Origin of the sequence: Gryllotalpicola daejeonensis, assembly GCF_039538145.1 — a bacterium.
Classification (GTDB): Bacteria; Actinomycetota; Actinomycetes; order Actinomycetales; family Microbacteriaceae; genus Gryllotalpicola; species Gryllotalpicola daejeonensis.
This window is the reverse complement of sequence record NZ_BAABBV010000001.1, coordinates 564746-621271: the sequence shown is the minus strand read 5'-3', so window position 1 is coordinate 621271 and position 56526 is coordinate 564746. Positions and strand designations below refer to the sequence as shown.

Here is a 56526-nt window from a genome sequence, read left to right as displayed (position 1 = left end):
GCATGGTCGACCCGACCGCCGGCACGATCCTGATCGACGGCGACGATATCGCGACGCGTGAGCCCGTCGCTCTGCGGCGCTCGATCGGCTACGTCATGCAGAACTCGGGCCTGCTGCCGCACCGCACGGTGGTCGACAACATCGCGACGGTGCCGTTCCTGCGTGGTGAGAAGAAGAAGGATGCCAGGGCCCGGGCTCGCGAGCTGATGACGGTCGTCGGCCTCGACGCGTCGCTCGCCGATCGCTACCCCGCACAGCTCTCGGGCGGCCAGCAGCAGCGCGTGGGGGTCGCCCGGGGTCTCGCGGTCGACCCGAACATCCTGCTGATGGACGAGCCGTTCGGTGCCGTCGACCCGCTCGTGCGCGTCGAGCTGCAGACCGAGCTGAAGCGACTGCAGCGCGAGCTCGACAAGACCGTCGTGTTCGTCACGCACGACATCGACGAGGCGTTCCTGCTCGGCGACCAGGTGGTGCTGTTCAAGCCGGGCGGCACCGTGGCGCAGCGGGGAACGCCGTCGGAACTGCTCGAGCACCCCGCCGACGATTTCGTGGCGGAGTTCATCGAGGCCGGCCGCCCGCGGAGCATCCTGCGGTGAACTGGGTCGTCACCAACTGGAGCCAGGTCTCGGAATACGGCCTGGCACACATCTGGCTGTCTATTCCGCCGATCGTGATCGGCTTCGCGATCTCGGTGCCGCTGGGGTGGGTGGCCAACCGCTTCGCGTTCTCACCCGGCGTGCTGCGCGCGATCCGGCCCGTGCTGCTGACGGTGGCGGGCATCCTCTACGCGGTGCCGTCGCTGCCGCTGTTCGCGCTGCTTCCGTCGCTCATCGGAACGCGCATCCTCGACCCGCTCAACGTCGAGATCGCGCTCACGCTCTACGCCGTGGCCCTCATGGTGCGCACGACGGCCGACGGGTTGGCGGCGGTGTCGTCCGACGTCAAGCTGTCGGCGTCGGCCATGGGCTACGGCACCGCGCGTCGCTTCTTCGGCGTCGAGCTGCCGCTCGCGGGGCCGGTGCTGCTCGCGGGCCTGCGGGTCGTGTCGGTCAGCACGGTGTCTCTCGTGACCATCGGCTCGGTCATCGGCGTCAACAGCCTCGGGTTCTTCTTCATCGACGGCTATCAGCGCGCCTACCTCACCGAGGTGTGGGTCGGCATCATCGGCACCGTCATCATCGCGCTCGTCTTCGACGTGCTGCTCGTGCTGCTGGGCCGCTGGCTCATGCCGTGGACGCGGCGGCAGCGGATCTCGCGTGATGCCCGACTCGCTGCCGCGGAGGCGGTGAGCGCATGAACTCCTACTCGCAGGCCTTCGCCTGGCTTGCCGACCCCGCGCACTGGTCGGGAGCGACGGGCGTGCCGCAGCGCCTGCTCGAGCATCTCGGCTACACGGGCCTGACCCTGATCGTCGCGATCGCGATCGGGCTGCCCGTCGGTCTGCTCATCGGCCACACCGGCCGCGGCCGCGAGGTGGTCGTGCCGTTCACGGGCGCCTTGCGCGCGCTGCCGACCCTGGGCCTCGTGATCCTGCTGGCGCTGGGGCTCGGCATCGGCATCCTGCCGCCGCTCATCGCCCTCGTGATCCTCGCCCTGCCACCCATCATCGCGGGCGCGTACTCCGGCGTGGAGTCGGTCGACCGCGAGGTCGTCGACGCCGCCCGCTCAGTGGGCTTCACAGGTTCCGGCGTACTTTGGCAGGTAGAGGTACCGCTGGCGCTGCCGCTGATCGTCGGTGGCATCCGCTCGGCGTGCCTCCAGGTGATCGCCACCTGGACGGTCGCCGCATTCCTTCCGCTAGGGGGTCTCGGCCGCTTTCTTTACGACGCATTACCGAATGAGGATTACGCGCAGCTCCTGGCTGGTTCGATTCTTGTGATCGTGCTGGCGCTGCTGGTCGACGGGCTCTTCGCCCTCGTGCAGCGACTGGTCACCCCCCGAGGGGTGCTCGCAGGGCGCACCGCCGACATCCGCACCAAGACGCAATCACCCACCCGAAAGGACCCGTCATGGCTCGCACCAGAAAAGGCGTGATCGCCGCAGCAGGCGCCCTCAGCCTGGCAGCGCTCGTGCTCACGGGCTGCGCCGGCAACAACGGCAACCCGCTGTCGAACGACTCCGGCTCCAAGGGCTCGTCCGGCACCATCACGGTCGGCTCCGCCGCGTTCCCCGAGAACGCGATCCTCGCGTACATCTACGCCGACGCGCTCTCCGACGCCGGTGTGAAGACCGACGTGAAGGCGAACATCGGCCAGCGCGACCGCTACATCGCCGCCCTCAAGAACGACGAGATCCAGCTAGTCCCCGAATACACGGGCAACCTGCTGCAGTTCCTCGACTCGACCTCCAAGGTGAGCTCGAGCGACGAGGTTTACTCGGCGCTTCAGACGGCGGTGAAGAACGGTGGCGGCGGCAAGCTCGACGCCGGCAAGGCCGAGGTGCTCGACCAGGCCCCCGGGCAGGACGCCGACTCGTACAACGTCACGAAGAAGTTCAGCGACGACAACCACGTCACGAGCCTCGCCGACCTGAAGAACGTCAAGGGCGAGCTGAAGGTCGCGGCGAACCCCGAGTTCGCGACGCGTCCCTATGGCATCCCCGGTCTCAAGTCGACCTACGGGGTGAGCGCGACACTCACGCCGATCAACGACAGCGGCGGCGCCAACACGCTGAAGGCGCTGCTCGACGGCTCCGTCCAGCTCGCCGACATCTACTCGAGCGACCCGTCGATCGCGAAGAACAACCTCGTCACCCTTGCGGACCCGCAGCACCTCATCGCGGCGCAGAACGTCGTCCCGCTCATCTCGAGCAAGGTCGCGAGCGCGAAGGTGAAGGACACGCTCAACAAGGTGTCCGCGAAGCTGACCACCGACCAGCTGAGCGACATGCTCAAGAAGAGCTACAACGACAAGGAGGCCTCCGACCAGATCGCCAAGGAGTGGGTCAAGGCGAACGGCTTCTAGCCAGCGCGCCTCACCAGGCATCCCTCGAACGCCCCCTGCCGCTTCACGCAGGGGGCGTTCGTCATGCTCCGGTAACCTTGATAGTCGGCGCCCGGCGCCGGAAATCCCAGCACTGAAGACAGGACACACGTGGCAGACGAGCAGACGGCGACGCGGGAGAACGACGAGGCACGCGAGGCGCGCTATGACTTCGCCGCCATCCAGGACAAGTGGGCTCCCGTGTGGGAGGCTCTCCAGCCGTTCGCGACCGACGACCCGGCCGACAACCGGCCGCGCAAGTACGTGCTGGACATGTTCCCGTACCCCTCCGGCGACCTGCACATGGGTCACGCCGAGGCGTTCGGCTTCGGCGACATCGTGGCGCGCTACTGGCGGCAGCAGGGCTTCAACGTGCTGCACCCGATCGGGTGGGACAGCTTCGGGCTGCCCGCCGAGAACGCGGCGATCAAGCGCGGCATCGACCCGCGCGGCTGGACCTACGACAACATCGCCCAGCAGAAGGCGTCCTTCAAGATCTACGCGCCCAGCTTCGACTGGTCGCGCGAGCTGCACACGAGCGACCCCGAGTACTACAAGTGGAACCAGTGGCTGTTCCTCAAGCTGTACGAGAAGGGCCTCGCGTACCGCAAGGACGGCAGCGTCAACTGGTGCCCGAACGATCAGACCGTGCTCGCGAACGAGCAGGTCATCGACGGGCACTGTGAGCGCTGCGGCTTCCTGGTCACGAAGAAGAAGCTGACGCAGTGGTACTTCCGTGTCACCGACTACGCAGACCGCCTGCTCGACGACCTGAACCAGCTCGAGGGCACTTGGCCCACGCGCGTGCTGACGATGCAGCGCAACTGGATCGGCCGGTCGGTCGGCGCCGACGTGAGCTTCACGATCGAGGGGCGCGATGAGCCGGTGTCGGTGTACACCACGCGGCCCGACACGCTCTACGGGGTGACCTTCATGGTCGTCGCGCCGGATTCCGATCTCGCGCAGGAGCTCGCGGCCGGGGCATCCCCTGAAGTCCAGGCCGAGTTCAACGCATACCTCGAGAAGGTGCGTGGCGCGACCGAGATCGAGCGCCTGTCGACGGAGCGCGAGAAGACCGGCGTCTTCCTCGGCCGCTACGCGAAGAATCCGCTGACGGGTGAGCGGCTGCCGATCTGGGCTGCAGACTACGTGCTCGCCGAGTACGGCCACGGCGCGATCATGGCCGTGCCCGCGCACGACCAGCGTGACCTCGACTTCGCCCGTGCCTTCGACCTGCCCGTGAAGGTGGTCGTCGACGTGAACGCACCGGTCACCGGGGCGATCCCGGTGATCACCGGCGACGACGAGCCGGAGGACCTGCCGCCGGTGCTGCCCGACCCCAAGCAGACGGGTGAGGCGCTCACGGGCGCGGGCCGCCTGGTCAACTCCGGGCCGTTCAACGGTCTGAGCAAGAACACGGCCATCACGAAGGTGACCGAGGCGCTCGCGCAGGCCGGCATCGGCGGCGCCGCGCGCAACTACCGCCTGCGCGACTGGCTGATCTCGCGTCAGCGCTACTGGGGCACGCCGATCCCGATCATCCACTGCCCGAGCTGTGGCGAGGTTCCGGTTCCCGAGGACCAGCTGCCGGTGAAGCTGCCGGATGCCGCAGGGCTCGACCTGCGGCCGAAGGGGTCGAGCCCCCTCGGCGCCGCCGAGGACTGGGTGAACGTGGACTGCCCGTCGTGCGGCGGCCCCGCGAAGCGCGACAGCGACACGATGGACACCTTCGTCGACTCGTCGTGGTACTTCCTGCGCTTCCTGTCGGCGAACGACGACACCCGCGCCTTCGACCCGGCCGAGGCCGGCAAGTGGGCGCCGGTCGACCAGTACGTCGGCGGTGTCGAGCACGCGATCCTGCACCTGCTGTACTCGCGGTTCATCACGAAGGTGCTGTTCGACCTGGGCTACGTCGACTTCACCGAGCCGTTCATGTCGCTGCTGAACCAGGGCCAGGTGCTCATGGACGGCTCGGCGATGAGCAAGAGCAAGGGCAACCTGGTCGAGTTCGCGTCGCAGCTGAAGGAATACGGCGCCGACGCGCTGCGCGTCACGATGGCGTTCGCCGGGCCGCCCGAGGATGACATCGACTGGGCGGATGTCTCGGCCACCGGCTCCTCGAAGTTCCTGGCGCGCGCCTGGCGCATCGCTCGCGACGTGACCTCGTCGCCCGACGTGATCTGGAAGGACGGCGACCTCGCGCTGCGGAAGCAGACCCACCGCTTCCTCGCCGACGCGCCGGGTCTCGTCGAGGCGTTCAAGTTCAACGTCGTCGTCGCCCGGCTGATCGAGCTCGTCAACGCGACGCGCAAGGTGATCGACTCCGGGGCGGGCCCCGCCGACCCGGCGGTGCGCGAGGCGGCCGAGGTCGTCGCCATGTCGCTGAACCTGTTCGCCCCGTACACCGCAGAGGACATGTGGCAGCTGCTCGGCTACGAGCCGACGGTGGCCAATGTGCAGTGGCGGAAGGCCGACCGCACCCTGCTCGTCGAGGACACGGTGACCGCCATCGTCCAGGTCAACGGGAAGGTGCGCGACAAGTTCGAGGTGCCGGCGAAGATCGGTGCGGACGAGCTCGAGCAGCTCGCGCGCTCGTCGGCTGCGGTGCAGCGCTCGGTGGGCGACCAGCAGATCGTGAACGTGATCGTGCGCGCCCCGAAGCTCGTCAACATCGCGACGAAGCCGCAGTAGCCCCGTCGCCTGAGGGCTCTCGCCCTGCACAGGTCGCCCGGCGCGCCCGGCATCCCCAGAACGGATGCCGGGCGCGTCGGCGTGTGAGCCGCGCCGCCTAGCCTCGCGGCGTGAGCGATTCCGTCGACGAGCCAGAGGAAGCGCTGGCGGCGTCCGCGCGCGCCGGCACGCGGTGGCGCATCGGCGTGGGCGCGGCGATCGTGCTGCTCGTGCTCGGCGTGGCGGTCGCCGTCGTGGCGGGTCTCGTGAGCGGCGGTGGGGGAGCGCAGCCGATTGCCGAGCTCACTCCTTCGCCCGGGGGCGTGGTGACCCCGGCGACGGCGGTGCCGACGGCGGCATCCGTTGTGATCCACGTGCTCGGGCAGGTCAAGCGGCCCGGCGTGTACGAGCTGCCCGACGGAGCGCGCGTGATCGACGCGGTCGGAGCTGCCGGGGGATTCACGGCGGGCGCCGACCAGTCGGGGCTCAATCTCGCTCAGGTGCTCGCCGACGGCCAGCAGGTGCTCGTTCCGACGCCGGGCCAGGCGCTGCCGCCGGCTGCGGCAGCCGGCGGCAGCGGAGCGACGGCAGGCGGCACTCCGGCGCCCGGGGCGAAGATCGACCTCAATGCCGCGACGCTCGAGCAGCTCGAGACACTGCCGCGCGTGGGCCCCGCGATGGCGCAGCGCATCATCGACTGGCGCACCCAGAACGGCCGCTTCGCCTCGGTCGACGACCTGAAGAACGTGACGGGCATCGGCGACAAGACGTTCGCCGACCTGAAGGATCTGGTGGCGGTGCGGTGAGAGCCCGCGGTCTGGATCTGCGCCTGGTTCCGCCGGCTGCCGCCGCCTGGCTCGCGGCAGGGCTGCTGCTCGCCGACCCTGAGGCGGGCTGGGTGTGCGCTGCGGTGAGCGGGTTGGCTGCGGTCGCGGTGGGGGTGATCGGATTCCTGCGCCGCAGCGGCATCGCCGGAATGATCGTCGTCGCTCTGGCCGCCATCGGGGTCGGCGCGGCGGCGACCGCGATCGCCGGGCCGGTGCGGCACCCTCCGGCGCTCGACGGCGCCGTTTCGGGTCACACCGTCAGCGCCGTCGGAACCGTCGATTCCGGCGCGCGGGCCGCGGCCGGCGGCGCCTTCGGCGGGGGCGAGCGGGTGAGCTTCCACGTGACGGTGAGCGAAGTCGACGTCGGACGCACGAGTATCACCGGGCGCGTGCCGGCGCTGGTGTACGCGAGCCGCGCTCGAGCGCAGCCGCGCATCGGCGAGACGGTGGCTCTGACGGGCACGGTGAAGACGATGCCGCCCGAGGACGACGTCGCTCTGACCGTCTATGCGGACTCCTGGCGTGAGACCGCAGCACCGCCTGCGTGGCTTGCCTGGTCCGACGGCCTGCGAACGCGGTTCGGCACCGCGACAGCGAAGCTGCCGGGTGGCGGCGGCGAGCTGCTGCCCGGCATCGTCATCGGCGACGAGTCGCGGGTCAGCGCAGACCTCGACGCAGACATGAAGGCATCATCGCTCAGCCATCTCACTGCGGTCTCCGGGTCGAACTGCGCGGTCATCATCGCCGGGCTGCTCGCGGTCGGGGCAGCCGCCGGTCTGGGCCGCGGAGCGCGCATCGCAGGGGCGCTCGTCGGTCTCGCGGCTTTCGTGGTGCTCGTGACCCCCGGGGCGAGTGTGCTGCGCGCCGCGGTGATGGCAGCGATCGTCGTGCTCGGCACGGCGCTCGGCAGGCCGGGCCGCGCACTTCCGGCGCTCGCCCTGGCCGTGCTCACCCTGCTCGTCGTCGACCCCTGGCTGGCCAGGGACTACGGGTTCGCCCTCTCGGTCGTCGCGACCGCCGCGCTGCTGGTGCTCGCGCCACCGCTGGCGACGCGGCTCGAGCGCTGGCTGCCGCGCTGGCTGGCGGTCGGCCTCTCGGTGCCGCTCGCGGCACAACTCGCCTGTCAGCCGGTGCTCGTGCTGCTGAACCCGACGGTCCCGCTGTACGGCGTCATCGCTAACGTGCTCGCCGAACCTGCAGCGCCGATCGCGACCGTGATCGGGCTGATCGGATGCCTGGTCGTGCCGCTCTCCACGCACCTCGCCGCTCCACTCCTGTGGGCCGCCTGGGCGCCCGCGAGCTGGATCGCCGGGATCGCCCGGACGTCGACCACCCTGCCGGCCAGTGCGCTGCCCTGGCCGGCGGGCGTGATCGGGTTCGGCGTCGCGGTGGTGCTGACGCTCGGGGTGGTGGCCCTGGTCGCCCGTCCGCGCACGGTGGGCGGGCGGCGCGTGCGAGGAGCCGCGGCCGCAGCATCCGCCCTGCTCATCGTCGGCGTGCTCGCTCTGCAAGCCGGGCCGGCGATCGCCGCGCGCGCCGCGATGCCGCGCGACTGGGTCATCGGGCTGTGCGACATCGGCCAGGGCGACGCGATCGTGCTCCACAGCGACACGAGCTATGCGCTCATCGACACCGGGCCCGACCCGAAGCCGCTCGCGGACTGCATGCGCGAGTTGGGCATCCATCACCTCGCGCTGCTCGTGCTGACGCATTACGACTCCGATCACGTCGGCGGCCTGGACGCAGTCGTCGGCATGACCGGCGCCGCCGTGATCGGGACGCCACCGACCGGGGACGCAGCGGCCGAGCACCGGGTCGAAGAGCTGCGCACGCATCACGTTCCGATTCGGTTCGGGACACGCGGCGACCAGGGCGCGCTCGGCGAGCTGCGGTGGCAGGTGCTCTGGCCCGATGGCGCTCACCCTGACATGTCGACCAGCAACGAGGGCGGTGTCGCGCTCGAGATCGAGGGAGCAGGGGTGCGGATGCTGACGCTCGCCGACCTCGACGAGAAAGCTCAAGACGCGATGCTCTCCGACGGCGGACTTCCGAGCGTGGACATCGTCAAAGTCGCCCATCACGGCAGCGCCGACCAGAGCGAGAAGCTCTACGGGCTCGTGCACGCGCGGCTCGGCCTGATCTCGTGCGGTGCCGGCAACACCTACGGCCATCCGACCGCGAAGGCGCTGCAGCTCCTGCGCGCCGCGGGGACGCAGGTCGCCCGCACCGACCTCGAGGGCACGCTGCTCGTCACCTCTCATCGCGGAGCGCTCGCGCTGTGGTCGCAGAAGCGCACGACGGCCACCGCGCTGTGGACTCCGGCGAGGCGGTGATGGTGGCGGCAACTAGGCTGGGAGCACGAGGAGGACGAGTGGCCGCGAAGACCGCCATCCCGCAGCTGAGCTGGGGGCAGGTGCGCCCAGCACCCGTTGTGCTCGTGTCGGGCACCGAGACGGTGCTGGCAGACCGGGCGATCCGCCTGCTGCGCGACCAGCTCAAGGAAGCCGACCCGAGCCTCGAGGTCAGCGACATCGACGCCGGCGACTACGCGCCGGGCGAGCTCGTCACGCTCGCGAGCCCATCGCTGTTCGGCGAGCCGCGGCTGATCCGTGCGAGCGGGGTCGAGAAGGCATCCGACGCCTTCATCCTCGAGACCATCGACTATCTCTCCGCCCCAGATGACGGTGCCGTGCTCGTGCTGCGCCACGCAGGGGGAGTGCGCGGGAAGAAGCTGCTCGACGAGATCCGCTCTGGCCGCGGCGGCGGCATCGAGATCGTCTGCGCCGAGCTCAAGCGCGACTCCGACAAGTTCGACTTCGCCCGAGACGAGTTCCGCCGCGCCGGAAAGCGCATCACTCCGGCCGCGCTGCGGGCGGTGGTCTCCGCCTTCGCCGACGACCTGGCCGAGCTCGCCTCCGCCTGCCAGCAGCTCATCAGCGACAGCGCTGCCGAGATCGACGAGAAGGTCGTCGACAGCTACTACGGCGGCCGCGTCGAGGTGAACTCGTTCTCGGTGGCCGATGCGGCGATCGCGGGCCGCTATGGTGAGGCGCTCGTGACGATGCGGCACGCCCTCGCGAGCGGCGCCGACCCGGTGCCGATGGTCGCGGCGTTCGCGAGCAAGGTGCGCACCATGGCGAAACTCAAAGGCTCGCGTGGCGCCGACGGGCAGCTGGCGAGCAAGTTCGGACTCTCGCCCTGGCAGGTCAAGCGCGCCCGCGAAGAGCTGCAGGGCTGGGACGAGCAGGGGCTGGTCGCGGCCATCCAGGCGCTGGCGGCCGCCGATGCCGAGGTGAAGGGCGGCGGCCGCGACCCGGTGTTCGCGCTCGAGCGGCTCGTGCGCATCGTGAGCTCCAAGGGCCGGGCGTAGCTCGGGTATAGGAAAAGGGCCCCGCCGAAGCGGGGCCCTTCCGAATGCGTGCCTTACAGGCTGCTGACCAGCTTGGCCAGGCCGGACTTGCGGTTCGCGGCCTGGTTCTTGTGGATGACACCCTTGCTGACGGCCTTGTCGAGCTTCTTCGACGCGGTCTTCAGAGCGGCGGCGGCCTTCTCTGCGTCGCCGGCGGCGACGGCGGCGCGGGTGGTGCGCACGAGGGTCTTGAGCTCGCTCTTGACGGCCTTGTTGCGCTCTTCGGCCTTGCGGTTGGTCTTGATGCGCTTGAGCTGCGACTTGATGTTTGCCACTTGCGTGTTCCTTCTATCGAACGGACTGATGAATGGCCACCAGGAGGTAGAGGGGCTCCGGCGGCGATTCGCACGCGTGTGGGACACGTGCGGAAGTCGACCACTCATGCTATCAGAGCGCCCCGATAGCCTCGGGTGCATGCCAGAGCTCGCGCGCCACATCGAGTCCGTTCCCGCGTCAGGCATCCGCCGCGTCTTCGATGCTGCCCACGGCCTGCCGGACGTGATCATGCTCGCGATCGGCGAGCCCGACGCAGATCCGGCGCCGCACATCGCAGCGGCGGCCGCGCGCGCCTGGGCAGACGGATTCACCGACTACACGCCGAACGGCGGCATTCCCGAGTTCCGCGAGGCTGTGGTGGCCAAGCTGCACTCCGTCAACGGCATCACGGTCGACCCGGACCAGGTCTGGAGCACCGTGGGCGCCACCCAGGCCCTCCACCAGGCGCAGGGTCTGGTGCTCGACCCCGGCGACGAGATCCTCATTCCCGACCCGGGCTACACGACGTTCGCGATGGCGGCGCGCATGCACAGCGCCGTTCCCGTGCGCTACGCGCTGCGTGCCGAGCACGGATTCCTGCCCCAGGCATCCGACCTCGAGAAGCTCGTGACGCCCCGCACTCGCGCGCTCCTCGTCAACTCGCCCTCCAACCCCCTGGGGGTCGTCTTCCCCGAAGAGACGCTGCGCGAGCTGCTGGAGTTCGCGAAGCGGCACGACCTCTGGGTGATCAGCGACGAGGTCTACGAGTACTTCGCGCACGGCCGGCCGCACATCAGCATCGCGAGTCTCGACGCTGACGACCGCGTGCTGAGTGTGTTCTCGCTGTCGAAGAGCTACGCAATGACCGGCATTCGCGCGGGCTACCTGGTCACGCCGCCCGGGCTCGGCGACGAGCTGCGCCGCGTGCAGGAGGGCTCGATCAGCTGCATCAACGCGCCCGCGCAGTATGCGAGCATCGCCGCCCTCACGGGGCCGCAGGACGCCGTCGCCGCCGCCGCCGAGCACTACCGCGAGAACGTCGCGCAGGCGACCGCGCTACTGCGCGAGCGGGGGATCCGGCACTACGAGCCCGAGGGCGCCTTCTACCTCTGGATCGACGTCTCGCAGGCCGTCGGCGAGGGCGACGTGCAGGAGTGGGCCGAGCGCTTCGTCATCGAGAAGCGCGTCGCGGTCGCCCCGGGCAGCGCATTCGGCCCATCAGGCGAGGGGTGGATCAGGGTCTGCGCCGCGAGCCCGACCGAGGCGCTGCTGGAGGGGCTCCGGCGTCTTCCTGCCCGAGTCTGAGTTTCAGGGCCGATCTGAGAGAATCGTCGGGACATGTCACCACGAGCCCAGGCGGCCCTCGAGCCCGCAGCAACGGACCCGGCCCGCATCCGCAACTTCTGCATCATCGCGCACATCGACCACGGCAAGTCGACGCTCGCCGATCGGATGCTGCAGCTGACCGGCATCGTGCAGGAGCGCGACATGCGCGCCCAGTACCTCGACCGCATGGACATCGAGCGCGAGCGCGGCATCACGATCAAGAGCCAGGCCGTGCGGATGCCGTGGGAGCACAGCGGCGACACGTACGCGCTCAACATGATCGACACGCCCGGCCACGTCGACTTCACCTACGAGGTCTCGCGCTCGCTCGCCGCCTGCGAGGGCGCGATCCTGCTCGTCGACGCGGCGCAGGGCATCGAGGCGCAGACGCTTGCGAACCTCTACCTCGCACTCGAGAACGACCTCGAGATCATCCCTGTCCTGAACAAGATCGACCTGCCCGCCGCAGACCCTGAGAAGTACGCCGCCGAGCTCGCGAACCTGATCGGCGGCAGCCCGGACGACGTGCTGCGCGTCTCCGGGAAGACCGGCATGGGCGTCGACGCGCTGCTCGACAGGGTCGTCGAGCGCATCCCGGCGCCGAAGGGTGACGCATCCGCGCCCGCCCGCGCCATGATCTTCGACTCGGTCTACGACGCGTACCGAGGCGTCGTCACCTACGTGCGCATGGTCGACGGCAAGCTGTCGCCCCGCCAGCGCATCCAGATGATGTCGACGCGCGCGACGCACGAGCTGCTCGAGATCGGCGTGAGCTCGCCGGAGCCGACGCCCACGAAGGGCCTCGGCGTCGGCGAGGTCGGCTACCTGATCACCGGCGTGAAGGACGTTCGCCAGTCCAAGGTGGGCGACACCGTCACCGATGCAGTGAAGCCGGCCACGGAAGCACTCGCGGGCTACACCGACCCGAAGCCGATGGTGTTCTCGGGCCTGTACCCGATCGACGCGAGCGACTACCCCGAGCTGCGTGAGGCGCTGGACAAGCTGAAGCTGTCGGATGCCGCGCTGAACTACGAGCCGGAGACGTCGGTCGCCCTCGGCTTCGGCTTCCGCTGCGGCTTCCTCGGTCTGCTGCACCTCGAGATCGTCACGGAGCGGCTCGAGCGCGAGTTCGGCCTCGACATCATCACGACGGCCCCGAGCGTGGTCTACGAGGTGACCACAGAGGACAAGAAGACGGTCACCGTCACGAACCCGTCGGAGTTCCCGAGCGGCAAGATCGATTCGGTGCGCGAGCCCATGGTGCGCGCCGCGATCCTCGCGCCGAAGGACTACGTCGGCACGATCATGGAGCTCTGCCAGTCCCGCCGAGGCACGCTGATCGGCATGGACTACCTGAGTGAGGACCGCGTCGAGATCAAGTACGTCGTGCCCCTCGGCGAGATCGTCTTCGACTTCTTCGACCAGCTGAAGAGCCGCACCCAGGGCTACGCGAGCCTGGACTACGAGCCGGCGGGCGACCAGGAGGCCGACCTCGTCAAGGTCGACATCCTGCTGCAGGGCGAGCAGGTCGACGCGTTCAGCGCGATCGTGCACCGCGACAAGGCGTACGCCTACGGCGTGCTCATGACGGGCCGCCTGCGCGAGCTCATCCCTCGGCAGCAGTTCGAGGTTCCCGTGCAGGCTGCCATCGGTGCCCGTATCATCGCCCGCGAATCGATCCGCGCGATGCGCAAGGACGTCCTCGCCAAGTGCTACGGCGGTGACATCACCCGCAAGCGCAAGCTGCTCGAGAAGCAGAAGGAGGGCAAGAAGCGCATGAAGATGGTCGGCCGCGTCGAAGTCCCGCAGGAAGCCTTCATCGCCGCACTCTCCGGCGACACCGAGCGCAAGGACAAGGACAAGTGAGCGCGCAGCGCCGCGGTCGCGAAGGCGCGGCCGAGACGCCGGTCACCTATGGAGCGATCGGCGGTACTCAGGCCATCGACCTGCTGCAGTACCCGCCGCACGGCTATAAGCCGATGGAGCGCAGCATCCGCCTCGGCAGCGGCGACGAGCGCTGGGAGACGTCGAAGGCCGCCCTCATGTCGTGGGGCGTGCAGCGCGGCGCCGGACTCAAGGTGACGAACGTCGACCTCGGCACCGGCGAGCAGTACGCCGGCGTGCGCTTCGCGGAAGACGGGACCCCGGTCGGCATGCGCGACGTCGGCGGCGCGGAGTCCGTGTACAACGACGAGGGCGAGCCGCTCATCTCGAACGGCATGTCGGCGGTGCTCAAGACGAAGATCGGCCCGATCACCGTCGAAGCGCCGGTGCGCGTCGTCTACGTCATCGACGACCCGAAGCGGGTCGGCTTCGCGTACGGAACGCTGCACGGCCACCCCGAGAGCGGGGAAGAGGCCTTCATCCTCGAGCACCGCGACGACGATTCCGTTTGGCTGACCGTGCGGAGCTTCTCGCGCCCCGCGTCGTTCGGCTGGCGCCTGCTCTCACCGATCTCGAGCAGCGTGCGCAAGGACATCACGGCGAAGTACCTGCGCGCGCTGCATCCCATCAATGCCGCGTAGCCATCGTGCCTAGCGCACTTCCCCTCGGCGACCCCGCACCACAGGACGGGCTGTTGCCGGCGCAGGCGGCGGTCGGTGCGACCGATCGCGATTTCGGCGTGTACCTGCACGTGCCGTTCTGCCGCGTGCGGTGCGGCTACTGCGATTTCAACACGTACACCGCGACCGAGCTGCGCGGGGTGAAGCAGACGGATTACGCGGACCAGGCGATCGCCGAGGTGCGGTTCGCCGCCCGCGCGCTCGAGCGGTCGGGCCTTCCCGCACGCCCGGTCTCGACGGTCTTCTTCGGCGGCGGCACGCCGACGCTGCTGCCGCCCGGCGACCTCGCGCGCATGCTCGCCGCGGTGCGCGACGCATGGGGGCTCGCGCCTGGGGCCGAGATCACCACAGAGGCGAACCCCGACTCGGTGGATGCCGCGGCGCTGCGCAGCCTCGCCGATTCCGGCTTCACCCGCGTCAGCTTCGGCATGCAGTCGGCCGTGCCGAGCGTGCTTGCGACCCTCGAGCGCACCCACGACCCCGAGCGCGTGCCCCTCGTCGTCGAGTGGGCGCGCGACGCCGGGCTCGACGTGAGCCTCGACCTGATCTACGGAACGCCGGGGGAGACCCTCGACGACTGGCGCCGCTCGCTCGATGCCGCGCTCGCGTGCGCCCCCGACCATCTGAGCGCGTACGCGCTGATCGTCGAAGAGGGCACCAAGCTCGCGCGCCAGATCCGCCGCGGCGAGGTCGCCGAGCCCGATGACGACCTGACTGCGGACATGTACGAGCTGGCGGATGCCGTGCTCGAGGCGGCGGGCTACGGGTGGTACGAGGTCTCCAACTGGGCCACCGGCCCCGAGCACCGCTCGCGGCACAACCTCGGCTACTGGCGCGGCGCCGACTGGTGGGGCGTCGGCCCCGGCGCGCACAGCCACGTCGGCGGTGTGCGCTGGTGGAACGTCAAGCACCCCGCGGCATACGCGGCACGGATGCTTCAGGGCGAGTCGCCCGCCGCAGGGCGCGAGACCCTCGACGCCGAGACTCGGCGCGTCGAGGACATCCTGCTCAAGGTCCGCATCGTCGAGGGGCTGCCCGTCGCAGAGCTCGATGATGCCGGGCGCACCGAGGTCGCCGGGCTCATCGCCGAAGGGCTGATCGACGGCGCGGCGGCGATCGGCGGAAGCATCCGGCTCACCCTGCGCGGCCGCCTGCTGGCCGACGCGGTCGTGCGCCGCCTCGTGCCGTGATGCGCGCGGCTACTTGAAGAACTTGATCGCCAGCGGATACGTGTAGTACTCGCCGCGGCTCGCGGCCAGCGCACCCATGATGCTGAACACGATGTTGACGATCCACACCGCGGCGAGGATGAAGAACCCGACGATGAGGAACGCGGTGATCCAGCCGATGATCTCGGCGATGATCATCGTGATCTGGAAGTTCAGCGTGGTCGTGGTGTGCTGGCGGACGAACGGGCCGCGGTCCTTGTAGACGACATAGAGGACGATCGCGCCGATGAGGCCCGCGAACAGCCCGCCGGTGATCAGGTTGAGCCCGCCTGCGATGACGTGCGTGAGGATCGACCAGGTGCGCTCTTCGTCAGGGCGCAGCTGCGCCCCGGCGTACTGCGGGGGAGGCGGCGGCGGTGTGTACGACATGGTGTGCGAGCTCCGTACGTCTAGTTTGGAGTCAGCGTAGCGGGGTTAGTATTGGCACTCATAGGTCTTGAGTGCCAGAACTGGTGAGGGGAGCGTCGTCGATGGTTTCTGAGCGAGGTCTCGCGGTTCTCCGGGCGATCGTGCAGGACTACGTCGCGACGCGCGAGCCCGTCGGCTCGAAGACCATCGTCGACAAGCACCGCTTCGGGGTGTCGGCCGCGACGATCCGCAACGACATGGCGCTCCTCGAAGACGAAGAGCTGATCGCAGCGCCGCACACGTCGTCCGGCCGCGTCCCCACCGACAAGGGCTACCGCGTGTTCGTCGACCAGCTCGCCGACGTCAAGCCGCTCTCACCCGCGCAGCGCCACGCGATCGAGGTCTTCCTCGGGGCATCCGTCGACATCGACGACGTGCTGTCGCGCACGGTGCGCGCGCTCGCGCAGCTGACCCACCAGGTCGCGCTCATCCAGTACCCGTCGGTGTCACGCGCCCGCATCCAGCATCTCGAGTTCGTCGCGCTCGCCCCGCGGCGCGTGCTCACCGTGCTCATCGCCGACACCGGCGTCGTCGAGCAGCGCGTCGTCGAGTTGGGCGCGGACTATGAAGAGCCCGTCCTGCGCTCGCTGCGCGACGCCGCGAACGAAGCACTCGTGGGCGTGCCGATGGCGGATGCCGCGACCGTGCTGCCGACGATCGTCGAGCGCTTCCCCGAGCCGCTCCGCCCCGTGATCGCCGAGCTGGTGGAATCCGTCGCCGGCATCATCGGCTCGACCCGGCAGGAGCGCCTGATCATGGCCGGCACCGCGAACCTGGTGCGCACCGAGCACGACTTCACCGGCAGCGTCTACCCGATCATGGAGGCCATCGAAGAGCAGGTCGAGCTGCTGAAGCTCTTCGGTGAGATGGCGGCCGAGCAGCACGGCGTACTGGGCAACCGCGACGTGAGCGTGTCGATCGGCCGCGAGAACGAGCCGTTCGGCCTTGCAGAGACCTCGGTGCTGACCTCCGGCTACGGCACCTCGGGAGGTACGGTCGCGCGGCTCGGCGTGCTCGGCCCGACGCGCATGGACTACTCCACCAACATGGCCGCGGTGCGGGCTGTCGCCCGCTACCTGAGCCGCTCGCTCGGCGACCAGGCCTGACCCGGCCCGAGCCACGACCACCAACTGAAGGAGCCGCCAGTTCATGGCAGCAGACCACTATGAAGTCCTGGGCGTCGACCGCGACGCCAGCCCCGATGAGATCAAGAAGGCCTACCGGCGCCTCGCGCGCGAGCTGCACCCCGACGTGAACCCCAGCCCGGAGGCCGCAGAGAAGTTCAAGCTGGTGACGCACGCCTACGACGTCCTCTCGGACCCGCAGCAGCGCCAGCAGTACGACCTGGGGCCGCAGGCGGGGCCGTTCGGCGGCGCGCAGGGCTTCGGCGGCTTCGAGGACATCTTCTCGACCTTCTTCGGCGGGGGCGGTGCGAGCCGCGGGCCGAAGTCGCGCCGCGAGCGCGGACAGGACGCGCTGCTGCGCGTCGAGATCGACCTCGCCGACGTCATCTTCGGCGCCCACCGCGATCTCGAGGTCGACACGGCCGTGCTGTGCGAGCGCTGCCAGGGCTCGTGCTGCGAGCCGGGCACCCACCCCGTCACGTGCGACATCTGCCACGGCACCGGGTCGATCCAGCGTGCGGTGCGCTCGCTGCTCGGCAATGTCATGACGTCGAGCCCGTGCGGCACCTGCCGCGGCTACGGCACCGTGATCGCGACGCCGTGCGTGACCTGCCAGGGTCAGGGCCGCGTCCGCGCGCGCAAGACGATCCCCGTCGACATCCCCGCCGGCGTCGACACCGGCCTGCGTCTGCAGCTGCCCGGCCAGGGCGAGGTCGGCCCCGCGGGCGGCCCCAACGGCGACCTCTACCTCGAGATCAAGGTCAAGCACGACGACGTCTTCAGCCGCGACGGCGACGACCTGCTCGCGACGCTCGAGGTTTCGATGACCGACGCGATCCTCGGAACGTCGACGACGTTCACGGCGCTCGACGGCGAGGTCGACCTCGAGCTGCGACCGGGCACTCAGAGCGCCGAGGTGCTCACGATCAAGAACCGCGGTGTGACGCGGCTGCGCGGCAACGGCCGCGGCGACCTGCGCATCGGGATCCAGGTGGTGACGCCGACGAAGCTCGGCCGCAGCGAGCGAGAGCTGATCGAGCGCTTCGCGAAGCAGCACAAGTCCGAGAGGCCGCATCTCTCGCAATTCCAGCAGGGGCTGTTCGCGAAGCTGCGCGACCGGTTCCTGAACCTCTAGCCCGTGGCCAACTTCTACCTCGTCGAAGAGCTCGCCGACGCGACGGTCGGCGGGCTCGTCACGGTGGCAGGCCCCGAGGCGAAGCACATCGCGACCGTGTCACGGACCCGCGTCGGCGAGCCGCTGCTCGTGGGCAACGGCCGCGGGCTCGTGGTGAGCGGCGTGGCCGAGTCCGTCGCGCCGGCTTCGGTCGAGGTGCGCGTCGACGAGGTGCGCAGAGCGGATGCCGCAAGCCCTGCGATCCGACTCGCGCAAGCGCTCGCGAAGGGCGACCGCGACGAGCTCGCGATCCAGGCCGCGACCGAGCTCGGCGTCGATGGGGTGATTCCGTGGCAGGCCGAGCGATCGGTCTCGCGCTGGGCCGGCCCGAAGCTCGAGAAGGGCCGCGAGCGCTGGGCGACCATCGTGCGCGAAGCGGTGAAGCAGTCCATGCGCCCGTGGGCGCCCGAGGTCGCTCAGCTCGCCTCGACGAAGCAGCTTTCCGAGCTGGCCGCGACCCACCGCGTGCTCGTGCTCGAGCCGACGGCCCAGCATCCGATCACCTCGATCACGCCGGACGGGCGCGACCTGCTGCTCGTCGTCGGCCCTGAGGGCGGCATTGCGCCCGCAGAGCTCGATCAGCTGCAGGCCGCAGGCGCCGAACTCGTGCGCCTCGGCGACTCCGTGCTGCGCACCTCGACCGCGGGGCCCGCGGCGATCGCCGTGCTCAGCGCGGCGCTTCGTCGCTGGTAGTCCGCCGCTGCAGCGCGAGCTTCTCGAGCTTCGGCGCGAGCGCGTCGAAGAGCGCGAAGAGGTTCTCGGTGATGCGCCGGCCGCCGCTCGGCAGCGCGAAGCGGCCGATCAGGTAGACCGAGCGGCCGGCGATCTGCAGCTGGATGCCCCGGCCGAAGTCGTGCAGCACCGCCATCAGGTCCGGCTGCAGCACATAGAGCAGCTCGGCGGGGTTCGCGTCGGCTGCGTGCCGCAGGCGGAACTGCGACTGGAAGTCGCCTTCGAGCTCGAGGGTCTTCGGGTAGCGGTCGAGCGCGTTCCAGTAGCCGCCGAGCACGGGCCGGGTCTCGCTGTCGAGCCAGAGCCCGGGCAGCTCGGCCGGCAGTTCGAAGTGCAATACGCCGCGCACGTGAGTGACGCGGTTGCGCCCCGTGGGGCGCAGACCTGCCGTGGTGGTGAAGTTCAGCGCGTAGGTATCGAACGCGCGTCCGCGGATGCCGGTGAGCCTGTCCCTGATCGTGGCGTCGCTGCCCACCCCGCGGTAGAGGAGCTCGGGGTCGAGGTCTGGCGGGAACGGCAGACGGCGCGGGTCATAGGTGAAACCGTTCGCGGCGGCGAACCGCGCCAGCCGAGCACGCCCGAGAGCGAGGCGCCGAGCCTGCCGCGACCACCAGGCGACGAGCCACACCCAGAGCCCGAGAAGCGCGGCGGCCACGCAGCACACGACGATGCGCCCGGTCGGGCCCTCGAGCAGGAACAGCGCGGCGAGGCAGAGCAGCAGCACGGTGCCGGAATTCCTCGACGTGCGCCACAGCGGCGCAGGCATCCCCAGTCCCTTGTCCGCGCCGGCCGCAACGCGCATCGCCTGCACCTCGCCCGGCGCGCAATCGGCGCTCAGCTCATCGAAACGCAACGGCGCAACTTCCCCCACGGTTCACATGATGCCCGCCGAATAGGATTAGGGGCATGAGCGACCGCGCACCGTCCGTCTTCTCGCGCATCATCGCGGGTGAGATCCCCGCAGATGTCGTCTTCGATTCCGATCGGGTGATCGCCTTCAAGGACATCAACCCGCAGGCGCCCGTGCATGTGCTCGTCGTGCCGAAGACCGAGCAGTACGCGAACGTCGCCGAGCTCGCCGCCGGCGACCCCGAGCTGCTCGCCGAGGTCGTCGCGACGGCGCAGAAGCTCGCGGAAGAGCTCGCCGACGGCGACTACCGACTCATCTTCAACACCGGCCAGGGTGCAGGGCAGACCGTGTTCCACGTTCACGCCCACGTGCTCGCCGGTGGTCTGACGGAAGGCTCTCTTGTCTGATCAGCCCACGCAGGCACATCTCGAGATCGACGGCGTCGCCATGGTGCGGCTGCTCGGCCCGCAGGACCGGCTGCTGACCACGCTCGAGAGGCAGTACCCGGCCGTGCAGGTGCACGTGCGCGGAAACGAGCTGACGCTGTCGGGCGACGCCGACCAGGTCGCCAGCGCCCGCACCCTCGTCGCAGAACTCATCGAACTCGTCAAGAACGGCCACGACCTGCACCCCGCAGAGGTCGGCCGGGGCCGTCAGATGGTCGATGCCGGCCTCAGCCCCAGTGCCGTTCTCGGCGAATCGATCCTGCAGGTGCGCGGGAAGACCATTCGGCCGATGACCCCGGGGCAGGCCGACTACGTGCACGCCATCGACGAGAACACGATCGTCTTCGGCATCGGACCGGCGGGCACCGGCAAGACCTACCTGGCGATGGCCAAGGCTGTGCAGGCGCTGCAGCGCAAAGAGGTCGACCGCATCATCCTGTCGCGGCCGGCGATCGAGGCGGGGGAGCGGCTCGGGTACCTGCCCGGCACGCTGACCGACAAGATCGACCCGTACCTGCGCCCGCTCTACGACGCACTCAACGAGATGATGGACCCCGAGCTCGTGCCGAAGCTGCTGGCGGCCGGAACGATCGAGGTCGCACCGCTCGCCTACATGCGCGGCCGCACCCTGAACTCGTCGTTCGTCGTGCTCGACGAGGCGCAGAACACCACGCCCGAGCAGATGAAGATGTTCCTGACGCGACTGGGCTTCGGCTCGCACATGGTGATCACGGGGGATGTCACGCAGATCGACCTTCCCGCCGGGGCATCCGGTCTGCGCCTCGTGACGCGCGTGCTCAAGGACATCGACGACATCAGCTTCTCGTACCTGACCAGCGACGACGTCGTGCGTCACAGCCTCGTCGGCCGCATCGTCGACGCCTACACCGAGTACGACCAGACCCAGCAGGCCCGGCACTTCGAGCGCGAGCAAGCCCGCGACTTCGCGAATCGGGCCGAGCGCCGGGCGGCAGACCCCAACCTCCGACCCAGAAGGCCGCGCCAGTGACCATTGAGGTAAACAACGAGTCCAACGTCGACGTCGACGAGGCCGCTCTGCAGCGCCTCGCCGTCTACGCGCTCGACGCGATGCACGTCAGCCCCGAGGCGGAGCTCGCCATCCTGCTGGTCGACGAGGCGGCGATGGAGCAGCTGCACGTGCAGTGGATGGACGAGCCGGGGCCGACCGATGTGCTGAGCTTCCCGATGGACGAGCTGCGCCCAGGAACAGAAGACCAGCCGAGCCCCGCCGGCCTGCTCGGCGACGTCGTGCTGTGCCCGCAGGTCGCCCAGACGCAGGCCGAGAACGCGGGCCACTCACTGAAGGACGAGCTGCAGCTGCTGACCGCGCACGGCATCCTCCACCTGCTCGGCTTCGACCACGCCGAGCCCGCGGAGGAGCGCGAGATGTTCGGCATCCAGCGCGACATCCTCGTCGGGTTCACCCTGCAGGAACGCCGCAGGTAGGCGCGGGTGTTCGCCGCCATCCTGTTCGTCGGCGCGTTCCTGCTCGTCGCCCTCGGTGGCTTCCTCGCCGCCCTCGAGTCGGCCCTGTCCGTCACCGGCGGCGACATCCGCGACCAGAACGCGGTCAGCTTCTTCCGCGTCGTCGCCGAGACCACGGCGGCGGTGCTCGTCACTCTCGCGTTCGTCATCGTGCTCGACCGCTGGTGGCTCGCCCTCATCGTGAGCGCGCTCATCATGACCGGCGCGAGCTTCGTGCTGGTCGGAACCAGCCCGCGCAGCGTGGGCCGCGCGCACCCCGAGGGGCTGCTCCGGTTCGCGCGTCCGCTCATCGTCACGCTGCGCACGGTGCTCGGCCCGGTGGCCCGCCTGCTCGTGGCTCTCGGCGACCGTGTCACTCCCATGCGCGCCCGTTCGACGGTCGGCAGCGAAGAGCAGCTGCTCACTCTCATCGATGACGCGGCGTCGCACGACGTGCTCGAAGAGCAGGACGCCGAGCTGATCCACTCGGTGTTCGAGTTCGGCGACCGCCTGGTGCGCGAGGTGATGGTGCCGCGCACCGACATGGTGACGGTGGATGCCTCCGCGTCGGTCGCCGCCGCCATGAGCGTCTTCCTCGGGCGCGGTGTCTCGCGCGTGCCCGTCACCGGCGACGGACCCGATGACGTCACCGGCGTGCTGTACCTGCGCGACGTCGCGCGCCTCGTCTATGAGCGGCCGAGTGAGGCGGATGCCGCGGCAGCGGCGACCCTGCAGCGGCCGGCCGCGTTCGTCCCCGAGTCGAAGCCCGCCGACGCGCTACTGCGGCAGATGCAGCTCGAGAAGAACCACCTCGCGCTCGTCGTCGATGAGTACGGCGGCATCGCGGGTCTCGTCACCATGGAGGACCTCATCGAAGAGCTCGTGGGCGAGATCACCGACGAGTACGACAAGGGCGCGCCGCTGGTCGAGCCGCTGGACGAAGGGCCGACCGCCTTCCGCGTCAGCGCGCGCTTGTCGACCGACGAGCTCGGCGAGCTGTTCGACCTCGAGGTCGACGACGAAGACGTCGACTCGGTGGGCGGCCTGCTCACGAAGGCGCTCGACAAGCTGCCAGAGCCGGGGGACCACGCTGAGGTCGCCGGCCTCGAGCTGACGGCCGAGCGCACCCAGGGGCGCCGGGGCCGGCTCGCGACCGTCATCGTGAGGCGTGCCACCATGGAAGACGATGAGTGAACAAGCATCCGCCCCGCCGTTCAAAGCCGGATTCGTCAGCTTCGTCGGCCGCCCGAATGTCGGAAAGTCCACGCTGACCAATGCGCTGGTCGGCGAGAAGGTGGCCATCACCTCGTCGAAGCCGCAGACGACGCGCCGTGCGATCCGCGGCATCGTGAACCGCGCCGACGCCCAGCTCGTCATCGTCGACACGCCGGGCGTGCACCGCCCCCGCACGCTGCTCGGCGAGCGGCTCAACGCGGTGGTCGAAGAGACGCTCGCGTCGGTCGATGTCATCGGCATGTGCTTCCCGGCCGACGAGAAGATCGGCCCGGGCGACCGGTTCATCGTGGAGCGGATCGAGGGCGCGCCGCGCGCGAAGAAGGTCGCGATCGTGACCAAGACGGATGCCGCGGGCAAGGCTGCCGTCGCCGAGCAGCTGCTCGCGGTCAGCCGCCTGCGCGACTGGGACGCCATCATCCCGATCTCCGCGGTCAAGGGGCGCCAGCTCGACGAGCTCGTCGACGAGCTCGTGAAGCTCCTACCGGACTCGCCGCAGCTCTACCCGACGGGCCAGCTGACCGATGAGGCGACGATCGACCGCATCGGCGAGTTCGTGCGCGAGGCCGTGCTCGAAGAGGCGCGCGAGGAGCTGCCGCACTCGCTCGCCGTCACGATCGACGACATGGTCGAGCGGGAGGACAAGGACCTCGTCGAGATCTACGCGAACCTGTTCGTCGAGCGGGACAGCCAGAAGGCGATCGTCATCGGCCGCGGTGGCGCACGCCTCAAGCAGATCGGCGCCGACGCGCGTGCACAGATCGAGGCGCTGCTGGGGCGGAAGGTGTTCCTGTCGATCCACGTGAAGGTCGCGAAGGACTGGCAGAGCGACCCGAAGCAGCTCGGCAGGCTCGGCTTCTAGCCGTACATCTGCAGACGGATTCCGGCGGCACCTGCCGTGCAGGCATCCCGTGCGCGCCTACGGTTGATGCGTGCGTGAACTCACCCGTCGCCAGCTGGGCGTCGACCTCGGCATCGCGGTCGCGTTCGCCCTGGTGAGTCTCGTGTTCGCACGTCATGACGGCCAGATCTCGCTGATCCCGCTCACGGTCGCTGCCGCCGCGGTCGCGTTCCGGCGACTCTCGCCGGGGCTCGCCCTCGGCATCGCGTGGGCGGCCGCGCTCATCCAGATGTCGGCGGGACTCAGCCCGGCGCTCTACGACCTCGGCGTCTGCATCGTGCTGTACGCCAGCGCGGCTTACGGCGGCGAGGTGGTGCGGTGGCTCGGCCTGTCGTCCGCCATCGGCGGCGCGATCATCGCGACGATCTACCTCCAGTTCCGGTTCGAGTGGTTCACGGCGCTGCTCGCGTCACCCGGAGTGCTCGTCTCCGAGCTGCGCAGCGCGGTGGCCGTCGGCGCCGGCATCCTCGCGCTCCTGGTTCTGTCGTGGGTGTCCGGGCAGCTCGCGCGCTCGATCCGCGTCGGTCGCGAGACCAGCCGGCGGGAAGAGCTCGCGCGGCACGACGCGGACATCGCCGAGTACCGCGTGGTCGTCGAGCAGGAGCGCAACCGCATCGCACGTGACATGCACGACGTCGTCGCGCACTCGCTCGCCGTTGTGATCGCACAGGCCGACGGCGCGCGGTTCGCGGCATCCGCCCGCCCCGATCTTGCCGTGACGGCGCTCGGCACGATCTCGAGCGTCGCGCGTGATGCGCTGGGGGAGGTGCGGATGCTGCTCGCCGAGCTGCGTCACGACGAGGGTTCGACCCCGCAGCCGACCGTGGTCGACTTCGATGCGCTTTTCGAGCAGCTGCGTGGCGCGGGGCTCGAGCTGCGGGTCCACGAGTCGGGCGAGCGCCGGCCGCTCGGCACCGGCCACGAACTGGCCGCCTACCGCATCGTGCAGGAAGGGCTGACGAACGCGTTGCGTCACGGAGCCCCGGGCGCGCCGGTCGACCTCACGCTGTTCTGGGCCGATGACGGCCTGCACCTCGAGCTCGTCAACGACGTCCCAGAGGCCCCGGACGACGCGCCGGCGCTGGGCCGCGGCCACGGGCTCCCGGGCATGCACGAGCGCGCCCAGCTTGCGGGCGGATTCCTGGCCGCTGAGCCCGATGCAGAGGGCCATTTCCGCCTGCGCGCACGGGTGCCCGCCGCATGAGCGCCCCGATCCGCGTCGCACTCGTCGACGATCAGGCGCTCTTCCGTGCCGGCATCCGCATGCTCATCGAATCCCAGCCCGACTTGAGCTTCGCGGGCGAGGCCGGCGACGGCATCGCCGCGCGCCAGCTGGTGGCGCAGTCGCGCCCCGACGTGGTGCTGATGGACGTGCGGATGCCACGCCTCGACGGCATCCACGCGACGCGCGACATCCTCGCCGACGCCGCAGACGGCGGCTACCCGCCGCCCCGGATCGTGGTGCTCACCACGTTCGACCTCGACGAGAACGCCGCGCGCGCCATTCGCGCCGGCGCGAGCGGCTTCGTCCTCAAAGACGCCGATGCGGAGTTCCTGCTGGCGGCGATCCGCACCGTGCACCAGGGCAACGCGGTGATCGCGGCGACGGCGACGCGTGAGCTGTTCGCACACGTGGCCGCGGGGCAGGAGCGCCGCCCCGCGCCCGCAGCGTGGGCAGAGCTCACCGGCCGCGAGCGCGAGATCTTCCGCCTCGCGGCGCGCGGGCTCTCGAACGCCGAGATCGCCGCCGCCGAATACGTGAGCGAGGCGACCGTGAAAACGCACGTGAGCCGCGTGCTCGGCAAGCTCGGGCTGCGCGATCGGGTTCAGCTCGTCGTCTTCGCCTACGAGCACGAGCTGCCGGACCAGGCCTGAGCCTCCTCATCCTCCCGGATGACGGGGAACCGCTCTCACGGGCGACGCGCCTGCGGTACAGGCATCCCTAGCGTCAAATCATGCCTACGAATCTCGCCAGCCCCCACGTCGCCCGCGTCAGCGGGCTCACCCGCAGCTACGGCGCGGGCGCCTCACAGGTCACCGCCCTCGCGGGCGTGGACCTCGCCCTGAACCGGGGCGACTTCACCGCGATCATGGGTCCGTCGGGCAGCGGCAAGTCGACGCTGATGCACATCATGGCCGGTCTGGACGCGGCGACCGACGGCCGCGTCTGGCTCGGCGAATACGACATCACGAATTTCGATGACGCCGATCTCACGCTGCTGCGCCGGCGCCGCGTCGGGTTCGTCTTCCAGTCCTTCAACCTGCTGCCCACCCTCGACGTGCGCGGCAACGTGCTGCTGCCGTTCGAGCTCGACGGCCGGAAGCCGACCGAGTCCGAGCGTCAGTGGATCGACACCCTGTTCGACTCGCTCGGCCTGCGCGACCGGCTCACCCACCGCCCGCATGAGCTGTCCGGCGGCCAGCAGCAGCGCGTCGCCATCGCCCGCGCGCTCGCGACGCGCCCCGAGGTCGTCTTCGCCGACGAGCCGACGGGCAATCTCGACTCGCGCACGGGGCGTGAGGTGCTGCGCCTGCTTGCCGACGCGGCCGCGACGCACGGCCAGTCGATCGCGATGGTGACGCACGACCCCGTGGCCGCGAGCTTCGCCGACCGCGTCGTGTTCCTCGCCGACGGCAAGGTCGTCCGCGATGAGCCGCGGCGCACGCCGGAGCAGCTCTCGGCGATCATGCTCGCGATGGAGACGGAGGCGGCGGCATGAGGGCCACCCTGCTCGTCGCCGGCCTTGCTGCCGCCTTCGGAACGGCGCTGCTGCAGATCACCGGCGTTCTCGCCGCCGTCATCTTGAACAACCCCGTGCTCGGCGACCACGAGACGACGCTGCTGATGCTGAACATCACCGCCTATGTCTTCATCGTCATCGCCGTCTACGTCAGCGGCATCGTCACGACCAACACGGTCGCGACGGTCGTCGCGGGGCGACGCCGCACGATCGCGCTGGTGCGCCTGATCGGGCGCGGAGCGGGCGAAGAGCGCGCCCGCATCGCACGCGAGGGTCTGCTGGTGGGCGCGTTGGGCGCGGTGATCGGATGCCTCGTCGGCACCGGCTTCGCCGCACTGGTCGCCTGGGCGGCCGTTGTCGCCGGGCTCTTCCCGGCCCCCGGCTATTCGTATCTGAACGCCGTCGTGCTCATTCCCCTCGGCGGCGTCGTGCTCACGACCTGGATCGCCAGCTGGGCCGGCTCGCGACGCGTGCTCGCCGTGCGCCCGACGGAGGCACTCGGGAACGCGGTCGAGCTCGACTCAGAGCCCGCAGGGGGCGGCACCGGCCGGCTCGTCGTCGCCGTCGCGCTGGTGGCGCTGGGTGCGGGCGCCCTGGCGGCCGGCATCGCCATCGGGCAGAGCATACCGCTCGGCCTGCTCGCCGCGGTCGCCGGCGGACTGCTGTCGTTCACCGGCCTGACGATGGAGGCCGGCCGGTTCGTGCCGCCGGTGCTGCGCCTGGTCGGGGGCCTGTTCGCCCGCACGCAGCCGGGCCGGCTCGCCGTCGAAAACACCCTGCGCCACCCCGAGCGCAGCTCGCGCATGACCATCGGCCTCATCATCGGGGTCACGCTCGTGACGACGTTCGCGGTGACGATGCAGTCGTTCCGTGACTTCATCGCGGTGGCGCAGCGCGCTCAGCCCGAGGTCTACCAGGGCACCAGCCAGGTGCTCGGGTCGATCACCGCGATCTTCACCGTGTTGATCGGATTGAGCGCCCTGATCGCCGCCGTCGGGCTCGTCAACTCGCTGTCGCTCAACGTGCTGCAGCGCACCCGCGAGCTCGGCCTGCTGCGCGCACTCGGAACCACGGCGGCGCAGGTGCGCGGCATGATCCTCGCCGAGGCCGCCGCGCTCACACTCACGGCGCTCGCCCTCGGCGTCGCGCTCGGCTTCCTCTACGGCTGGGCGGGCACGCAGGCGGTGCTCGGCTGGATCAAGGGGTCGCCGGGATTCCTGTGGCCCGGGGTTCCGTGGGGGATGCTGGCGGGGCAGGTCGTCGCCGCCGCGGTGCTGACGCTTGCGGCATCCGTCGCCCCTTCTCGCCGTGCGACCCGGGTATCGCCCGTCGCCGCGCTCGCTGTCGACTGAGTCGGCGTGCTAGCCTTGCCGCAATGTTCGGCCAGCTCCTCCTTAGCTGCCGCGCCGAGTCCTCCATCTAGAGGCCAGACTCGTCGCGGAGTTTCCTGTCGGCTTCTTTCCGGCTCAGGCAGTCATCCTGAGAAAGACAGCGAAAGAGTTAGAGCGATGAAGAACACCCAGCAGCCGAGCGCGATGCCGATCCACCGCTATCGCCCGTTCCACGAGCAGATCAAGGTCGATCTGCCCGACCGCACCTGGCCCGGCAAGCGCATCACCGAAGCGCCGCGCTGGTGCGCCGTCGACCTGCGCGACGGCAACCAGGCCCTGATCGACCCGATGAGCCCCGAGCGCAAGCGGATCATGTTCGACCTGCTCGTGAAGCTCGGCTACAAGGAGATCGAGGTCGGCTTCCCAAGCGCGTCGCAGACCGACTTCGATTTCGTGCGCAGCCTGATCGACGAGGGCGCGATCCCCGAGGACGTCACCATCCAGGTGCTGACCCAGAGCCGCGAGCACCTGATCAAGCGCACCTATGAGGCGATCGCCGGGGCGAAGCAGGCGATCGTGCACCTGTACAACTCGACGAGCATCCTGCAGCGCGACGTCGTGTTCCGCACCGACGTGCAGGGCGTCATCGACATCGCTCTCGCCGGCGCACGACTGTGTCGCGAGTTCGAGAAGACGATCCCCGAGACGCAGGTCTTCTACGAGTACTCGCCCGAGTCGTACACGGGCACCGAGCTCGAGGTCGCGGCGCGCATCTGCAACGAGGTGCTCGAGGTGTTCGAACCGACGCCCGAGCGCAAGGTGATCATCAATCTGCCCGCCACGGTCGAGATGGCGACGCCGAACGTCTACGCCGACTCGATCGAGTGGATGTCGCGACACCTGAACCACCGCGAGAACGTCATCCTCTCGCTGCACCCGCACAACGACCGCGGCACCGCGGTCGCCGCGGCAGAGCTGGGCTACCTGGCCGGCGCCGACCGCATCGAGGGGTGCCTGTTCGGCAACGGCGAGCGCACGGGCAACGTCGACCTGGTCACGCTGGGCGTCAACCTGTTCACGCAGGGCATCGACCCGCAGATCGACTTCAGCGATATCGACGAGATCAAGCGGACCGTCGAGTTCTGCAACCAGCTGCCCGTCGGCGAGCGCGTTCCGTGGGGCGGCGATCTCGTCTTCACCGCGTTCTCCGGATCGCACCAGGATGCGATCAAGAAGGGCTTCGAGCGCATGGCGGCGGATGCCGCGGCCGCCGGTGTCTCGGTGGACGAGATCGAGTGGGCCGTGCCCTATCTGCCCGTCGATCCGCGCGACCTCGGCCGCAGCTACGAGGCGGTGATCCGGGTCAACTCGCAGTCGGGGAAGGGCGGCGTCGCCTATCTGCTGAAGACCGACCACGCGCTCGAGCTGCCGCGCAAGCTGCAGATCGAGTTCAGCGCCGTCGTTCAGGCCAAGACGGACGCCGAGGGCGGCGAGGTCTCCAGCGAGGAGCTGTGGGCCGTCTTCCAGGACGAGTACCTGCCGGCCGCCGACGCCGAGGCGAAGTGGGGCCGCTTCGAGCTGCTCGGCACGAAGATCGACAGCGAAGCGACGGGGGAGTGCTACTTCACCGCCCGCCTGCGCGACGGCGACGAGGTCGAGATCGCGAGCGGCGAGGGCAACGGCCCGATCGACGCGTTCATCAAGGTCCTGGAGCAGCGCGGCATCCGCGTCTCTCTCTACGACTACGTCGAGCACACGATGAGCGCGAGCGGGTCCGCGAATGCCGCTTCCTATGTCGACCTCGACGTGAACGGCACGCGCCTGTGGGGCGTCGGCATCGACGGCAACACGTCGATCGCCTCGCTCAAGGCGATCGTCTCTGCCGTGAACCGCGCGATACGGGCGCAGCAGTCGGCCGCGTCGACGCAGTCGCAGCTCGTCGGAGCGTAGCTCTCTGCCGTCGGCAGATCGGCTCTGGGCAGAAAACGCCCCGGGCCGATCTGCTTGTGGCGATCGTGGGGTCATGACAGATGAAAGCCCCAAGATTCCGCTCTTCACCGAGCGCGTGCGCCGCGAGCTCTACGAGCAGCGCGTGCTGGTGCTCGACGGCGCACTCGACGACGACAACGGCACCCTGCTCGCCACCTCGATGCTGACCCTCGCCGCCGAGGACCCGGCCGCAGACATCGCCCTCTGGATCCACTCGCCGGGCGGCTCGGTGCCGTCAATGCTCGCGATCCGCGACGTGATGCGGCTCGTGCCGTGCGACGTGTCGACGCTCGCGCTCGGGATGGCGGCGAGCGCCGGTCAGTTCCTGCTGTCGGCCGGCACGCGTGGCAAGCGGCGGGCCCTGCCGCACGCGCGGGTGCTGATGCATCAGGGCTCGGCGGGCATCGGCGGCAGCGCCGTCGAGGTCGAGCTGCAGGCCGACGACCTGCGGCACATGCGCGACACAGTGCTCGGCCTCATCGCCGAGGACACCAGTCAGCCGATCGAGCGGCTCTTCGAGGACTCGTTGCACGATCGCTGGTACACGGCCGAGCAGGCACGCGACTACGGATTCATCGACGAGATCGTCGAGCGCTTCGATGACATCGTCCCCGCGGCGCGCAGCCGGGCCGGCTTCACGGTGGACGCGGGGGCGGCGCGATGAGCACCTACACGATCCCCAACGTCATCGCCCGCGACCCGCGCGGCGAGCGCATCATGGACGTCTACTCGCACCTGCTCACTGAGCGCATCGTCTACCTCGGCACGGCGATCGACGCGGGCGTCGCGAACGCCCTGATCGCGCAGCTGCTGCACCTCGAATCGGACAGCCCTGACCGGGACATCCAGCTCTACATCAACTGCGAGGGCGGTGACCCGAGCGCGATGCTCGCGATCTACGACACCATGCGCTACATCCGGTCTGACGTCGCGACGACCTGCGTCGGCCAGGCGGTGTCGGTCGGCGCCGTTCTGCTGGCGGCGGGTGCTGACGGGAAGCGGTCGGCGCTGCCGCACACCCGCGTGGTCCTGCATCAGCCGGCAGCGCAGGGGCGCGGAGCGATCCCCGATCTGATTTTGCAGGCCGACGAGGTGGTGCGGGTGCGCTCGGATCTCGAAGGCATCCTCGCGCGGCACACGGGTCAGACGGTCGAGACGCTGCGTGCGGACACCGACCGCGCGCGCATCTTCACTGCCTCGGCCGCGCAGGCCTATGGCCTGGTCGACCACGTCATCGAGCAGCGATGAGCGTCGGGGATGCTTCGCCGGTCACGCCGCGAGCGCGAACAGCGCCGCGCCGCGGGGCGCCTGGGCGGGCACCGACGCCTGCGTCTCGCGCAGCCCCTCGGCCACCGCCACGGTGAGATCGAGAAGCGTGACGTCGAGTGCCTCGGCGACCGCGGCGATGACCTCGCTCGACGGCTCCTTCGTGCCGCGCTCGATCTCGGAGAGGTACTGCGTCGAGACACCGGCGCGCCGAGCGGTCTCGGTCAGCGTCTCATCGCGGTCGTGGCGCAGTCTGCGCAGATGGGCGCCGACCAGGTGCCGCCAGAGCGGCTGACGAGCAGGTCGAGTCCGAGGCGTGAATGGTTGAGGCTGCTCAGGCATGCCTCATGCTAGGCCGCCGGTTCGGCCGGGTTCTCGCCGTTCTGCTGAGAGCAGAACGGATCCTGCGCGGGCCCGAAAGTGCTTATCCGCCAGCCGGCTTCCGGGCGGCGAGCGAGAACGTCATCGGCGTGCGGTCGCGGCCCTCCGGCAGCACCCAGCTGTCGCCCTCGGCCACCATGAAGCTCAGCGCCTTCCACGGCAGCGTGTCCTGCTCGCCGAACGCCTCGATCGTGAGCCCTGCCTCAAGAAGCACCCCGATGATCTCCGACAGCGGATGCGGCCACTCGTAGTTGGTCGTGTTGGCGAGCTTCGCCGTGCCGGTGTAGCTCGACTCGTTGTCGAACCGCAACGGCTGCTCGCCCGCGAAATACGGGTAGCGCACGACGAGCGCGTCATCGGAACGCTCGTCGTCGATCGTCGAGAACATGGGGTGCGTGTCGCGCACATAGAACAGTCCACCCGGCTTCAGCAGTGCCCGGATCTCACGCGCCCACGCGCGCAGGTCGGGCAGCCAGGTGAGCGCGCCGATGCTGGTGTAGACGACGTCGAACGTCGCGCCATCTCCCAGTTCCGCAGCGACGGCGGCGGATGCCTGATCGACGGTGGCCTGCACGAACCGTGCCTCGAGCCCGGCGCGCTGCGCAAGCATCCGGGCAGCCGCGACAGCCTCGCGCGAGAAGTCGAGGCCGACGACGCGGGCGCCGAGGCGCGCGAAGCTGAGGGTGTCGGTGCCGATGTGGCACTGCAGGTGCGCCAGCGAAAGGCCCTCGACCGAGCCGTTCGGCAGATGCGGGGCCATCAGCGCGAGGTCGTCGCGCACGACGGGCGAGATGCGCGAGGCATCCGCCACGAAGCCGTCGGTGTCGTACGCGACGAGGTGGCCGGCGACGCGCTCGTCCCAATTGAGTCGGTTCACCTCGACGGCGTCGTGCTGGTCAGTCATCCGCTCGCTCCTTGCCCTCGCCGCGCGGAACGGCCTTGTAAACCGGGATCACGCCGGTCGTCGTGGGGTACTCGCGCGGCGTGGTCTGGCGGCGGCGCAGCAGGCCGAAGCCGACGCGGGCCCGCGACAGCTCGATCGTGCGCTGCTCGGGCAGGCTCCAGCCGAACATGACGGCGAGCAGTCGCACGGCGAAGGTGACGGCGGCGCAGACCACAGCGCACCAGAACACGGAGCCGCCGAGGTCGTGCAGCAGCACGAGGGTCACCGTGCCGGCGCCGGCCGCGACGGCGTAAAGCGAGCCGACGTGCATGACGGCGATGGGCATGCCGAGCAGGATGTCGCGCAGCATGCCGCCGCCGACTGCCGCGATCAGGCCGACGAACGCGGCGGGGATCTCCGGCAGTCCGAAGGCGAGCGCCTTGGTCGTGCCGATCGCGCCGAACAGGCCCAGGGTGAGGGCGTCGAGCACGGTGATCACGGGGTCGATGCTCGAGAAGACGCGGGCGAGCAGCATGCCGATCAGCGCGGCGGCGATGGCCACGGGGAGATACCAGTTGCTTGAGAGCGCCACGAGCGGCGTGGCGAGCGACACGTCGCGCAGGATGCCCCCGCCGAGCCCCGTCGCAACGCCGATGAACGCCACGCCGAACAGGTCGATGCGGCGGTCGCGGAAGCCGCTCGCGAACGCGGCGCCCTGAACACTGCCGATGGCGACCGCGGCGAATTCCGCCCAGATCGGAATCGCGAACGTCGAGCCACCCACGGGGAAGATCCTTGCACGCGCGGATGCGGCTGCTGACCAGCACTGCCGGAGATAATGGGTCGTGCCTGTTTACCGTGATGAGGCCGTCGTGCTGCGCACCCACAAGCTGGGTGAGGCCGACCGCATCGTCACGCTGCTGTCCCGGCGCCACGGGAAGATCCGCGCGGTCGCGAAAGGCGTGCGGCGCACCGGGTCGAAGTTCGGCTCGCGGCTCGAGCCGTTCATGGTCGCCGATCTGCAACTGTATGAGGGCCGCAGCCTCGACGTGATCCAGCAGGCCGAGACCCTCGGCGCGTACGGCGCTGAGATCGCGGGGGACTACGCGAGCTACACGGCCGCCAACGCGATGGTCGAGACCGCCGACCGGCTGACCGAGGCCGAAGGGTCGCTGCAGCAGTACCTGCTGCTCGTCGGCGCGCTGCGTTCCCTCAGCCGTCGCGAGCACACGCCCGGGCTGACGCTCGACTCCTACCTGCTGCGAAGCCTGTCGATCGCAGGCTGGGCGCCGTCGTTCGGCACGTGCGCGCGGTGCGGCAAGGCCGGCCAGCACGACCGGTTCGTACCGCAGCTCGGCGGCGTGGTCTGCGAGGGCTGCGCCCCGCCCGGGACCGCCCACATCGACGCGGCCACCCTGGGGCTCCTGGGGGCGCTGCTCACGGGTGAATGGGCTGCGGCCGAGGCATCCGATGACCTCACGCGCTCACGCGCGAGCGGTATCGTCGCCGCTTACCTGCAGTGGCATCTCGAGCGCGGGCTGCGCTCGCTGAGCCATGTCTCTCGAGAGGTTCCCCCGACTTCATGACCCCGAAGCCCTTCACCCACAAGGACGCGGTCGCCTACCGCCCGATCGACTGGACCGGCATCTACCCGCCCGAGCTTCCCGCGGCGGCGGTGCCCGACCACGTCGCGATCGTGATGGACGGCAACGGGCGCTGGGCGAACCGCCAGGGCCTGCCGCGCGTCGAAGGGCACCGTGCCGGCGAGGCGGCGCTGCTCGACGTCGTCGCGGGCGCGCTGCAGATCGGGGTGAAGCATCTGAGCGTCTACGCGTTCTCGACCGAGAACTGGGTGCGCTCGCCCGACGAGGTGCGGTTCCTGATGGGGTTCAACCGCGAGGTGCTGCACCGGCGCCGCGACCAGCTCAACGAGTGGGGGGTGCGGGTGCGCTGGGCGGGGCGGAAGCCGCGGCTGTGGGGCTCCGTCATCAAGGAGCTGCAGTTCGCCGAGGAGCTGACCCGGGACAACAACCGGCTCACGCTGACGATGTGCGTCAACTACGGAGGGCGCACCGAGATCGCGGATGCGGTGCGTGGCATCGCCGAGGATGTCGCGGCCGGCCGCCTGCGCCCGGGCGCGGTCACCGAGAAGCTCATTCAGCGCCGCCTCTATCTGCCTGACCTGCCCGATGTGGACCTCTTCGTGCGCTCGAGCGGCGAGCAGCGCACCTCCAACTTCCTTCTGTGGCAGTCCGCGTATGCCGAGATGGTGTTCCTCGACACGCTCTGGCCCGACTTCTCGCGCACCGACCTGTGGGAAGCGATCGAGATCTTCGCCGGCCGCAACCGCCGCTTCGGGGGCGCGGTCGACACTCCGCAGCAGACCGGGCCGTCGTCATGATCGTGCGCTTCGAGGAGTTCGACGCGACTCCGCTCGAGACACTCACCTGTGAAGCGCGCGGCGCCGATGCGCGCGGCGCGTGGTTCTCGATCGATCCGGATTCTGCGCTGTTCGTGCCGTGGAACGCCGATTGGTGCGTGCGGTTCTACGCCGGCGACGTCGGCGGCCTCGAGGTGTTCGCGCAGGCCGTGAAGCCGGTGCGCATCTCGGGCGAGCTCGTCGAGTTCATCGCACTCGATCTCGGTGTCGAGGTGGAAGACGGCAACGTGCGCCTGACCGGCGAGGACGAGTTCGAGTGGAACCAGGTCGCGCAGGACTACCCGGAAGAGCTCATCACCCGCGCCCAGCGCGCCGTGAACGAGGCGTTCGAGCGCGTCATGCTGGCCGAGTACCCGTTCGACCGGTCGGCGGCCGAGATCATCGAGAGCCTGCGTAACGTGCGAGACACATCGACTGAATAGGCTGGTCAGATGGAGATCAGGTTGCGAACGGATGCCGACATGCCTGCCCTCCTCGCCGCGTTGAAGGCCACGCATGAGGTCGACACGTACCCCGTTCTGCCGAACCATGTCACGAAGGAGTGGCTGCTCGAGGGCGACGACGGCATGGCCTGGGTCGCCGAGCACGACGGTGACGTCGTGGGGCACATCGCGGTCGCCACGACCGAAGAGGACCCCGACTCGCTGAGCGTGCACCGCCTGTTCGTGCGGCCCGGTGCCCGCGGCCAGGGTGTTGCGAGCGCGCTGCTCACCACGGTCGAGACCTATTCGAAGGTGCTCGGGCAAGACCTGTTCCTCGAGGTGCTGAGCCACAACGTCGAGGCGATCCGGCTCTACGAGAGCCGGGGCTGGAAGCGCGTCGGCGGCTACGTCGCCGTGTGGACCGGGCCGGAAGGCACGCACCCCGACATCAACATCTACGCGTCACCCCACAATGACGCGTCGCACGTGCTCGACGTCGGCGCCGGCCGCCCAACGGAATAGGCGCGACCCCATGCCGGTTGCGGCATACATGAGCTCAACCACCCAGCCCATCAAGATCGACATCTGGTCAGACATCGCGTGCCCCTGGTGTTACATCGGTAAGCGCAAGTTCGAGGCGGGCAGCGGGTTGTTCGCCGGCGCCGGCGAGGGTCGCGGGGTCGAGATCGAGTACCACTCGTTCGAGTTGAGCCCAGACACCCCCGTCGACTTCGAGGGCAACGAAGCCGAGTTCCTCGCCCGCCACAAGGGCATTCCCGAGGCTCAGGCGCAGGAGATGCTCGATCGGGTCACCGGCATCGCGGCATCCGTCGGTCTTCAGTACGACTACGACAATCTCAAGCACACGAACACGGTCCTGGCGCATGAGGCTATCCACTTCGCCAAGGCGCAGGGTAAGCAGCTCGAGATGACTGAGCGCCTGCTGTCGGCGTACTTCCTCGAGGGCCGCCACGTCGGCCAGGTCGCCGAACTGGCGGCGCTCGGCGCGGAGATCGGACTCGATCCATACGCACTGACCGCAGCGCTCGAGTCGCACGAGTATCTCGGCGCGGTGCGCGAGGACCAGCAGACCGCCGCCGAGTACGGCATCAACGGCGTGCCGTTCTTCGTGATCGACGGCAAGTACGGCGTCTCAGGCGCGCAGGAGGCGCAGACTTTCGCCCAGGTGCTCGAGCAGGTCTGGGAAGAGCGCGCCGGACAGCCTGAGGAGGTCAGCGCGTGAAGCTCGTACAGCTCGGCGACACGGATGCCGCGGCCTGCGTCGATGGCGTGTGCGAGGTGCCCCAGCCGCCGACCGACCAGCAGGCCGAAGCCAACGGTTCAGCGTCGTCGTAGGCGCCGGTGAATCGACGCTAGGCGACGGCGGGCGCGGGCGTGGCTCCACAGCCTGCGAATGTGTCGGCGGAAGTACCAGGCGAGCGCCAGGCACAGAATGACGAGCGGCAGCAGCTCGGGAACGAGCACGAAGGTGCCGAAGACGAGCTCGAGCGCCTCGAATCCGATGAGAGAGCCTGCGGCGATCCAGGTCCACCCGCTGAAGAGAGTGAGCCGGCGATGGATGCGTCCCAGGAAGCGTGAGATAGGCATAGCGATGCTCCGTGTGACGAGGGTCGGTGGACGTCTCTCGTCGGCTGGGCAACGCGTTCGAAATGGTCGCTCGTCAGCCGACGAGCGGAACAGCCGGGGCCCTGGCACCGATCGCACCCGCCGTCCGCGGGCGGGACCGGGGCATGAGCACCTGCCGGCCAGCGTCGCCGGCTCGGGGCAATCCGTCGTACACGACCGCGCGCGGAAGGGTGCGGAGAAGGTGACGCCCGAGGTGCGCCATCAGCGCCGAGAAGGCGCAGACGAGTGCGAGCGTCGCGACCGCCGTTGCTGGGTCGATCGCCGTGACGGACGAGGTGTGGGCCCAGGCGTCCACGGCGACGAGGTGCTCGAGCAGCACCCAGCCCAGCGCCGTCAGCATCACTCGGAACCCGTTCGTCACGAGAGTGCTACTCCGGCTCGGTGATGTCGGCGACGGTCGCGCCGAACGAAGCGATCAGGTCAGAGCCCGAGACGAAGACCGAATAGCCGTGTGCGCCGGCGCCGAGGGCGATCTCGTGCCCGGCGACCAGCGAGTCGGCGAAGACCGGCCACTCGCGAGCAGAGCCCAGGGGAGTGATGGTGCCGCGCTCGTACCCGGTCGCCTCGAGCGCCAGTGAGGCATCCGGCAGCTGCAGCTTGTTCACTCCGACGAGCGCACGCAGCTTGGGCCACGAGATCTTGCGGCCGCCGGGCACCAGCGCGAACAGGAAGTCGCCGTCGTGACGCTTCACCACCAGCGTCTTGACGATGTCGCCCGGCTCGATGCCGAGCACCTGCGCAGCCTCGGCCAGCGAGTTCGCCGCGGGCCGCGATACGACCCGCACCGAGAGGCCGCGGCCGGCGGCATCCGCCTCGACGCGCGCCGTACCGATCAGGCCGGCGAATCGGTCTTCCACAGGCGCACGCCCTTTCAGCATCCATCTGAGAAACTTGGAGAGATGTCCACCGCCACACTAACTGCCAAGCCGCTCGCGCTCGGCCCGCACCAGATCGACGTTCCCGTCGTGCTGGCGCCGATGGCCGGCATCACGAACACGGCCTTCCGCAGGCTCTGCCGCGAGTACGGCGTCGGTCTCTACGTCAGCGAGATGATCACGAGCCGCGCGCTCGTCGAGCACAACGCCGAGACGATGCGGCTGATCGGGCACCACCCGTCCGAGACGTTCCGCTCGGTGCAGCTCTACACGACCGACCCGGTCACGGTGGGCGACGCGGTGCGAGTGATCGTGGCTGAGGGCCTCGCAGATCACGTCGATCTGAATTTCGGATGCCCCGTGCCCAAGGTCACCCGCAAGGGCGGCGGCAGCGCCCTGCCGTGGAAGCTCGGGCTGTTCCGCGAGATCGTCGAGAGCGCGAAGGCTGCGGCAGAAGATCTTCCGCTGACCGTCAAGATGCGCAAAGGCATCGACGACGAGCACCTCACCTACCTTGATGCCGGCCGCATCGCGCAGGACGCAGGCGTCGCCTACGTCGCGCTGCACGGCCGCACCGCCGCCGACATGTACTCGGGTCACGCCGACTGGTCGGCGATTGCGAACCTCAAGGAAGCACTCGACATCCCCGTGCTCGGCAACGGCGACATCTGGTCGGCCGATGATGCGCTGCGCATGATGCGTGAGACCGGCGCCGACGGCGTCGTGGTCGGGCGCGGATGCCTGGGCCGGCCGTGGCTGTTCGGAGATCTGGCCGCGGCCATGCGCGGCGACTGGCATGAGGGCGCGGGCATTCACCCCTCGCTCGGCGAAGTCGCTCGCGCGTTCCGGCGCCACGCTGAGCTTCTCGTCGAGTTCTTCGAAGACGAGGGGCGCGGCTGCCGCGACATCCGCAAGCACGTCGCCTGGTACTTCAAGGGCTACCCGGTCGGCGGCGAGCTGCGCGCGAAGCTCGCGACCTCGTCGAGCCTCGCCGAGATCGACGACCTGCTCGCCACGATGGACTGGAACGCGCCGTACCCCGGCGAAGGCGCAGAGGGCGCTCGCGGCCGCCAGGGCAGCCCGCGCACGCCGTCGCTGCCCGACCGCTGGCTCGAGTCACGGGAACTCGACGTCGCCACCCGTGCGGACATGTCGGCCAACGAGATCCACAACAGTGGCGGCTGAGGCGCGGCCGGCCGGCCTGTCTTCGTCGTACGGTCCGTTCGACACCGAGCGCTGGCTGCCCGAGGAGCACTCGAACCGCCGCAGTGACTTCGCGCGCGATCGCGCCCGGCTGTTCCACTCGAGCGCGCTGCGGCGGCTCGCCGCCAAGACGCAGGTGCTCAGCCCCACGGTGGGCCTGGACTTCGCGCGCAACCGCCTGACGCACTCGCTCGAGGTCGCGCAGATCGGCCGCGAGCTCGCGACCAACCTCGGCCTGAACCCCGATGTCGTCGACACCGCGTGCCTCGCACACGACCTCGGCCACCCGCCGTTCGGTCACAACGGCGAGAAGGCGCTCTCCGAGTGGAGTGACGACATCGGCGGCTTCGAGGGCAACGCGCAGACCCTTCGGGTCGTCACGCGCCTCGAGCCGAAGGTGTTCGGCCCAGACGGGCACCCTTACGGGCTCAACCTGACCCGCGCGAGCCTCGACGCCGCGACCAAGTACCCGTGGCCCATGCAGCAGGCGGTGACGGACCCGTCCGGCCGGGCCAAGTTCGGCTTCTACGCCGAGGACACCGAGGTGTTCGAGTGGCTGCGCGAGGGTGCGCCCGAGCGCGTGCGCTGCATCGAGGCGCAGGTGATGGACCTCTCCGATGACATCGCTTACTCGGTGCACGACTTCGAAGACGCCGTCACGGGCGGCTTCATCGACGTGAACGTGCTGGCGTCGGCATCCGATCACGACGCCCTCATGCGCAAGGTGAAGGCGTGGGTGGGCGACGAGTTCACGCTCGATGAGCTGGAGGCGGCCTACGAGCGCCTGCGCGCGATGGAGCAGTGGATTCATGCCTGGGACGGCTCGAGGCTCGCCCAGGCCCAGCTCAAGAACCTGACCAGCCAGCTCATCGGGCGGTTCGCGCGCAACGCGACGATCGCGACGCGCATGGCCTACCCGCGCCCGAGCCTCACGCGCTACGGCGCGCAGATGGTGGTGCCGCCCGACGAGGCGGCGGAGATCGGCGTGATGAAGGGCCTCACCGCCGCGTTCATCATGAGCAACAACGACCGCCAGCCGGTCTACCGGCGCCAGCGCGAGCTGCTCATCGGGCTCGCCGACGCGCTGCTCGAGACAGGCCCGGCACACCTCGACGCCGGCTTCGCCGAAGATTGGGCGAAGGCGGAAGACGACCACGCCCGCAAGCGCGTCGTCGTCGACCAGGTCGCGAGCCTGACCGACCAGAGTGCGATCGCCTGGTTCGAGCGCCTCGTGCAGCAGTAGCGGCGCGCCCAGAACCATAGGATCGAAAGCATGCCCGGCCTCATCCGTCACAGCGACATCGAAGAGGTCAAGGCGCGCGTCAACATCGCCGATGTGATCGGCGAGTACGTCTCGTTGAAGCCCGCCGGAATCGGCTCGATGAAGGGCCTGTGCCCCTTCCACGACGAGCGCACGCCGAGCTTCCACGTGCGGCCGCAGCTTGGCTACTACCACTGCTTCGGCTGCGGCGAGTCGGGCGATGTCTACAAGTTCCTGCAGACGATCGACCACGTGCCGTTCGCGGAAGCCGTCGAGCGGCTCGCCGCCCGGGTGGGCTACCAGCTCACCTATGAAGACGGCGGCAACGCGAGCGAGGATCGCGGCACGCGAGCGCGGATTCTTGCGGCGAACAAGGCCGCAGAGGAGTTCTACGTCGCGCGCCTGACCGCCCCCGACGCCGACCCCGGCCGGCGCTTCCTGGGCGAGCGCGGCTTCGACGCCGCGGCGGCTGCGCGCTTCGGGGTCGGCTACGCCCCGAAGAGCTGGGATGAGCTGACGAACCACCTGAAGGCCAAGGGCTTCTCGATCGACGAGCTCGCGGCCGCGGGCCTCGTCTCGCAGAACGACCGCGGGGGAGCGTACGACCGCTTCCGCGGCCGCGTCGTGTGGCCGATCCGCGACGTCACGGGAACGACGCTCGGCTTCGGTGCGCGCCGCCTGTTCGACGACGACAACGGCCCGAAGTACCTCAACACCCCCGAGACCGCCGTCTTCCACAAGGCGCAGGTACTCTACGGCCTCGACATCGCCAAGCGCGACGTCAGCAAGGGCAAGCAGGTGGTCGTCGTCGAGGGCTACACCGACGTCATGGCCTGCCACCTCGCCGGCATCACGACAGCGGTCGCGACCTGCGGAACAGCGTTCGGCCCCGAACATGTGCGGCTGCTGCGGCGTGTCCTCGGCGACGAGGGCGGCGAGGGCCAGGTGGTCTTCACCTTCGACCCGGACGCAGCCGGTCAGAAGGCCGCTGAGCGGTCGTTCACCGTGCTGCAGGAGCAGCGCATCGCCGCGCAGACCTATGTCGCCGTCGGGCCCGACGGGCTCGACCCGTGCGACCTGAGGCTCGCGAAGGGCGACCAGGCCGTCGTGCAGATGATCGGCGCCAAGAAGCCGATGTTCGAGTTCATGCTGCGCCAGGTGGTGACCCGCTTCAACCTCGACACCGTCGAGGGCCGGGTCGGGGCGCTGCGGGCCGGGGCGCCGATCGTCGCAGGCATCCGTGACCCTGCTCTGCGACCCGGGTACACGCGTGAGCTTGCGCGTATGGCCGGCGCCGAGCTGAGCGAGGCGCAGCAGGCGGTGCGGTCATTCTCTGCCAGGGCGAGGCAGGCGGATGCTTCGCCCGGCGCGCTCCGCGAGGGTAGTGGCCCTGGGCCCGCGGCCCCCGCGCTGCCGACGATCACGCTGAACGACCTCGGCCGCGACCCGATCACGACGACCGAGCGCCAGGCGCTCATGGCGGTGCTGCAGCTGCCGGACGCCGTGGGCCGCGAGCTCGTCGACCGTGCCATGCAAGCACGCTTCTCAAATCCGACACTCGAGCTGGTCAAGAGCGCCATCGCCGCGAACGCAGATGCCTTCGGCGCGCCCGACTGGTTCGCGCGGATCAGGAACGACCTGCCCGACCAGTTCCGGCCGATCGTCGAGCAGCTCGCGCTGTCGCCAGTGCCCGAGCGGAATGAGGAGGCGGCGAAGGTGTGGGCGAAGGCGATCGTCGCGTCGCTCATCGAGAAGGACATGGTGACGACGAAGGCCGAGCTGCAGAGCCGGCTACAGCGCACCGATCCGTCAGACACCGACACGCGCATCGCCATCAGCCGGGCGATGGCAGAGCTCGAGCTCGAGCGGCGCAGATTGCGCGGCGAATAACGGTTGAGCCCTCGGTTAACTTCGAGGAAACCTGGCCGCGCTTAGGGTGGAAGGACCACATTCCGTCCCCACACCTAGAAAGTGAGTCCAACGGCATGAATTCCGTTTCGACTCGTCGGGTCCGTCTGGTCGCCTCTGCTGCGGCTGTCGCCGCCGGTGCGCTCGTTCTGGCCGGCTGCGCCGGCAACAGCGGCGGCAACGGCGGCGGCAACGGCGGCAATGCCTCGGCAAAGTCCATCACCATCGGCACGACCGACAAGATCACTTCCCTCGACCCCGCCGGCTCCTACGACAACGGCTCGTTCGCCGTCATGACGCAGGTCTACCCGTTCCTGGTGGACACCCCGAACGGCAGCCCGGACCCCAAGCCCTCCATCGCCGAAAGCGCGTCATTCACCGACCCGAGCACCTACGAGGTGAAGCTCAAGCCGGGCCTGACCTTCAAGAACGGCGACAAGCTGACGTCGTCTGACGTCAAGTTCACCTTCGACCGTCAGATCAAGATCAACGACCCGAACGGCCCTGCGTCGCTGCTGGGCAACCTGGCGTCGATCTCGACTCCCGATGACACCACGGTCGACTTCCATCTGAAGGCACCTAACGACCAGACGTTCCCGCAGGTGCTCACGAGCCCCGCCGGCCCCATCGTCGATGAGCAGGTCTTCAGCGCCGACAAGGTCACGCCCGACGACACGATCGTCAAGGGCGAGGCGTTCGCCGGTCAGTACTACATCTCGTCCTACAAGGTGAACCAGCTCATCCAGTACAAGGCGTTCTCGGGCTACAAGGGCCTGAACGGCCAGGCGAAGACGCCGACCGTCAACGTCAAGTACTACGCGAGCTCCGACAACCTGAAGCTCGACATCCAGTCGGGTGCGATTGACGTCGCCTACCGCTCGCTGTCGGCCACCGACATCTCGAGCCTGAAGTCGAAGAAGAACGTGAAGGTCATCGACGGCCCCGGCGGCGAGATCCGCTACATCGTGTTCAACTTCAACACGCAGCCGTACGGTGCCAAGACCGCCGATGCCGACGCAGCCAAGGCTCTCGCCGTGCGCCAGGCCGCGGCCGATCTGATCGACCGCGAAGCGATCTCGAAGCAGGTCTACAAGGGCACCTACACGCCGCTGTACTCCTACGTTCCCGACGGCCTGACCGGCGCCACCCCCGCCCTCAAGTCGCTGTACGGCGACGGCAACGGCGGCCCCAGCCTCGACAAGGCGAAGCAGACCCTTGAGGCCGCGGGCGTCAAGACGCCGGTCACCTTGAACCTGCAGTACACGGGTGACCACTACGGCCCGTCGTCCGGCGACGAGTACGGCCTCATCAAGAGCCAGCTCGAGAACGGCGGCCTGTTCAACGTCAAGCTGCAGCAGACCGAATACGTGCAGTACTCGAAGGAGCGCGTCGCAGACGTGTACCCCGCGTACCAGCTGGGATGGTTCCCCGACTACTCGGATGCCGACGACTACCTGACGCCGTTCTTCGCGAAGAACAACTTCCTGTCGAACCACTACGACAGCGCGACGGTCCAGGGTCTCCTCGCCAAGGAGGTCGGCGACACCGACAAGGCTGACCGTGAGAAGGTCATCGAGCAGATCCAGCAGGAGGTCGCGAAGGACCTGTCGACCCTTCCGATTCTGCAGGGCTCGTCGGTCGCCGTCGTGGGCACGGACGTGAAGGGCACCACGCTCGACTCGTCCTACAAGTTCCGCTACGCGAACATCAGCAAGTAAGTAACCTGTGCTCGGGGGCGGCCATGCGGCCGCCCCCTTGTACTGCACGGGCACCGTCTGCCCTGGAAGGACAGCGTCTATGACGACGTCTCCCGAGACCGTTCCCTCGCCACTGGCGCCCGCACCGGCTCAGCCGGGCGGCGCCGCGTTGCGCGGGGGCGGCGGCCTGCTGCGCTACATCATCGTGCGGTTCCTGCTCATCTTCCCGACGATCTTCATCCTCGTGACCGTCGTCTTCTTCCTGATGCGCTCGACGGGGGACCCGATCACAGCCGCCCAGGGCGGCCGCCTGCCACCGGCTGAGCTGGCGAAGCGGATTCACGAGGCGGGCTACGACCGCCCGCTCATCGTCCAGTATCTGCAATACCTCGGCCAGATCGCCCACGGCGACTTCGGCACCACCTTCACCGATCACCAGAAGGTCACGACGATCCTGCTGACCTACGGCGGTGCGACCCTTGAGCTCGCGTTCTACGCCTTGATCGTCGCCTTCATCGTCGGCATCCCGCTCGGCCTACTCGCCGCCTACCTGCGTGACCGCTGGGGCGACGCCGTGCTGCGCGTGCTGTCGATCCTGTTCTATGCGACGCCCGTGTTCTTCTCGGGTCTGCTGCTGCAGCTCACGTTCTCGATCGGGCTCGGCTGGCTGCCGGTCGCCGGCCGCGCAGACACGAACACCGAGCTCGAGATCCAGACGCTGCCTCACCCGACGGGCATCAACCTCATCGACGCATTCAGAACGGGTGACCCGGATGCCGTGCCCGATGTCCTGAAACACGCGGTGCTGCCCGGCATCGCGCTCGGTCTGCTGACGGCCGGCGTGTTCCTGCGCCTCGTGCGCACGAACGTCATCGGCACGTTCAACACGCAGTATGTCGACGCCGCCCGGTCACGCGGTGTGCGCGAATACCGTCTCGTCACCCGCCATGCCTACAAGCCGGCCCTCATTCCGATCATCACGGTGATCGGCCTGCAGATCGCGATGCTGCTCGGCGGCGCCGTGCTCACCGAGACGACCTTCGAGTGGAAGGGCCTCGGGTTCGAGTTGAACCAGTACCTCGAGTCCCGCGACTTCGTCGCGGTGCAGGGCATCGTCGCCCTGCTCGCCGTCATCGTGGCGGTGGTCAACTTCATCGTCGACATCATCGCCGCCCTCATCGATCCGAGAGTGAGGTACTGAGATGAAGCGCTCGCTCCTCAGCCGCATCCCCGTCCTCGCCCAGCTGCGTCAGAGCGTCGGCGTGCAGCGCTTCATGCTGCTGACCGGCGTGATCATCACGGGCGTGTACGTGCTCGTCGCGATCTTCGCTCCGCTCATCGCTCCGTACAGCTACGGCCAGCTGAAGGGCCCGAGCGGCAACTTCGGCTCGCAGCAGGCTCCCAGCGGCGCCCACCTGTGGGGCACGACGGTCGGCGGCTATGACGTACTCAGCCGCACGATCTTCGGTGCGCGCACCGCCATCGTCGCGATCATCATCGCCATCGTCCTGTCGCTCATCATCGGTGTGCTGCTCGGCCTGTTCTCCGGCTACTTCGGCGGCCCCATCGACCGAGTGCTGGTGGTCATCTGCGACGCGATCTACGCGTTCCCCACCCTTCTGCTCGCGATCGTCATCTCGATCGCGATCTCAGGCGGCTCGTCGAACTTCTGGTCGGGGGTGTTCTCTGCCGCGTTCTCGATCACGGTCGTCTACATCCCGCAGTACTTCCGCGTGGTGCGCGCCGAGGTCGTGCGCGTCAAGGTCGAGTCGTATGTGGAATCCGCTCGCGTCATCGGTGCCGGCGACCTGCGCATCATCTTCCGCCACGTCCTGCGCAACTCCATCCGCACTCTGCCGCTGATCATCACGCTCAACGCGACGGATGCGTTCGAAACCCTCGCGGGCCTCGGCTTCCTCGGCTTCGGCATCGAACCGTCGAGCGCAGCCGAATGGGGCTACGACCTGCAGAAGGCGCTGTCCGACGTCACCAGCGGCATCTGGTGGACGGCGCTCTTCCCCGGCCTCGCCATCGTCCTGCTCGCACTCGGAATCTCGCTCATGGGCGAGAGCCTCAACGACCTGGCCGACCCGCGACTGCGCCGCCGCGGTGCTGCGAGCGAAGTCACCGAAGCCGATGCAGAGGAGGTCCTCGCATGACCAACGTCGTCGACATCACCGATCTGACCGTGCGGTTCGCGACAGACGCCGGCCCCGTCGCCGCCGTGCGCGGTGTCAGCCTGTCGGTCGCGCCACGCGAGATCGTCGCCATCGTCGGGGAATCCGGCTCGGGCAAGTCGGTCACCTCGAAGACCATCCTGGGAATGCTGCCCGAGACCGCCACCACCGGCGGCGCCGTCGTGCTGCGGGGCCGCGACTCAGAGCTCGGCATCGACATCGCCCGCATCGACAAGGCGAAGCTGCGCGCCATTCGCGGCCGTGATGCCGCGATGGTCTTCCAGGAGCCGTCGACCGCACTGAACCCCGTCTACCCGATCTGGTGGCAGATCGCCGAAGGGCTGCGCGCACACGGGAAGGTGAGCAGGAAGCAGGCGCGGGAGCGGTCGGTCGAGATCCTTCGCCGTGTCGGCATTCCCGAGCCCGAGAAGCGCATCGACCACTACCCGCACGAGTTCTCCGGCGGCCAGAAGCAGCGCATCGTCATCGCGATGGCACTGATCCTGAACCCGAGCCTGATCATCGCCGACGAGCCGACCACGGCCCTCGACGTCACCGTGCAGGCCGAGATCCTCGACCTGCTGCGCTGGTGCCGCGACGAGTACGGCTCGTCGATCGTGCTCATCACCCACAACATGGGCGTCGTCGCCGACCTCGCCGACCGCGTGGCGGTCATGTACCAGGGCGAGATCGTCGAGCAGGCCGACGCGCACACGCTGTTCGCGAGTGCGCAGCACCCGTACACGCAGGCGCTGCTCGCCGCGGTCCCGCGCGTGGGTTCCGGTCACTCGCGACTCGCGGTGAGCGAGCGAGCGGATGCTTCGCCCGAACGGTCTGCAGGGGAGCCGGTCGTGCGCGCCGCCGGTCTCGAGGTGACCTACCCGGGTCGACTCGGCCGCGGGGGATTCCGCGCCGTTCGCGGAGTCGACTTCGAGATCGCGCCGGGCGAGGTGCTCGGCCTGGTGGGGGAGTCCGGCAGCGGCAAGACCACCATCGGTCGCGCCATCGCCGGCCTGACGCACGTGACCGGAGGCTCGCTCACCGTGCTCGGCCACGAGATGCTCGGCATCCGCGAGCGCCGGTTCCGGTCGGTCCGGAAGGATATCGGCTTCGTCTTCCAGGACCCGGCGTCGAGCTTCAATCCGCTGCTGACGATCGGCGACGCGATCGCCGAGCCGATGCTCGTCCACCGCGCGGTTTCCTCGCCCACGGCCGCCCGGGCGCGCGTGCTCGAGCTGCTCAGCGCCGTCCAGCTGCCCGATGACTACATCGACCGCTTCCCGCACGAGCTCTCGGGCGGCCAGCGGCAGCGCGTGTCGCTCGCTCGCGCGCTCGCACTTGAGCCCAAGCTGGTCATCTTCGACGAGCCGACCTCGGCGCTCGACGTGTCGGTGCAGGCCCGCGTGCTCGAGCTGATCACTCGACTGCAGGCGCAGTTCGGGTTCGCTGGGCTGTTCATCAGCCACGATCTCGCGGTGGTCGATCTCATCGCGACGCGCATCGCGGTCATGCATACGGGTGAAATCGTCGAAACCGGGCCCAACGCGCAGGTGCTCGGCAGCCCTCGCGACCCGTACACGCAACGGCTGCTCGCGTCGCTGCCGGTGCCCGACCCGGAGCTGCAGGCCGCGAGGCGCGCCGAGCTCAAGGCACTCACCGGGAACGCCGGTGCAAGCGCGCGCTGAGTAGGCTCACGACCGTGAAGACGCAGCCCGGAAGCGCCCCCACCCCGATCGTCGTGCAGGATCTGTCTGCGCAGTACCGCACGAAGGGGCGGCCAGGCGGCTACGCGCTGCGCGGCGTGAGCTTCGAGGTGAAGGCCGGCGAGATCCTCGGCGTCCTAGGGGAGTCCGGCGGCGGCAAGAGCACTCTCGCGCGCATCCTCGCCGGTGAGCTCGTGCAGAAGGGGCCGGGCGGGTACGACATCCGCATCTCGGGTGGCGATGCGTTCGTGAACGGACTGGCACTGCGCACGCTGTCGCAGAGCAAGCGCAACCGACTCACGTTCCACACGGCGTATCTGCCGCAGGACGCCAACGATCGCCTCGAGCGCACCGCGACGGTCGCCGAGCTGATCCAGCAGCCGATCTTCGCCCGCGACAAGCGGTTCAACGCCGACGCGGCGCAGAACCGCGCTCTCACCGTGCTCGACGCCGTCGGCCTGCCGCTCGCCGTGATGGAGAAGTACCCGTACGAGCTCTCCGACGGCCAGCGCCAGCGCGTGGCGTTCGCGCGCTCGCTCGTGCTCGGCCCGAACGTGCTGATCGCCGACGAGCCCACCGCGGGCATCGACGCCACGGTGCGCGACACGGTGGTGCAGGTGATCACACAGCTGCGGCAGGATCCGGCGTTCGCCGGCCTCGTGGTGACCCACGATCTCGCGGTGCTGCGGCAGCTCGGCGCCAAGGTCGCGATCATGCACGACGGCGTCATCGTCGGCTACGGCGAGATCGACGAGGTGTTCGGGAAACCGGATCACCCGTATGTCGCGCGCTTGGGTCAGGCGCTGGGAGCGTGACCTTCCGGTCAGATGCTCCCCGGCTTGGACTCGAACCAAGAACCTATCGGTTAACAGCCGATTGCTCTGCCAATTGAGCTACCGAGGAATGCGGCCCGAACGCGCCGGGCAACGAGGTCTAGCTTAAGGGATCGAAACGGCGCCGACCAAATCGGGCCGCCGCTCAGCCCTCGAGCTGATCGACCCCCGGTTCCCACGCCTGACCGGGCACGCCCCAGCCGCGCTTGCGACTGATCTTGGGCCACTCCTTGTCGAAGGGGCGCGGCAGGCGATCGAGGTACAGGATGCCGTCGAGGTGGTCGTATTCGTGCTGGAAGATGCGCGCAAGCCAGCCCTCGGCCTGGATCTCGAACGGCGTGCCGTCGAGGTCGACGGCCTGCAGGATCGCCGCGGGGGAGCGGCGCAGCGGGAATCGCTCGCCGGGGAACGAGAGGCAGCCCTCGATCTCGTCTTCCTCATCCGCCTCGCCGACCGGCGTCGGCTGGATCCACAACACGGGGTTGATGGCGACCCCGCGGTGCTCGATGTCGTCATCATCGGTCCAGCCGTAGACGAACAGTCGCTTGTTCACGCCGACCTGTGGCCCGGCGAGGCCGACGCCGGGCGCGGCATCCATCGTCTCGTACATGTCGTCGACGAGCGTGCGCAGTGCATCGTCGAACTCGGTGACGGGCTCGGCGGGCGTGTGCAGCACGGGCTCACCCTGGATGCGAATCGGGAGTACGGCCATTCGCCCAGGATATCGGCGCGCCGTCCGGTACCTTTCTCACGTGCCAGCCGCCGCCATCGGGATCGACCCGGTCAGTCTCGACCCCCGACAGTTCGTCGGCATTCCTCTCGCGCTGGTCGGCGCGGTGTTTCTGTCGCTCGGCGCCCAGCTGCAGCATCGTGGCGTCACGAAGGTGGGCGAGGTGACAACCGGGGATGCCGCGGCAGGCGGTCTCAACCTGGGGCAGCTGCGCCTTCTGCTCGGGCGCCCCAGCTGGGTCACGGGGACCCTGATGCTCGGGGCGGCAATCGTACTGCAGCTCACGAGCCTCGCCTTCGCGCCGCTCATCGTGGTGCAGCCGCTCGGCGCGTTCGCGCTCGTGGTGACGGCGATCGTGAACTCGCGCGTGATGCGCCACAAGCTCAACCACCTGACGATCCTCGCGATCGGACTGTGCGTCGCCGGCGTCGGTGCCTTCGTCATCGTCGCCGCGTTCCAGGCCAGAGAGGTGCCGATCACCGAGGTCGAGCTGATCCGCATCCTCATGATCCTGGCTGCGGTGCTCGTGCTCGCGGCGGTGCTGTTCCTCGCGTTCCGGAAGAGGATGCGCGCCCTCATCTACGTCGTCGCCGCAGGCATCCTGTACGGGTTCGTCGCCACGCTCGCCAAGGTGGTCATCGCGCGCCTGCAGCAGCACGAGTTCGACCTGCTCACCGGCGTCTGCGTGGTCGCGCTCATCGCTGCGGTCGCGCTCGGCGCCTACTTCGTGCAGAACGCGTATGCCTCTGGCCCACCCGACCTCGTCATCGCCGGGCTCACGGTGATCGACCCGCTCGTCGCCGTGACGATCGGCATCGCGATCCTGAACGAGGCGCTGCAGGTGCAGCCCTGGGCGATCGCCGTGTGGCTCGTGACGGGCGCTTTCGCTGTCGCGGGTGTGCTGCTGCTGGCGCGTCATCACCCGCAGATGCCGAGCTGACATGCCTAGACTGGGGCGCCAACCCCCTTCGGCATCCCTAGGCATCACCGTTCATCCCCCGAGGTAAGCACTACGTGACCGATTCGAGCGACGAGCATTCGCGGCCGCTGACGATCCTGCTCGGCTGCGACACATTCGCCCCCGATGTGAACGGCGCCGCGCGCTTCGCAGAGCGCCTGGCCGCCGGCCTGGTCGAGCGCGGCCACACCGTCCACGTCATCGCGCCATCGACCAGCGCATTCAAGACCGGCGAGTGGGACGAGATGCACGAGGGTGCGCGTCTGCACATGCACCGCCTCTTCAGCCTGCGCTGGTACCCGCATCCCTGGCTGCGCTACATGATGCCGTGGACCAGCCGCCGCAACACGGGCCGCATCCTCGACAAGGTCAAGCCCGACGCCGTGCACTTCCAATCGCACTTCGTGGTGGGGCGCGGCCTCTCTCTGTCGGCGCGCTCGCGCGGCATCCCGGTCATCGCGACGAATCACACGATGCCCGAGAACATGATCGAGCACACCACGTTGCCGAAACTGCTGCAGCCGCTGCTGCTCAAGTGGGCGTGGCGCGACGCGACGAAGATTCTGAAGCGGGCGGATGCCGTCACCACGCCCACTCGCAGGGCGGCCGACTACCTCGAAGAGGCCACCGGGATCTCGGGTGTGCACGCGATCGGCAACGGGGTGCGCGTGAGCGACTACACGCCCGACTTCGAGCACCGCGGCAACCGCATCGTCTTCGTGGGGCGCGTCACGAGTGAGAAGCGCCTCGAGGTGCTGTTCCGCGCGGTGGCGCTGCTGCCGAAGTCGCTCGACTGGTCGCTCGAGATCGTCGGCGACGGCGAGCAGCGGCACCACCTGGAGAGGCTCGCTGCGCAGCTCGGCGTCTCGTCGCGCATCTCGTTCGCAGGCCTCGTGTCTGACGCGGAGTTGAAGGCCGCGTACACGCGCGCCGATGTGCTCGCCATGCCGTCGACGGCGGAGCTGCAGTCGATCGTGACGATGGAGGCGATGTCGTCGGGGCTGCCGGTCGTCGCTGCGGACGCGATGGCGTTGCCGCACCTCGTGCACGACGGCGAGAACGGCTACCTCTTCCGGCCCGACGACGCGCAGGACCTGGCGCGGAAGCTCGAGCGGATCCTGACTCTGCCCGACGCCGAGTTCCGGCGCATGAAGAAGGCGTCACTGCGACTGATCCAGGTGCACGACATCGAGCGGACGCTGACGACCTTCGAGTGTCTGTATCGTGGGGAGCCGGTGGTGGATCCTGTGACCGAGCTCGACTTCGACGAGGACTCCGACGATTCACTCGCCGAGGGGCGGTAGCTCAGCCGGTTAGAGCAGGGGACTCATAATCCCTGGGTCGCGGGTTCAAGTCCCGCCCGCCCTACAAGTCCCGATCAGAACGTAAAAACGGCCCCTCAGGAATCGCTTCCGGGGGGCCGTTTTCGTGCGTCATGACACATCCATGACACAACTCAGTCGAATCCCATGTCATCGAGGGCGTCAGCGGCGGCGTTCAAGTCGTCCGGCCACAGGTCGGCGTACGTGTCCATCGTCTGTGAAATCGAGGCGTGCCCCAATTGGCGCTGAACCACCTTCGGGTTCGCACCCGAACGGATCGCGAGGCTGGCGTAAGTGTGGCGGAGGTCGTGGATCGTCACATCGGGGGGCAGACCCGCACCGGCAAGAGCGCGGTCATACCAAGATCCTTCACTCACAGTCGGCGTCACCATGTGTCCGCCGTGCGAATACGGGAAGAGAATCGCATCGGGGGAGCGGTCTCCGACCTGCTCACGTAGGGCATCGGCCAGGCTTGCCGGGAAAGCCACGACGCGCTGCTCGTGGTCCTTCGGCGTGCCTATCTGAACGTATCCATCGACGCGGCTCGCTGTGCGCTCGATGTGCAGGCGGCGGCGTTCCAGGTCGACATCACCCACGTTCAGCCCTGCCAGCTCGCCCCACCGAATCCCAGTCAGCGCAAGCGTGCGCACGATCAGCCCGCGCTCGCCCGCCGCATCGGCCAGCGCCTCCACCTCTGCTCGGGTGAGGTAGTTGTGCCTGCGCTTCGTCTTGCGTGGCAGCTTGGCCCCGCGTGCCGGGTTGCGGCTTATGCGCCCGTCAGACACCGCCGCGTCGAGCACGCCGGCGATGATGTCGTGACAGCGGCGCACCATCGTCGGAGACAGGCCCTTCGACGAGCGGGGACGACCGGGGCCGCGCTTCTCAGGGACGGCACTCGGTGCGCCGAGTTCTGCTATCCACGCCTGAACTTCACTCGGTCGGATGCCCGCCACCTGCCGATTGCCCCATTTCGGCTCCACATGGATACGCCACGCGCTCTCATAGGCCGAGTTTGAAGACGGCTTCAAGTGCGCCCTCGACGCCAGCCATTCGGCCCCCAGAGCACCTACGGTTGCCTTACCCGCGATCGGGTCCAGCATTTCGCCACGGTGGCGCGCAGCCTCGTTCTCGTGAAGCCACCGCTCGGCGTCGCGCTTGGTCTTGAAGCCGCCCTTCGACGCTTGGCGGGTGTCGGGGAGCCGGTACCGCACCCGGTACCGCTTGCCCGAAACCGTCATGTAGTCGTCTATTGCAGCCATGCTCACGCCCGTTTCCGTTGCTAATCCAACTATTATGAGTATTGCGTGTCATGACACAAAGTGCAAGTGTTGAGAGCATGACACTTGAGCAGGAACTTGTACTGATCACCGCAGCCGACGCCGAGTTGGACGGCGACGGCAGGTTTGTCGTGTATGCACACGACCCCGATTTCGTGAACCCGCTGTACCCGGAAAGCCGTGGCGGGTCGATGTGCCTCAATTACACATTCAGGCGCGCAAAGGCCTTTCGCTTTGTGGACGCGCATCCTGAGTTCGTGCTGTCCGTCGTCGACGGAGACACTGGGGCTGTCCTGAGCGCTTCGGTCGGCGCACCGGGTGGCACGAAACGTTGAGGCCACCGGGCCGTCCTCGTGGCGGCCCACCACGCCCTTGGCAATGGATGCAGCGGGACTTCCTACGTCCGCTTATCTCGGTTCGAATCCGAGCAGGGGCTCAACAGACAGAACGGCCCCGGTCAGCGCTTCGACAACGTGACCGGGGCCGTTCCCCACAAGGAAGGAATCCACGAGCGGATATGAAAGGAGAAGTTCTCCGCTCGCTTGGTTCTATTGTCTTAGTCCCTAGGACTGGGGCGTCAGGTTCCGCTGTCGCGGGGCTAGCGTCAGATCGTGCGCCGACCTCCGCTCCTACTCGTTCTGATCGCGCTGGGGACATCACTTTCCGGATGCGCCATGAGCGGCACCACGTCACGAGCGACTCCATCGCCAACCCCGAAGCTCATCAACGCGTCGCTCTCAATCACGGTGCCGACTGTTCCGCCGAGCACTGTGCTGATACCCAGTACTTGCAACGCGGCGCCGGGCTATACCGACATATCGAGCGGTGCGCAGGTGGTCGTTAAGAACGAGCACGGCTCGGTCATACTGACCTCCACCCTGGGCGACGGCGCTTACATGGGCTCAGATCTCGGCCATTGCAAGTTTTCGTTCGCGCTCGATGATCTCCCTTTAGCGAAGATCTACCAGATTCACGTCGGGAACTCGTTTCGAGGCGTCATCGATTACACGCCCGATCAGATCGAGGCAAATCCGAATTTCGCGATCGGCTAAGAGATCCACGCTTTAAGCCGCCTGCTTTTCCGGAAACAGCTCGTCTAGCACTTCATCGGCCACGCCGCTCTTCCGGTCGTCGCCGCGCATCTTGGCCCGAAGCGCGCCGCGCGTAATGCTCGGGTTCTCGGCGATCTTCGCCCGTGCGATCTTCGACACGCGCGCGATGTCGTGGGCGCGCTTCGCTTGCTCGCTGATCGCGGTGACGAGTCCAAGACTCTGACCTTTGGCGCTGTCCTCGCGCGCCTTCGCAGACGAGAGGGCATCGAGCACGCCTTTCCGCGTGGCTTTCGAATGCTCGATGATCGTGCCGGCGATCTGCCAATCCTCGGAGACCAGATCCATGCGTCCGTCCATCGCCATGAGCGCCACCGCGATCTTGCTGCGCACCATCAGCTCGTGAGTGTCGAGCGGGTCGAGCTTGCCCTCTTGCGCGAGATCATCATGTGCGTCATACGCCGCGTTCATCTCAGGCAGCGCCTTCACCTGCCAGACAACATCGAACCTCGGTGCGGGGAAGTTGTACACGCGTGGCTCGCTGTCGTCACGCTCGCTTTTCCGCTCAGCGTCGACCACGCTGAACCATGCAATGCGCTGCGTGAGTCCGCCCGCTGACGCGTTCCTGTCGAACAGCACATCGCACAGATCCGGCTGAGCGCCGAACAGCGTTGTCATGCGGTACTGATGCCGGCCGATCATGCCTTTGTCGCCACGGGTCACTGATGAGAGCGCACCGCCCGACCACCCGATTTTGAGATAGTCGATGATCGTTGAGCCCCCGCGCCCGGTGCGGTTCGCGAGTGAACTGATCTCGTCATACGCGATCCCCACCGCATGGTTGTCTCCCCACTGCTCGTTGCCGTCCTTGTCGGTGCCGGCGTAGATCGGCCCGAGGATTCCCTCACCGGAGCCGGGCTCAACGCGGTCGCGCACGGCTTTGCCGCCGAAGGTGAACAACTCCGCCGCCACCGACTGCGCGAGCGACTTACCCGTTCCAGATGGGCCAATGTACGCGCTGATGAAGTTCATGCTCATCGGTCCTTTGACCGTGCTCAACGTCACGTTGTACGGCAGCGCGTGCAAGGCTTCGGTGATCAGCACCCCCAGCAACGCCCACGGCGCTACCCGCCGCCTCCGTGCGTTGTAGTAAATGGCTGTCAGGTACTTCCGCTTGCGCCAGAAGTCCGCGTCCGCCCCGACCTTGGCATATGCGATCTGCACTTGCCGCCACACGTTCGCGTCGCTCCACCGCTTCGAGCGTGAGCACTCGTGAGCGACTGTCAGCCGGTACGCGGCATCGATGGGCACGCCGGCGCGAGCCAAGTCGCACATGAACGCGAAGACGACCGCGTGCCGCTTCACATGCTCGGGCACTCCGGACGACCACGCATGTAGGTGCCGTTCAGGGATCAGCGCAAGATCGGCGTCTGTGACCTCCGCGCGCGGGGGCAACGGCTTATCGAACTGCTTCGACCCCGCCGCCACAAGACGCTCGATCAGCCATTCGGGTGCGTCGCCGATATAGCCGGGGTTATTGATCACGGTATAGCCGGGCGAATCCGGGTGGACCGCATATCCGCCAAGCCCCCGGATATCGAACACGTCCTTCTTCATCCCGGCATTGGTGATGCCGTCGACCATCTTGAAGTAGACGTGCTTACCACCGGACTGAGTGGCGACGATCAGCGTATCCGCTGAATGCAGCTCGGACACCTTCAGCGCGAGATCGGGCTCAGTGCGCTCGAACTCATCCCACGCTCGCGCCTTATACCCGTCAAGGTCGACCACGAAAGCCTCATAACCGGTCGGGTAGCCCATCGTCGTACCTTCAGGGAACGATTCGCGCGGCTTCCAATTGTCCGGGTCGCGCCACGGCACACCGGGCCTAGGGTTCTTGCCCTTGTCGCCGAAACCCAGCTCGATCAGATCACCGGTAAGGGGGATCGCTGTCATCGGCTGATCACCATGCCCAGCAGTACGCCGATGAGCACGAGGTTCGCGCCGAGTTGCACACTCAGCAACACATCGAGGATCTGACCCGAGCTCGGGCGCTTGCGCTTAGGCAGGTGCTTGCGCGCCTCTGCGACATCGAAGAGCGCCTTGACCGTGGCCCTGGGTGGGGTCTGCTCCACAATCACTCGTCGCCGCCTTCAGTCGCAAAAGCCCGCGCGCGGGCGTACTCTGCGATCTCCATCCGCCGTTCAAGATCCGTCTGCGGCACAGCCAGCAGTTCGAGCGCGTACTCGATATCGAACCCGATGAGCCGGCCTTCGCCGCGATCGGTGAGCGGGCGTGCCTGATAGCCGTCCCAGATCCACCCGATCACGGGGCGGCGCGTGCCGTCCTCGATCTCTGCGATGTAACCGGCCGCGGGTGCGGGGGTGAATGTGTCCACTGTTGAGAATCCCATCTACGAGAAAACCCGCCGGAGCGGAAACCGTCTCAACTCGGTTCCCACCCGGCGGGTGGTTGCTCGGCTGCTGTTGAGAACGCCGTACATAGATAGGACCACGAACTTGTTGCGCTGTTCCGGGTTAGGACGGCGCGAAATCAGGTGTCCTGCTCGTCCTAACAATCGAGCGATACCGAGGCAAACTATTGAGCATCCGAAGAAACCGTATGAGTACCCATCGGGCCGATATCACGATTATGTAACGAGCAGGACGTTAGGACGCCGTCCTGATGCTCGGGGAAGACTACACGGGAAGATAATTTGTTGTTTGTTTATATATATTCCCCCTCTTTTCTCTTCCCCTGCTAATGCGCGTCCTAACGTCCTAACGTCCTAACGTCCTGTTTTGCCGACATATCCGTAG

58 protein-coding genes and 2 tRNA genes (1 of these 60 running past the window's edge) are annotated in these 56526 nt (G+C 68.5%); 45 read left to right on the top strand and 15 right to left on the bottom strand.

All coding sequences use genetic code 11. The features are described 5' to 3' along the window. From ABD736_RS03130 to holA, 8 genes are all read left to right on the top strand, one after another. A protein-coding gene (locus tag ABD736_RS03130) for an ABC transporter ATP-binding protein (RefSeq protein WP_344790274.1) crosses the window boundary here: on the top strand, positions 1 to 596 show its 3' portion. The gene continues 148 nt to the left of window position 1, outside the view; 596 of the gene's 744 nt are visible here — the last part of the coding sequence; the start codon falls outside the window, past its left edge; it ends in the stop codon at positions 594 to 596. Continuing rightward, a complete protein-coding gene (locus ABD736_RS03125; RefSeq protein ID WP_344790273.1) occupies positions 593 to 1297 on the top strand; it encodes an ABC transporter permease in 705 nt (234 codons plus the stop codon). The genes ABD736_RS03130 and ABD736_RS03125 overlap by 4 nt, the downstream gene beginning before the upstream one ends. Next, positions 1294 to 2034, top strand: coding sequence for an ABC transporter permease (locus tag ABD736_RS03120; protein ID WP_344790272.1), 741 nt, complete (start codon positions 1294 to 1296; stop codon positions 2032 to 2034). The genes ABD736_RS03125 and ABD736_RS03120 overlap by 4 nt, the downstream gene beginning before the upstream one ends. Next, a complete protein-coding gene (locus ABD736_RS03115) occupies positions 2010 to 2963 on the top strand; it encodes an ABC transporter substrate-binding protein (RefSeq protein ID WP_344790271.1) in 954 nt (317 codons plus the stop codon). The genes ABD736_RS03120 and ABD736_RS03115 overlap by 25 nt, the downstream gene beginning before the upstream one ends. 129 nt (positions 2964 to 3092) lie before the next feature. Beyond that, positions 3093 to 5672, top strand: coding sequence for a leucine--tRNA ligase (gene leuS / locus ABD736_RS03110; RefSeq protein ID WP_344790270.1), 2580 nt, complete (start codon positions 3093 to 3095; stop codon positions 5670 to 5672). Positions 5673 to 5782: 110 nt separating this feature from the next. Then, positions 5783 to 6457: a helix-hairpin-helix domain-containing protein gene (locus tag ABD736_RS03105; protein ID WP_344790269.1), complete on the top strand. Its 675-nt coding sequence runs from the start codon at positions 5783 to 5785 to the stop codon at positions 6455 to 6457. Beyond that, complete coding sequence (locus ABD736_RS03100) at positions 6454 to 8811, top strand: ComEC/Rec2 family competence protein (protein ID WP_344790268.1); 2358 nt, start codon at positions 6454 to 6456, stop codon at positions 8809 to 8811. The genes ABD736_RS03105 and ABD736_RS03100 overlap by 4 nt, the downstream gene beginning before the upstream one ends. Then, positions 8811 to 9848 carry a DNA polymerase III subunit delta gene (gene holA / locus ABD736_RS03095; RefSeq protein ID WP_344792198.1) on the top strand — a complete coding sequence of 346 codons (1038 nt, stop codon included), beginning with the start codon at positions 8811 to 8813 and terminating at the stop codon, positions 9846 to 9848. The genes ABD736_RS03100 and holA overlap by 1 nt, the downstream gene beginning before the upstream one ends. 53 nt (positions 9849 to 9901) lie before the next feature. Here holA and rpsT read toward each other — a convergent pair whose 3' ends face one another. Then, on the bottom strand, positions 9902 to 10162 hold the full coding sequence (rpsT, locus tag ABD736_RS03090; RefSeq protein ID WP_344790267.1) for a 30S ribosomal protein S20: 261 nt from the start codon (positions 10160 to 10162) through the stop codon (positions 9902 to 9904). A 139-nt stretch (positions 10163 to 10301) separates the two neighbouring features. Between rpsT and ABD736_RS03085 the strand changes: the two genes are divergently transcribed. Genes ABD736_RS03085 through hemW form a run of 4 tightly spaced genes read left to right on the top strand, consistent with a single transcriptional unit; the run spans position 10302 to position 15222 of the window. Next, complete coding sequence (locus ABD736_RS03085; protein WP_344790266.1) at positions 10302 to 11447, top strand: pyridoxal phosphate-dependent aminotransferase; 1146 nt, start codon at positions 10302 to 10304, stop codon at positions 11445 to 11447. A 33-nt stretch (positions 11448 to 11480) separates the two neighbouring features. Next, positions 11481 to 13334 (top strand): translation elongation factor 4, encoded by a 1854-nt coding sequence (lepA, locus tag ABD736_RS03080; protein WP_344790265.1) that lies wholly within the window; start codon positions 11481 to 11483, stop codon positions 13332 to 13334. Next, the gene (locus ABD736_RS03075) at positions 13331 to 13993 is read left to right on the top strand and encodes a DUF1990 domain-containing protein (RefSeq protein ID WP_344790264.1); all 663 of its coding nucleotides are present in this window, start codon (positions 13331 to 13333) and stop codon (positions 13991 to 13993) included. The genes lepA and ABD736_RS03075 overlap by 4 nt, the downstream gene beginning before the upstream one ends. Positions 13994 to 13998: 5 nt before the next feature. Then, a complete protein-coding gene (gene hemW / locus ABD736_RS03070) occupies positions 13999 to 15222 on the top strand; it encodes a radical SAM family heme chaperone HemW (protein ID WP_344790263.1) in 1224 nt (407 codons plus the stop codon). Between the two features lie 9 nt (positions 15223 to 15231). On the opposite strand, the gene ABD736_RS03065 is transcribed toward hemW, so the two are convergent. After that, complete coding sequence (locus ABD736_RS03065) at positions 15232 to 15630, bottom strand: DUF4870 domain-containing protein (protein ID WP_344790262.1); 399 nt, start codon at positions 15628 to 15630, stop codon at positions 15232 to 15234. A 101-nt stretch (positions 15631 to 15731) separates the two neighbouring features. Between ABD736_RS03065 and hrcA the strand changes: the two genes are divergently transcribed. Genes hrcA through ABD736_RS03050 form a run of 3 tightly spaced genes read left to right on the top strand, consistent with a single transcriptional unit; the run spans position 15732 to position 18660 of the window. Beyond that, entirely contained in the window at positions 15732 to 16775 is a 1044-nt protein-coding gene (gene hrcA, locus ABD736_RS03060) for a heat-inducible transcriptional repressor HrcA (RefSeq protein WP_344790261.1), read from the top strand. Between the two features lie 43 nt (positions 16776 to 16818). Then, positions 16819 to 17928, top strand: a complete 1110-nt coding sequence (dnaJ, locus tag ABD736_RS03055) for a molecular chaperone DnaJ (RefSeq protein ID WP_344790260.1) — start codon at positions 16819 to 16821, stop codon at positions 17926 to 17928. Between the two features lie 3 nt (positions 17929 to 17931). Further along, the gene (locus tag ABD736_RS03050; protein ID WP_344790259.1) at positions 17932 to 18660 is read left to right on the top strand and encodes a 16S rRNA (uracil(1498)-N(3))-methyltransferase; all 729 of its coding nucleotides are present in this window, start codon (positions 17932 to 17934) and stop codon (positions 18658 to 18660) included. On the opposite strand, the gene ABD736_RS03045 is transcribed toward ABD736_RS03050, so the two are convergent. Further along, positions 18635 to 19570, bottom strand: coding sequence for a hypothetical protein (locus ABD736_RS03045; RefSeq protein ID WP_344790258.1), 936 nt, complete (start codon positions 19568 to 19570; stop codon positions 18635 to 18637). The genes ABD736_RS03050 and ABD736_RS03045 overlap by 26 nt on opposite strands. Positions 19571 to 19605: 35 nt before the next feature. On the opposite strand from ABD736_RS03045, the gene ABD736_RS03040 reads away from it, so the two are divergent. From ABD736_RS03040 to ABD736_RS02985, 12 genes are all read left to right on the top strand, one after another. Further along, positions 19606 to 19956, top strand: coding sequence for a histidine triad nucleotide-binding protein (locus ABD736_RS03040; protein ID WP_344790257.1), 351 nt, complete (start codon positions 19606 to 19608; stop codon positions 19954 to 19956). 40 nt (positions 19957 to 19996) lie between these two features. Then, positions 19997 to 21004: a PhoH family protein gene (locus ABD736_RS03035; protein ID WP_344792197.1), complete on the top strand. Its 1008-nt coding sequence runs from the start codon at positions 19997 to 19999 to the stop codon at positions 21002 to 21004. Beyond that, the gene (gene ybeY, locus ABD736_RS03030) at positions 21001 to 21462 is read left to right on the top strand and encodes an rRNA maturation RNase YbeY (protein ID WP_344790256.1); all 462 of its coding nucleotides are present in this window, start codon (positions 21001 to 21003) and stop codon (positions 21460 to 21462) included. The genes ABD736_RS03035 and ybeY overlap by 4 nt, the downstream gene beginning before the upstream one ends. A gap of 6 nt (positions 21463 to 21468) precedes the next feature. After that, a complete protein-coding gene (locus ABD736_RS03025) occupies positions 21469 to 22674 on the top strand; it encodes a hemolysin family protein (protein WP_344790255.1) in 1206 nt (401 codons plus the stop codon). Next, the gene (gene era / locus ABD736_RS03020; protein ID WP_344790254.1) at positions 22667 to 23575 is read left to right on the top strand and encodes a GTPase Era; all 909 of its coding nucleotides are present in this window, start codon (positions 22667 to 22669) and stop codon (positions 23573 to 23575) included. The genes ABD736_RS03025 and era overlap by 8 nt, the downstream gene beginning before the upstream one ends. 70 nt (positions 23576 to 23645) lie before the next feature. Next, positions 23646 to 24818: a sensor histidine kinase gene (locus ABD736_RS03015; protein ID WP_344790253.1), complete on the top strand. Its 1173-nt coding sequence runs from the start codon at positions 23646 to 23648 to the stop codon at positions 24816 to 24818. Beyond that, on the top strand, positions 24815 to 25489 hold the full coding sequence (locus ABD736_RS03010; RefSeq protein WP_344790252.1) for a response regulator: 675 nt from the start codon (positions 24815 to 24817) through the stop codon (positions 25487 to 25489). Before ABD736_RS03015 ends, ABD736_RS03010 begins: the two co-directional genes overlap by 4 nt. An 80-nt stretch (positions 25490 to 25569) precedes the next feature. Then, complete coding sequence (locus ABD736_RS03005; protein ID WP_344790251.1) at positions 25570 to 26334, top strand: ABC transporter ATP-binding protein; 765 nt, start codon at positions 25570 to 25572, stop codon at positions 26332 to 26334. Further along, positions 26331 to 27707, top strand: a complete 1377-nt coding sequence (locus ABD736_RS03000; protein WP_344790250.1) for an ABC transporter permease — start codon at positions 26331 to 26333, stop codon at positions 27705 to 27707. The genes ABD736_RS03005 and ABD736_RS03000 overlap by 4 nt, the downstream gene beginning before the upstream one ends. 156 nt (positions 27708 to 27863) lie before the next feature. After that, complete coding sequence (leuA, locus tag ABD736_RS02995; RefSeq protein WP_344790249.1) at positions 27864 to 29636, top strand: 2-isopropylmalate synthase; 1773 nt, start codon at positions 27864 to 27866, stop codon at positions 29634 to 29636. Positions 29637 to 29709: 73 nt separating this feature from the next. Continuing rightward, positions 29710 to 30339: a ClpP family protease gene (locus ABD736_RS02990; RefSeq protein WP_344790248.1), complete on the top strand. Its 630-nt coding sequence runs from the start codon at positions 29710 to 29712 to the stop codon at positions 30337 to 30339. Next, positions 30336 to 30923, top strand: a complete 588-nt coding sequence (locus ABD736_RS02985; protein WP_344790247.1) for a ClpP family protease — start codon at positions 30336 to 30338, stop codon at positions 30921 to 30923. Before ABD736_RS02990 ends, ABD736_RS02985 begins: the two co-directional genes overlap by 4 nt. A 21-nt stretch (positions 30924 to 30944) precedes the next feature. Here ABD736_RS02985 and ABD736_RS02980 read toward each other — a convergent pair whose 3' ends face one another. The 3 genes from ABD736_RS02980 to ABD736_RS02970 form a co-directional block, all read right to left on the bottom strand. Beyond that, entirely contained in the window at positions 30945 to 31283 is a 339-nt protein-coding gene (locus tag ABD736_RS02980) for a helix-turn-helix domain-containing protein (RefSeq protein WP_344790246.1), read from the bottom strand. Between the two features lie 82 nt (positions 31284 to 31365). After that, a complete protein-coding gene (locus ABD736_RS02975) occupies positions 31366 to 32226 on the bottom strand; it encodes a class I SAM-dependent methyltransferase (protein ID WP_344790245.1) in 861 nt (286 codons plus the stop codon). Continuing rightward, entirely contained in the window at positions 32219 to 32989 is a 771-nt protein-coding gene (locus ABD736_RS02970; RefSeq protein WP_344790244.1) for a trimeric intracellular cation channel family protein, read from the bottom strand. The genes ABD736_RS02975 and ABD736_RS02970 overlap by 8 nt, the downstream gene beginning before the upstream one ends. Positions 32990 to 33050: 61 nt before the next feature. On the opposite strand from ABD736_RS02970, the gene recO reads away from it, so the two are divergent. The 5 genes from recO to ABD736_RS02945 are packed head-to-tail and all read left to right on the top strand — an operon-like array spanning position 33051 to position 36310. Continuing rightward, the gene (gene recO, locus ABD736_RS02965) at positions 33051 to 33791 is read left to right on the top strand and encodes a DNA repair protein RecO (RefSeq protein WP_344790243.1); all 741 of its coding nucleotides are present in this window, start codon (positions 33051 to 33053) and stop codon (positions 33789 to 33791) included. Continuing rightward, on the top strand, positions 33788 to 34606 hold the full coding sequence (locus tag ABD736_RS02960; RefSeq protein WP_344790242.1) for an isoprenyl transferase: 819 nt from the start codon (positions 33788 to 33790) through the stop codon (positions 34604 to 34606). The genes recO and ABD736_RS02960 overlap by 4 nt, the downstream gene beginning before the upstream one ends. Continuing rightward, a complete protein-coding gene (locus ABD736_RS02955; RefSeq protein WP_344790241.1) occupies positions 34603 to 35067 on the top strand; it encodes a DUF402 domain-containing protein in 465 nt (154 codons plus the stop codon). The genes ABD736_RS02960 and ABD736_RS02955 overlap by 4 nt, the downstream gene beginning before the upstream one ends. A gap of 9 nt (positions 35068 to 35076) precedes the next feature. Then, on the top strand, positions 35077 to 35589 hold the full coding sequence (locus ABD736_RS02950) for a GNAT family N-acetyltransferase (RefSeq protein ID WP_344790240.1): 513 nt from the start codon (positions 35077 to 35079) through the stop codon (positions 35587 to 35589). A gap of 10 nt (positions 35590 to 35599) precedes the next feature. After that, entirely contained in the window at positions 35600 to 36310 is a 711-nt protein-coding gene (locus tag ABD736_RS02945) for a DsbA family oxidoreductase (RefSeq protein WP_344790239.1), read from the top strand. Between the two features lie 98 nt (positions 36311 to 36408). Here ABD736_RS02945 and ABD736_RS02940 read toward each other — a convergent pair whose 3' ends face one another. The 3 genes from ABD736_RS02940 to ABD736_RS02930 all read right to left on the bottom strand — a co-directional run bounded on the left by ABD736_RS02940 (position 36409) and on the right by ABD736_RS02930 (position 37571). Beyond that, positions 36409 to 36675 (bottom strand): hypothetical protein, encoded by a 267-nt coding sequence (locus tag ABD736_RS02940; RefSeq protein ID WP_344790238.1) that lies wholly within the window; start codon positions 36673 to 36675, stop codon positions 36409 to 36411. Positions 36676 to 36748: 73 nt separating this feature from the next. Continuing rightward, complete coding sequence (locus tag ABD736_RS02935) at positions 36749 to 37075, bottom strand: hypothetical protein (protein WP_344790237.1); 327 nt, start codon at positions 37073 to 37075, stop codon at positions 36749 to 36751. Between the two features lie 7 nt (positions 37076 to 37082). Beyond that, a complete protein-coding gene (locus tag ABD736_RS02930) occupies positions 37083 to 37571 on the bottom strand; it encodes an aminoacyl-tRNA deacylase (protein WP_344790236.1) in 489 nt (162 codons plus the stop codon). A 42-nt stretch (positions 37572 to 37613) separates the two neighbouring features. Between ABD736_RS02930 and dusB the strand changes: the two genes are divergently transcribed. The 8 genes from dusB (at position 37614) to ABD736_RS02890 (ending at position 48353) form a co-directional block, all read left to right on the top strand. Continuing rightward, positions 37614 to 38774: a tRNA dihydrouridine synthase DusB gene (gene dusB / locus ABD736_RS02925; protein WP_344790235.1), complete on the top strand. Its 1161-nt coding sequence runs from the start codon at positions 37614 to 37616 to the stop codon at positions 38772 to 38774. Then, the gene (locus ABD736_RS02920) at positions 38764 to 40035 is read left to right on the top strand and encodes a deoxyguanosinetriphosphate triphosphohydrolase (RefSeq protein WP_344790234.1); all 1272 of its coding nucleotides are present in this window, start codon (positions 38764 to 38766) and stop codon (positions 40033 to 40035) included. The genes dusB and ABD736_RS02920 overlap by 11 nt, the downstream gene beginning before the upstream one ends. 30 nt (positions 40036 to 40065) lie before the next feature. After that, complete coding sequence (dnaG, locus tag ABD736_RS02915; protein WP_344790233.1) at positions 40066 to 41943, top strand: DNA primase; 1878 nt, start codon at positions 40066 to 40068, stop codon at positions 41941 to 41943. 95 nt (positions 41944 to 42038) lie between these two features. After that, positions 42039 to 43679 (top strand): ABC transporter substrate-binding protein, encoded by a 1641-nt coding sequence (locus ABD736_RS02910; protein ID WP_344790232.1) that lies wholly within the window; start codon positions 42039 to 42041, stop codon positions 43677 to 43679. Between the two features lie 79 nt (positions 43680 to 43758). Further along, entirely contained in the window at positions 43759 to 44859 is a 1101-nt protein-coding gene (locus ABD736_RS02905; protein WP_344790231.1) for an ABC transporter permease, read from the top strand. 1 nt (position 44860) lies between these two features. Next, on the top strand, positions 44861 to 45817 hold the full coding sequence (locus ABD736_RS02900) for an ABC transporter permease (protein ID WP_344790230.1): 957 nt from the start codon (positions 44861 to 44863) through the stop codon (positions 45815 to 45817). Then, positions 45814 to 47520, top strand: a complete 1707-nt coding sequence (locus tag ABD736_RS02895; protein WP_344790229.1) for a dipeptide ABC transporter ATP-binding protein — start codon at positions 45814 to 45816, stop codon at positions 47518 to 47520. Before ABD736_RS02900 ends, ABD736_RS02895 begins: the two co-directional genes overlap by 4 nt. Positions 47521 to 47534: 14 nt before the next feature. Beyond that, a complete protein-coding gene (locus tag ABD736_RS02890; protein ID WP_344790228.1) occupies positions 47535 to 48353 on the top strand; it encodes an ATP-binding cassette domain-containing protein in 819 nt (272 codons plus the stop codon). A gap of 15 nt (positions 48354 to 48368) precedes the next feature. Here the strand turns inward: ABD736_RS02890 and ABD736_RS02885 are convergent. Together ABD736_RS02885 and def are read right to left on the bottom strand one after the other, a co-directional pair. Continuing rightward, positions 48369 to 48441: transfer RNA gene (locus ABD736_RS02885), tRNA-Asn, on the bottom strand. 75 nt (positions 48442 to 48516) lie between these two features. Further along, positions 48517 to 49083, bottom strand: a complete 567-nt coding sequence (def, locus tag ABD736_RS02880; protein WP_344790227.1) for a peptide deformylase — start codon at positions 49081 to 49083, stop codon at positions 48517 to 48519. A 40-nt stretch (positions 49084 to 49123) separates the two neighbouring features. Here def and ABD736_RS02875 point away from each other — a divergent pair, with 40 nt between their 5' ends. The 3 genes from ABD736_RS02875 (at position 49124) to ABD736_RS02865 (ending at position 51427) form a co-directional block, all read left to right on the top strand. Next, positions 49124 to 50041, top strand: a complete 918-nt coding sequence (locus ABD736_RS02875) for a DMT family transporter (RefSeq protein ID WP_344790226.1) — start codon at positions 49124 to 49126, stop codon at positions 50039 to 50041. 74 nt (positions 50042 to 50115) lie between these two features. Next, positions 50116 to 51363, top strand: coding sequence for a glycosyltransferase (locus tag ABD736_RS02870; protein ID WP_344790225.1), 1248 nt, complete (start codon positions 50116 to 50118; stop codon positions 51361 to 51363). After that, positions 51354 to 51427 (top strand) — tRNA-Ile (locus tag ABD736_RS02865). The genes ABD736_RS02870 and ABD736_RS02865 overlap by 10 nt, the downstream gene beginning before the upstream one ends. 88 nt (positions 51428 to 51515) lie before the next feature. Here ABD736_RS02865 and ABD736_RS02860 read toward each other — a convergent pair. Next, the gene (locus tag ABD736_RS02860; protein ID WP_344790224.1) at positions 51516 to 52640 is read right to left on the bottom strand and encodes a tyrosine-type recombinase/integrase; all 1125 of its coding nucleotides are present in this window, start codon (positions 52638 to 52640) and stop codon (positions 51516 to 51518) included. A 77-nt stretch (positions 52641 to 52717) separates the two neighbouring features. Here ABD736_RS02860 and ABD736_RS02855 point away from each other — a divergent pair, with 77 nt between their 5' ends. Further along, positions 52718 to 52993 (top strand): hypothetical protein, encoded by a 276-nt coding sequence (locus ABD736_RS02855; protein WP_344790223.1) that lies wholly within the window; start codon positions 52718 to 52720, stop codon positions 52991 to 52993. A 339-nt stretch (positions 52994 to 53332) separates the two neighbouring features. Next, a complete protein-coding gene (locus ABD736_RS02850) occupies positions 53333 to 53710 on the top strand; it encodes a hypothetical protein (protein ID WP_344790222.1) in 378 nt (125 codons plus the stop codon). 12 nt (positions 53711 to 53722) lie between these two features. Here ABD736_RS02850 and ABD736_RS02845 read toward each other — a convergent pair whose 3' ends face one another. The 3 genes from ABD736_RS02845 to ABD736_RS02835 are packed head-to-tail and all read right to left on the bottom strand — an operon-like array spanning position 53723 to position 56105. After that, positions 53723 to 55663 (bottom strand): bifunctional DNA primase/polymerase, encoded by a 1941-nt coding sequence (locus ABD736_RS02845; protein ID WP_344790221.1) that lies wholly within the window; start codon positions 55661 to 55663, stop codon positions 53723 to 53725. Next, positions 55660 to 55848: a hypothetical protein gene (locus tag ABD736_RS02840; RefSeq protein WP_344790220.1), complete on the bottom strand. Its 189-nt coding sequence runs from the start codon at positions 55846 to 55848 to the stop codon at positions 55660 to 55662. Before ABD736_RS02840 ends, ABD736_RS02845 begins: the two co-directional genes overlap by 4 nt. After that, positions 55845 to 56105 carry a hypothetical protein gene (locus ABD736_RS02835; RefSeq protein ID WP_344790219.1) on the bottom strand — a complete coding sequence of 87 codons (261 nt, stop codon included), beginning with the start codon at positions 56103 to 56105 and terminating at the stop codon, positions 55845 to 55847. The genes ABD736_RS02840 and ABD736_RS02835 overlap by 4 nt, the downstream gene beginning before the upstream one ends. Positions 56106 to 56526 lie beyond the last annotated feature (421 nt).

Coding starts and splice junctions, on each gene's coding strand:
- ABD736_RS03120 (WP_344790272.1), top strand. CDS start 1,294: ATGAACTCCTACTCGCAGGCCTTCGCCTGGCTTGCCGACCCCGCGCAC.
- ABD736_RS03115 (WP_344790271.1), top strand. CDS start 2,010: ATGGCTCGCACCAGAAAAGGCGTGATCGCCGCAGCAGGCGCCCTCAGC.
- holA (WP_344792198.1), top strand. CDS start 8,811: ATGGTGGCGGCAACTAGGCTGGGAGCACGAGGAGGACGAGTGGCCGCG.
- ABD736_RS03085 (WP_344790266.1), top strand. CDS start 10,302: ATGCCAGAGCTCGCGCGCCACATCGAGTCCGTTCCCGCGTCAGGCATC.
- lepA (WP_344790265.1), top strand. CDS start 11,481: ATGTCACCACGAGCCCAGGCGGCCCTCGAGCCCGCAGCAACGGACCCG.
- ABD736_RS03065 (WP_344790262.1), bottom strand. CDS start 15,630: ATGTCGTACACACCGCCGCCGCCTCCCCCGCAGTACGCCGGGGCGCAG.
- hrcA (WP_344790261.1), top strand. CDS start 15,732: ATGGTTTCTGAGCGAGGTCTCGCGGTTCTCCGGGCGATCGTGCAGGAC.
- dnaJ (WP_344790260.1), top strand. CDS start 16,819: ATGGCAGCAGACCACTATGAAGTCCTGGGCGTCGACCGCGACGCCAGC.
- ABD736_RS03040 (WP_344790257.1), top strand. CDS start 19,606: ATGAGCGACCGCGCACCGTCCGTCTTCTCGCGCATCATCGCGGGTGAG.
- ABD736_RS03035 (WP_344792197.1), top strand. CDS start 19,997: ATGGTGCGGCTGCTCGGCCCGCAGGACCGGCTGCTGACCACGCTCGAG.
- era (WP_344790254.1), top strand. CDS start 22,667: ATGAGTGAACAAGCATCCGCCCCGCCGTTCAAAGCCGGATTCGTCAGC.
- ABD736_RS03010 (WP_344790252.1), top strand. CDS start 24,815: ATGAGCGCCCCGATCCGCGTCGCACTCGTCGACGATCAGGCGCTCTTC.
- ABD736_RS03005 (WP_344790251.1), top strand. CDS start 25,570: ATGCCTACGAATCTCGCCAGCCCCCACGTCGCCCGCGTCAGCGGGCTC.
- ABD736_RS03000 (WP_344790250.1), top strand. CDS start 26,331: ATGAGGGCCACCCTGCTCGTCGCCGGCCTTGCTGCCGCCTTCGGAACG.
- leuA (WP_344790249.1), top strand. CDS start 27,864: ATGAAGAACACCCAGCAGCCGAGCGCGATGCCGATCCACCGCTATCGC.
- ABD736_RS02990 (WP_344790248.1), top strand. CDS start 29,710: ATGACAGATGAAAGCCCCAAGATTCCGCTCTTCACCGAGCGCGTGCGC.
- ABD736_RS02985 (WP_344790247.1), top strand. CDS start 30,336: ATGAGCACCTACACGATCCCCAACGTCATCGCCCGCGACCCGCGCGGC.
- ABD736_RS02980 (WP_344790246.1), bottom strand. CDS start 31,283: ATGCCTGAGCAGCCTCAACCATTCACGCCTCGGACTCGACCTGCTCGT.
- ABD736_RS02975 (WP_344790245.1), bottom strand. CDS start 32,226: ATGACTGACCAGCACGACGCCGTCGAGGTGAACCGACTCAATTGGGAC.
- ABD736_RS02960 (WP_344790242.1), top strand. CDS start 33,788: ATGACCCCGAAGCCCTTCACCCACAAGGACGCGGTCGCCTACCGCCCG.
- ABD736_RS02955 (WP_344790241.1), top strand. CDS start 34,603: ATGATCGTGCGCTTCGAGGAGTTCGACGCGACTCCGCTCGAGACACTC.
- ABD736_RS02950 (WP_344790240.1), top strand. CDS start 35,077: ATGGAGATCAGGTTGCGAACGGATGCCGACATGCCTGCCCTCCTCGCC.
- ABD736_RS02945 (WP_344790239.1), top strand. CDS start 35,600: ATGCCGGTTGCGGCATACATGAGCTCAACCACCCAGCCCATCAAGATC.
- ABD736_RS02940 (WP_344790238.1), bottom strand. CDS start 36,675: ATGCCTATCTCACGCTTCCTGGGACGCATCCATCGCCGGCTCACTCTC.
- dusB (WP_344790235.1), top strand. CDS start 37,614: ATGTCCACCGCCACACTAACTGCCAAGCCGCTCGCGCTCGGCCCGCAC.
- dnaG (WP_344790233.1), top strand. CDS start 40,066: ATGCCCGGCCTCATCCGTCACAGCGACATCGAAGAGGTCAAGGCGCGC.
- ABD736_RS02910 (WP_344790232.1), top strand. CDS start 42,039: ATGAATTCCGTTTCGACTCGTCGGGTCCGTCTGGTCGCCTCTGCTGCG.
- ABD736_RS02905 (WP_344790231.1), top strand. CDS start 43,759: ATGACGACGTCTCCCGAGACCGTTCCCTCGCCACTGGCGCCCGCACCG.
- ABD736_RS02900 (WP_344790230.1), top strand. CDS start 44,861: ATGAAGCGCTCGCTCCTCAGCCGCATCCCCGTCCTCGCCCAGCTGCGT.
- ABD736_RS02895 (WP_344790229.1), top strand. CDS start 45,814: ATGACCAACGTCGTCGACATCACCGATCTGACCGTGCGGTTCGCGACA.
- def (WP_344790227.1), bottom strand. CDS start 49,083: ATGGCCGTACTCCCGATTCGCATCCAGGGTGAGCCCGTGCTGCACACG.
- ABD736_RS02860 (WP_344790224.1), bottom strand. CDS start 52,640: ATGGCTGCAATAGACGACTACATGACGGTTTCGGGCAAGCGGTACCGG.
- ABD736_RS02855 (WP_344790223.1), top strand. CDS start 52,718: ATGACACTTGAGCAGGAACTTGTACTGATCACCGCAGCCGACGCCGAG.
- ABD736_RS02850 (WP_344790222.1), top strand. CDS start 53,333: ATGAGCGGCACCACGTCACGAGCGACTCCATCGCCAACCCCGAAGCTC.
- ABD736_RS02845 (WP_344790221.1), bottom strand. CDS start 55,663: ATGACAGCGATCCCCCTTACCGGTGATCTGATCGAGCTGGGTTTCGGC.